The organism is Bradyrhizobium retamae (assembly GCF_001440415.1).
Classification (GTDB): Bacteria; Pseudomonadota; Alphaproteobacteria; order Rhizobiales; family Xanthobacteraceae; genus Bradyrhizobium; species Bradyrhizobium retamae.
The window spans coordinates 55,183-112,853 of the sequence record NZ_LLYA01000146.1 but is presented as its reverse complement, the minus strand read 5'-3'; the positions used below and the strand labels follow the sequence as shown (position 1 = coordinate 112,853).

Annotated in this window: 45 protein-coding genes (2 of these 45 only partly in view); 30 read left to right on the top strand and 15 right to left on the bottom strand. The window is 63.5% G+C overall.

Translation table 11 applies throughout. The annotated features are described in order from the left end of the window. Positions 1–748 carry the 3' portion of a glycosyltransferase family 4 protein gene (locus CQ13_RS17155; protein WP_057844026.1) on the top strand. The gene continues 299 nt to the left of window position 1, outside the view, so only the last 748 of its 1,047 coding nucleotides appear in the window; its start codon lies off the left edge, out of view; it ends in the stop codon at positions 746–748. Here CQ13_RS17155 and waaF read toward each other — a convergent pair. Then, on the bottom strand, positions 730–1,764 hold the full coding sequence (waaF, locus tag CQ13_RS17150) for a lipopolysaccharide heptosyltransferase II (RefSeq protein WP_430649692.1): 1,035 nt from the start codon (positions 1,762–1,764) through the stop codon (positions 730–732). The two genes, CQ13_RS17155 and waaF, sit on opposite strands and share 19 nt — an antisense overlap. A 195-nt stretch (positions 1,765–1,959) precedes the next feature. Between waaF and rfaD the strand changes: the two genes are divergently transcribed. The 5 genes from rfaD to CQ13_RS17125 all read left to right on the top strand — a co-directional run bounded on the left by rfaD (position 1,960) and on the right by CQ13_RS17125 (position 8,967). Then, the gene (rfaD, locus tag CQ13_RS17145; protein WP_057844024.1) at positions 1,960–2,937 is read left to right on the top strand and encodes an ADP-glyceromanno-heptose 6-epimerase; all 978 of its coding nucleotides are present in this window, start codon (positions 1,960–1,962) and stop codon (positions 2,935–2,937) included. 18 nt (positions 2,938–2,955) lie between these two features. After that, on the top strand, positions 2,956–4,428 hold the full coding sequence (gene rfaE1 / locus CQ13_RS17140; protein ID WP_057844023.1) for a D-glycero-beta-D-manno-heptose-7-phosphate kinase: 1,473 nt from the start codon (positions 2,956–2,958) through the stop codon (positions 4,426–4,428). Further along, entirely contained in the window at positions 4,425–5,714 is a 1,290-nt protein-coding gene (locus tag CQ13_RS17135) for an O-antigen ligase family protein (protein WP_057844022.1), read from the top strand. The genes rfaE1 and CQ13_RS17135 overlap by 4 nt, the downstream gene beginning before the upstream one ends. Positions 5,715–5,799: 85 nt before the next feature. Beyond that, positions 5,800–7,716 (top strand): SDR family NAD(P)-dependent oxidoreductase, encoded by a 1,917-nt coding sequence (locus CQ13_RS17130; RefSeq protein WP_057844021.1) that lies wholly within the window; start codon positions 5,800–5,802, stop codon positions 7,714–7,716. Positions 7,717–7,770: 54 nt separating this feature from the next. After that, positions 7,771–8,967 carry a glycosyltransferase family 4 protein gene (locus tag CQ13_RS17125; protein ID WP_057844020.1) on the top strand — a complete coding sequence of 399 codons (1,197 nt, stop codon included), beginning with the start codon at positions 7,771–7,773 and terminating at the stop codon, positions 8,965–8,967. Between the two features lie 5 nt (positions 8,968–8,972). Here CQ13_RS17125 and CQ13_RS17120 read toward each other — a convergent pair whose 3' ends face one another. Together CQ13_RS17120 and CQ13_RS17115 are read right to left on the bottom strand one after the other, a co-directional pair. Further along, positions 8,973–9,995: an MraY family glycosyltransferase gene (locus CQ13_RS17120; RefSeq protein WP_057844019.1), complete on the bottom strand. Its 1,023-nt coding sequence runs from the start codon at positions 9,993–9,995 to the stop codon at positions 8,973–8,975. Positions 9,996–10,023: 28 nt separating this feature from the next. Continuing rightward, positions 10,024–10,983, bottom strand: a complete 960-nt coding sequence (locus tag CQ13_RS17115; RefSeq protein WP_057844018.1) for a lysylphosphatidylglycerol synthase transmembrane domain-containing protein — start codon at positions 10,981–10,983, stop codon at positions 10,024–10,026. Between the two features lie 181 nt (positions 10,984–11,164). Here CQ13_RS17115 and CQ13_RS17110 point away from each other — a divergent pair, with 181 nt between their 5' ends. The 7 genes from CQ13_RS17110 to CQ13_RS17080 all read left to right on the top strand — a co-directional run bounded on the left by CQ13_RS17110 (position 11,165) and on the right by CQ13_RS17080 (position 20,785). Beyond that, entirely contained in the window at positions 11,165–12,154 is a 990-nt protein-coding gene (locus CQ13_RS17110) for an NAD-dependent epimerase (RefSeq protein WP_057844017.1), read from the top strand. A 7-nt stretch (positions 12,155–12,161) separates the two neighbouring features. Next, positions 12,162–13,574 (top strand): mannose-1-phosphate guanylyltransferase/mannose-6-phosphate isomerase, encoded by a 1,413-nt coding sequence (locus CQ13_RS17105; protein WP_057844016.1) that lies wholly within the window; start codon positions 12,162–12,164, stop codon positions 13,572–13,574. Positions 13,575–13,735: 161 nt separating this feature from the next. After that, complete coding sequence (locus tag CQ13_RS17100) at positions 13,736–14,752, top strand: Gfo/Idh/MocA family protein (RefSeq protein WP_057844015.1); 1,017 nt, start codon at positions 13,736–13,738, stop codon at positions 14,750–14,752. Positions 14,753–14,779: 27 nt separating this feature from the next. Then, entirely contained in the window at positions 14,780–15,931 is a 1,152-nt protein-coding gene (locus CQ13_RS17095) for a DegT/DnrJ/EryC1/StrS family aminotransferase (protein ID WP_057844014.1), read from the top strand. 113 nt (positions 15,932–16,044) lie between these two features. Further along, a complete protein-coding gene (gene murJ / locus CQ13_RS17090; protein WP_057844013.1) occupies positions 16,045–17,586 on the top strand; it encodes a murein biosynthesis integral membrane protein MurJ in 1,542 nt (513 codons plus the stop codon). Between the two features lie 334 nt (positions 17,587–17,920). After that, a complete protein-coding gene (locus tag CQ13_RS17085) occupies positions 17,921–20,230 on the top strand; it encodes a xanthine dehydrogenase family protein molybdopterin-binding subunit (RefSeq protein WP_057844012.1) in 2,310 nt (769 codons plus the stop codon). Positions 20,231–20,338: 108 nt separating this feature from the next. Next, positions 20,339–20,785: a c-type cytochrome gene (locus CQ13_RS17080; RefSeq protein ID WP_057844011.1), complete on the top strand. Its 447-nt coding sequence runs from the start codon at positions 20,339–20,341 to the stop codon at positions 20,783–20,785. A 207-nt stretch (positions 20,786–20,992) separates the two neighbouring features. Here the strand turns inward: CQ13_RS17080 and CQ13_RS17075 are convergent, their stop codons facing one another. Next, complete coding sequence (locus tag CQ13_RS17075) at positions 20,993–21,415, bottom strand: CHRD domain-containing protein (protein ID WP_057844010.1); 423 nt, start codon at positions 21,413–21,415, stop codon at positions 20,993–20,995. A 169-nt stretch (positions 21,416–21,584) separates the two neighbouring features. On the opposite strand from CQ13_RS17075, the gene CQ13_RS17070 reads away from it, so the two are divergent. Next, positions 21,585–22,517 carry a c-type cytochrome gene (locus CQ13_RS17070; RefSeq protein WP_057844009.1) on the top strand — a complete coding sequence of 311 codons (933 nt, stop codon included), beginning with the start codon at positions 21,585–21,587 and terminating at the stop codon, positions 22,515–22,517. Positions 22,518–22,532: 15 nt separating this feature from the next. On the opposite strand, the gene CQ13_RS17065 is transcribed toward CQ13_RS17070, so the two are convergent. Together CQ13_RS17065 and CQ13_RS17060 are read right to left on the bottom strand one after the other, a co-directional pair. Beyond that, on the bottom strand, positions 22,533–23,333 hold the full coding sequence (locus CQ13_RS17065; RefSeq protein ID WP_057844008.1) for a J domain-containing protein: 801 nt from the start codon (positions 23,331–23,333) through the stop codon (positions 22,533–22,535). Between the two features lie 251 nt (positions 23,334–23,584). Further along, positions 23,585–23,830 carry an Lrp/AsnC ligand binding domain-containing protein gene (locus tag CQ13_RS17060; RefSeq protein WP_057844007.1) on the bottom strand — a complete coding sequence of 82 codons (246 nt, stop codon included), beginning with the start codon at positions 23,828–23,830 and terminating at the stop codon, positions 23,585–23,587. Between the two features lie 132 nt (positions 23,831–23,962). On the opposite strand from CQ13_RS17060, the gene thiD reads away from it, so the two are divergent. From thiD to CQ13_RS17040, 4 genes are all read left to right on the top strand, one after another. Continuing rightward, complete coding sequence (gene thiD, locus CQ13_RS17055; RefSeq protein ID WP_057844006.1) at positions 23,963–24,763, top strand: bifunctional hydroxymethylpyrimidine kinase/phosphomethylpyrimidine kinase; 801 nt, start codon at positions 23,963–23,965, stop codon at positions 24,761–24,763. Positions 24,764–25,044: 281 nt separating this feature from the next. After that, a complete protein-coding gene (locus tag CQ13_RS17050) occupies positions 25,045–25,857 on the top strand; it encodes a UDP-2,3-diacylglucosamine diphosphatase (protein WP_057844005.1) in 813 nt (270 codons plus the stop codon). Next, complete coding sequence (locus CQ13_RS17045) at positions 25,854–26,912, top strand: glycosyltransferase family 4 protein (RefSeq protein ID WP_057844004.1); 1,059 nt, start codon at positions 25,854–25,856, stop codon at positions 26,910–26,912. Before CQ13_RS17050 ends, CQ13_RS17045 begins: the two co-directional genes overlap by 4 nt. 53 nt (positions 26,913–26,965) lie before the next feature. Next, on the top strand, positions 26,966–27,955 hold the full coding sequence (locus tag CQ13_RS17040; RefSeq protein WP_028348579.1) for a threonine ammonia-lyase: 990 nt from the start codon (positions 26,966–26,968) through the stop codon (positions 27,953–27,955). 71 nt (positions 27,956–28,026) lie between these two features. On the opposite strand, the gene CQ13_RS17035 is transcribed toward CQ13_RS17040, so the two are convergent. Continuing rightward, on the bottom strand, positions 28,027–29,703 hold the full coding sequence (locus CQ13_RS17035; protein ID WP_082637512.1) for a caspase family protein: 1,677 nt from the start codon (positions 29,701–29,703) through the stop codon (positions 28,027–28,029). A 172-nt stretch (positions 29,704–29,875) separates the two neighbouring features. Here CQ13_RS17035 and CQ13_RS17030 point away from each other — a divergent pair, with 172 nt between their 5' ends. Further along, on the top strand, positions 29,876–30,910 hold the full coding sequence (locus CQ13_RS17030) for an AI-2E family transporter (RefSeq protein ID WP_057844003.1): 1,035 nt from the start codon (positions 29,876–29,878) through the stop codon (positions 30,908–30,910). Here CQ13_RS17030 and CQ13_RS17025 read toward each other — a convergent pair. From CQ13_RS17025 to CQ13_RS17015, 3 genes are all read right to left on the bottom strand, one after another. Beyond that, a complete protein-coding gene (locus CQ13_RS17025) occupies positions 30,907–32,685 on the bottom strand; it encodes a metallophosphoesterase family protein (protein WP_057844002.1) in 1,779 nt (592 codons plus the stop codon). The two genes, CQ13_RS17030 and CQ13_RS17025, sit on opposite strands and share 4 nt — an antisense overlap. A 38-nt stretch (positions 32,686–32,723) precedes the next feature. Continuing rightward, positions 32,724–34,286, bottom strand: coding sequence for an AbgT family transporter (locus CQ13_RS17020; RefSeq protein WP_057844001.1), 1,563 nt, complete (start codon positions 34,284–34,286; stop codon positions 32,724–32,726). 92 nt (positions 34,287–34,378) lie between these two features. Then, positions 34,379–34,897, bottom strand: a complete 519-nt coding sequence (locus CQ13_RS17015; protein WP_057844040.1) for a DUF1269 domain-containing protein — start codon at positions 34,895–34,897, stop codon at positions 34,379–34,381. A 496-nt stretch (positions 34,898–35,393) separates the two neighbouring features. On the opposite strand from CQ13_RS17015, the gene glsA reads away from it, so the two are divergent. Then, a complete protein-coding gene (glsA, locus tag CQ13_RS17010; protein ID WP_057844000.1) occupies positions 35,394–36,392 on the top strand; it encodes a glutaminase A in 999 nt (332 codons plus the stop codon). Positions 36,393–36,465: 73 nt separating this feature from the next. Next, complete coding sequence (locus tag CQ13_RS17005; protein ID WP_245309204.1) at positions 36,466–38,115, top strand: MFS transporter; 1,650 nt, start codon at positions 36,466–36,468, stop codon at positions 38,113–38,115. A 192-nt stretch (positions 38,116–38,307) separates the two neighbouring features. On the opposite strand, the gene CQ13_RS17000 is transcribed toward CQ13_RS17005, so the two are convergent. Next, positions 38,308–38,505 carry a hypothetical protein gene (locus CQ13_RS17000; protein WP_057843999.1) on the bottom strand — a complete coding sequence of 66 codons (198 nt, stop codon included), beginning with the start codon at positions 38,503–38,505 and terminating at the stop codon, positions 38,308–38,310. A 42-nt stretch (positions 38,506–38,547) separates the two neighbouring features. Between CQ13_RS17000 and CQ13_RS16995 the strand changes: the two genes are divergently transcribed. After that, positions 38,548–39,111 carry an HdeD family acid-resistance protein gene (locus CQ13_RS16995; protein ID WP_057843998.1) on the top strand — a complete coding sequence of 188 codons (564 nt, stop codon included), beginning with the start codon at positions 38,548–38,550 and terminating at the stop codon, positions 39,109–39,111. Positions 39,112–39,270: 159 nt separating this feature from the next. After that, complete coding sequence (locus CQ13_RS16990) at positions 39,271–40,641, top strand: metal-dependent hydrolase family protein (protein ID WP_082637511.1); 1,371 nt, start codon at positions 39,271–39,273, stop codon at positions 40,639–40,641. 108 nt (positions 40,642–40,749) lie between these two features. Here the strand turns inward: CQ13_RS16990 and CQ13_RS16985 are convergent, their stop codons facing one another. Further along, positions 40,750–41,451, bottom strand: coding sequence for a TetR/AcrR family transcriptional regulator (locus CQ13_RS16985; RefSeq protein ID WP_057843997.1), 702 nt, complete (start codon positions 41,449–41,451; stop codon positions 40,750–40,752). 184 nt (positions 41,452–41,635) lie between these two features. Between CQ13_RS16985 and CQ13_RS16980 the strand changes: the two genes are divergently transcribed. Beyond that, positions 41,636–42,913, top strand: a complete 1,278-nt coding sequence (locus CQ13_RS16980) for an HlyD family secretion protein (RefSeq protein WP_082637509.1) — start codon at positions 41,636–41,638, stop codon at positions 42,911–42,913. A 62-nt stretch (positions 42,914–42,975) separates the two neighbouring features. Then, a complete protein-coding gene (locus CQ13_RS16975; protein WP_057843996.1) occupies positions 42,976–44,511 on the top strand; it encodes a DHA2 family efflux MFS transporter permease subunit in 1,536 nt (511 codons plus the stop codon). Between the two features lie 402 nt (positions 44,512–44,913). On the opposite strand, the gene CQ13_RS16970 is transcribed toward CQ13_RS16975, so the two are convergent. Beyond that, the gene (locus CQ13_RS16970; protein ID WP_057843995.1) at positions 44,914–46,254 is read right to left on the bottom strand and encodes a hypothetical protein; all 1,341 of its coding nucleotides are present in this window, start codon (positions 46,252–46,254) and stop codon (positions 44,914–44,916) included. 75 nt (positions 46,255–46,329) lie between these two features. Between CQ13_RS16970 and CQ13_RS16965 the strand changes: the two genes are divergently transcribed. Further along, a complete protein-coding gene (locus CQ13_RS16965; RefSeq protein ID WP_057843994.1) occupies positions 46,330–47,529 on the top strand; it encodes an MFS transporter in 1,200 nt (399 codons plus the stop codon). Here CQ13_RS16965 and dgcA read toward each other — a convergent pair. Continuing rightward, positions 47,499–48,494 carry an N-acetyl-D-Glu racemase DgcA gene (gene dgcA / locus CQ13_RS16960; protein WP_057843993.1) on the bottom strand — a complete coding sequence of 332 codons (996 nt, stop codon included), beginning with the start codon at positions 48,492–48,494 and terminating at the stop codon, positions 47,499–47,501. The genes CQ13_RS16965 and dgcA overlap by 31 nt on opposite strands. A gap of 139 nt (positions 48,495–48,633) precedes the next feature. Here dgcA and CQ13_RS16955 point away from each other — a divergent pair, with 139 nt between their 5' ends. From CQ13_RS16955 to CQ13_RS16945, 3 genes are all read left to right on the top strand, one after another. After that, positions 48,634–49,767: an MlaE family ABC transporter permease gene (locus CQ13_RS16955; protein ID WP_057844036.1), complete on the top strand. Its 1,134-nt coding sequence runs from the start codon at positions 48,634–48,636 to the stop codon at positions 49,765–49,767. Between the two features lie 2 nt (positions 49,768–49,769). After that, entirely contained in the window at positions 49,770–50,540 is a 771-nt protein-coding gene (locus CQ13_RS16950) for an ABC transporter ATP-binding protein (RefSeq protein ID WP_057843992.1), read from the top strand. Positions 50,541–50,656: 116 nt separating this feature from the next. Continuing rightward, the gene (locus tag CQ13_RS16945; protein ID WP_057843991.1) at positions 50,657–51,553 is read left to right on the top strand and encodes an MlaD family protein; all 897 of its coding nucleotides are present in this window, start codon (positions 50,657–50,659) and stop codon (positions 51,551–51,553) included. A 298-nt stretch (positions 51,554–51,851) separates the two neighbouring features. Here the strand turns inward: CQ13_RS16945 and CQ13_RS16940 are convergent, their stop codons facing one another. Beyond that, positions 51,852–57,251 carry an apolipoprotein A-IV repeat region-like domain-containing protein gene (locus CQ13_RS16940; RefSeq protein WP_057843990.1) on the bottom strand — a complete coding sequence of 1,800 codons (5,400 nt, stop codon included), beginning with the start codon at positions 57,249–57,251 and terminating at the stop codon, positions 51,852–51,854. Between the two features lie 387 nt (positions 57,252–57,638). Between CQ13_RS16940 and CQ13_RS16935 the strand changes: the two genes are divergently transcribed. Next, a protein-coding gene (locus tag CQ13_RS16935; RefSeq protein WP_057843989.1) for an Hpt domain-containing protein crosses the window boundary here: on the top strand, positions 57,639–57,671 show its 5' end (the start). 345 nt of this gene lie beyond the right edge of the window; 33 of the gene's 378 nt are visible here — the first part of the coding sequence; its start codon is at positions 57,639–57,641; the stop codon falls past the right edge of the window.

Sequence of the window (57,671 nt, the reverse complement as noted above, 5' to 3'; positions counted from 1 at the left end):
GGCGGCGCAGCGGCATCACACCTGGCTGACGCGATGGCTGATCCGGCAGATGGATGCCGTGATCGCAACCTCCGAACTGTCGGCGTCGTTTCTCAAACGCGAGGCGACGGTCGTGATGCATGGCGTCGACACCAACGCCTACGCGCCGCCGACCGATCGCGCCGCGGCGTTCGCCGAGGCGAGACTGCCGGGACATTACGCGATCGGCTGCTTTGGCCGCGTGCGCGCGCAAAAGGGTACGGATGTCTTCGTCGAGGCGATGTGCCGGTTGCTGCCGCGCTATCCCGATTTCACCGCTGTCATCGTCGGCGCGGTCGTGCCGGAGCAGCAGGGTTTTGCCGACGGTTTGAAACGGCAGATCGAGGCGGCCGGGCTGCAATCGCGCATCGTCATCACCGGCGAGCTCGAAATCGAGGAAGTGCAGCGCTGGTATCAGCGGCTGACGATCTACGCCTTCACCTCGCGCAACGAAGGCTTTGGCCTGACGCTGATCGAGGCGATGGCGGCAGGTGCAGCGCTGGTGGCGGCGCGGGCAGGCGCAGCGGAGTTCGTGGTCGAGGACGGTGTGACCGGCGTGCTGACGCCGCCGGGCGATACTGAGGCCCTGGTCGCGGCGCTTGAGCCTTTGATGCGCGATCCGGCCTCGGCACATGCGATGGGCGGGCGGGCGCGTGCGCGCGTGCTGGAAAAGTTCAGTCTTGAGGCGGAGGCTAATGCGATCGCCGCAGTCTATCGCACGCTGGATTGAGCCATCACGCGCTGCGCGATGTCGGTCACCTCGGCCGCCGCGATGTCGCGCATGCAGCGGTGATCGTTCATCGTGCAGACCGTGCGCTGGCAGGGCTGGCAGGACAGTTTCGATTTGGTCTGCAGCACCGTGGCGGCAAGGCCGTTTAGCGGCGCCCAGAGATAGGGGCTGGTGGGGCCGAAAATGCCCATGGTCGGCGTGCCGATCGCAGCCGCGATGTGCATCAGGCCGGAGTCGTTCGAGATCGCGACGCTCGCCGCCGCCATCGCCAGGATACCGTTGCGCAAGTCAGTCCCCGTGAGGTCGCGGGCCTTGCCGCCGGTGGCGGAGACGATTTCCTGCGCCAGCGTCTTTTCGCCGGGACCGCCGACCACCCAGACGTCGAAGCCGCGCTCGATCAGGAGCCGCGCGGCTTCCGGATAATAGGTCCATCGTTTTGAGGCGCCGACGGAGCCCGGGCCGAGCGCTACGGCGGGACCGGTGCCGAGCCCGTTGGCCTGCCGCCAGCGGGCGGTTTCCTCCGGCGGAACCGCGAGCTGCGGCACCGGCCATTCCGGAGGCAGCGGCGCGCTGTTGGGCAGCGCCAGCGCGGCATTCTTGTCGATAAAGCGGGGCAGGGCCTTTTCGCCCCAGCGGATCCGGTTGATCAGCCCGAATCGCGCCTCGCCGAAAAAGCCGACACGCTCAGGGATCCCGGCCAGCGCGGGCGCAATCGCCGCCTTCCAAGTGCGGGGCAGGACGAGGGCGGTTCCATAGCCGCGGGCGCGCAGTTCGGCGGCCAGTTCTCTTTGCTTGGCCAAAGCAAGCCGGCTGCGGGGCAGGTCCCAGACAATTCCGGCGCGGACGCCCGGCATATAATCGACCAGCGGCGCGCAGAGGGAGGTGACGAGCAGGTCCACCGGGCGGTTCGGCCAGCGCTGCTTCAATACCCGCACCACGGTATGGCCGCGAACGAAGTCGCCAATCCACATATAGGGAACGATCAGAGTAGGCCTGACGTCGGCGCTATCTTCCATTTCGATCCTATTTGATGAATTGAAGTTCATATCTTGGCTTGTTTCGCCGCTAACCAGTTGCCGGCTCGTCGGTAACCGCTCCAAGGCGACACGTAAAGCCGGTCGATTCGGTGTTCGGTTCGCCGAGAAGCAAAGTTGCCTGCCGCGCGGGAGTGAGGCAAAGCTTTCGCCCGAACGATCATGGCAGGGGATGGCATGTTGCTGGTGACCGGGGGCGCCGGTTTTATCGGGTCGAACGTCGTGGCTGCGTTGAATGACGCCGGCCGGGACGTCGTCGTGTGCGACGTGCTCGGCCATGACGGCAAATGGCGCAATCTGGCCAAACGCCGGCTGGCCGATTTTGTACCGCCTTCGGAACTGATGGACTGGCTGAAGGGCCGCCGGCTGGAAGCCGTCGTCCATCTCGGCGCCATCTCCGAGACCACGGCAACCGACGGCGACCTGGTGATCGAGACCAATTTCCGTCTGTCGATGCGGTTGCTCGACTGGTGCACGGCCAACGCCACGCCGCTGATCTACGCGTCGTCGGCCGCGACCTATGGCGACGGCGAGCAGGGGTTTGGCGACGATCAGTCAATGGACGCGCTGAAGCGGTTGCGGCCGATGAACCTCTATGGCTGGAGCAAGCATTTGTTCGACATGGCGGTCGCCGAACGCTCAGCGCGCGGCGAACGGCTGCCGCCGCAATGGGCGGGATTGAAGTTCTTCAACGTGTTCGGCCCCAACGAATATCACAAGGGCACGATGATGAGCGTGTTGGCGCGGCGCTTCGACGACATCAAGGCCGGCCGTCCGGTGCAATTGTTCAAGTCGCATCGGGAAGGGATCGCCGACGGGGACCAGCGGCGCGACTTCATCTATGTCGACGACGTCGTGCGCGTCACGATGTGGCTGCTCTCGACGCCTGATGTCAGCGGCATCTTCAACGTCGGAACCGGCACGGCGCGCAGCTTTCGCGATCTGATGCTGTCGGCCTATGCCGCGCTCGGCATTACACCGAACATCCAGTATATCGACATGCCCGAGCAGATCCGCGGCAGCTATCAATACTTCACCCAGAGCGAGGTCGATCGGCTGCTGAACGCCGGGTATAATGGCGGCTTCACGGCGCTGGAAGACGCGGTCGAAACCTATGTGAAGATTTTTCTCGATCGTCCCGATCGCTTTCGCTGATGGGCACCAGGTAGACAGATGTTCGATTTTGAAGCCCTGAGCCAGGCGATCCCAAATCAGACCGTGCTCTGCGTCGGCGATCTCATGCTCGACGAGTTCGTCTATGGCGACGTATCCCGTGTTTCGCCGGAAGCGCCGGCGCCCGTTATCGCGGTCCAGCGTAGCGAGACCAATGTTGGCGGTGCCGGCAACGTCGCGCGCAACATCACCTCGCTCGGTGCCCGCTGCATCTTTGCCGGCCTGATCGGCGAAGACGAGGCGGGTGCGAAGCTGAAGGCCGATCTGGCGCGGGAAGGCCTGATCGAGGCCGTGCTGGTATCAGATTCTTCCCGCCCGACCACGCGCAAGGTGCGCTTCGTCTCCGAGCATTTTTCCACCCACATGCTGCGCGCGGATTGGGAGCTGGCCGTGCCGGCCTCGGCCGATGTCGAGCAGCGGCTGATCGATGCAATTCTGCCGCTTGTGCCCCGCGCCGACATCGTGCTGCTGTCCGACTATGCCAAGGGCGTGCTGACGGCGCGCGTCATCCGCAACATCATCGACGCCGCGAAAAAGCTCGGCAAGCGCGTGATCGTCGATCCCAAGAGCGCCAATTTTGCGATCTATCGCGGCGCCACGCTGCTGACTCCCAACCGCAAGGAGTTTGCCGAAGCCACCCGCAGCCGCGCCGACACCGACCAGAACATTGCCGAGGCGGCGCAGGACGCGATGTATCTCGCCGACTGCGAGGCCATGCTGGTGACGCAAAGCGAACACGGTATGACGCTGGTGGTTCGCGGCGGCGAAGCGATCCATGTGCCGGCGATTCCGGTCAAGGTACGCGACGTCTCGGGCGCGGGTGACACGGTCGCCGCAGTGCTGGCGCTGACGCTTGCGGCCCAAGCCGACTGGGAGACGGCGCTCAGGATGGCGAACGCCGCGGCCGCGGTCGCGGTCGGGAAGAAAGGCACCGCTACCGTGACGCCCGCGGAGCTGCGGCGGAAAATCCTGCCGCATGCGTCGCTGGCGGCCGAAGAGAAGATCGTGCCGGCAGGCGGCGATCTCGCCGTGCATCTGGCAGAGTGGCGCCGGCAGGGGCTGCGCATCGGCTTCACCAATGGCTGCTTCGATATTCTGCATCCCGGCCACGTCAAGGTGCTGACGGCGGCGCGCGGCGCCTGCGACCGCCTGATCGTCGGCCTCAACAGCGATGCCTCGGTGAAACGATTGAAGGGCGAGGGACGCCCGGTGCAGGATGAGCGGGCGCGCGCCGAAGTGCTGGCAGCGTTGGAGGCGGTCGATCTCGTTGCGATCTTCGCGGAGGACACGCCGATCGACCTGATCACGCTGGTGAGGCCGAGCGTGCTAGTCAAGGGCGGCGATTATACGCGCGAGCAGGTCGTCGGCCACGAGATCGTCGAGGCTACCGGCGGCGAGGTCGTGCTCGTCGATATCCTGCCGGGCCACAGCACGACGTCGCTGGTCGGCCGCGCCCGAGGAGGCAAGGCGTGAGCGCGAACGCAGCTTCGTCGCCGATCGCCAAGGCGCTGCCGACCTGGCGCGATCCGGCGGCATGGATGAAGGTGAGCGACGTCGTCGCGGTCCTGCTTGCGCTGTCGCTGCCATGGTCGACTTCGCTGGTCGGTATTCTCGGCGCTGTGCTTCTGGTCACGGTTGCGCCGACGGTCGAGTTGAAGGGCTTTCTTGCCTCGCTGAAGCGTCCGATTTCCGCGCTGCCGATCGTCCTGTTCGTTCTGGCGCTTGTCGGAACCCTGTGGTCGGACGCCGCTTGGGGCGCGCGATTCTATGCCGTGGGGCCGGCCGCGAAGCTCCTGGTGCTTCCGGTCCTGCTCTATCATTTCGAGCGCTCGGCGCGCGGGGCGTGGGTGCTGGTGGCGTTCCTCGCTTCGTGCACGCTGTTGATGCTGATGTCCTGGCTGGTGTTTTTGCGTCCCGAACTTTCGTTGCGGACGCCGGAGCTCGCCGCGCGCGGCATCTTTGTCAAGAACTACATCGCCCAGAGCCAGGAATTCACGCTGTGCGCGGTTGCGTTGGCCTATCCGGTCATCATGCTGCTGCGGGCAAAGCGGATTGCGCTGGCCGTGCTGCTCACCGCCATCGCCTTCGGCTTCTTCGTCAACATGGCGTTCCTGGTGGTGTCGCGCACGGCATTGGTCACGGTGCCGATCATGTTCGCGGTGTTTGCGCTGCTGCATCTGAAGTGGCGCAGCATCGTCGTCATCCTGTGCGTAGCGGCCGCGTTCGCCGCCGTTGCCTGGCAGACCTCGCCGGCATTGCGCCGGACCGCGGAGACGTTTGCCCGGGACTACCAGCTCTACAAGGAAAAAAACATTCCGACATCGATTGGGCTGCGGCTCGAGTTCTGGCGGAAGTCTCTCGGCTTCTTTGCCGAGGCACCGCTGATCGGTCATGGCACGGGCGCGACGCGCGGCCTGTTCGAGCGCGTCGCCACGCACGACTCATACCAGGCCAGCAGCGAAGTGATCGGAAACCCCCATAACCAGACGCTCAACGTCGCGGTGCAATGGGGCATTGCCGGTGTCGTCATACTGTACGCGATGTGGCTGTTGCATCTGCTCCTGTTCCGTGGCGATGGGCTTGCGAATTGGATCGGGCTTTTGGTCGTAGTGCAGAACATCTTCACCTCGCTGTTCAACTCCCACATCTTCGACTTCCATGAAGGCTGGATGTATGTGCTGGGCGTCGGAGTTGCCGGAGGCATGGTGCTGCGCGCCAGATCGGAAGGGGCGGAATCTTCCGGAACAGTCCGGCCATGATTGCTGGCATGCACGCCGCAGATAAGATATCAGCGGGCGAGGGACGCCCCGCGAATCCCGATCGTTTCCGCAGCCGGCCAATGGAATGACGCCTCTTTCGCAACTGACCCGTCGCAATTACCTGATCGCAGCGCATGATGCGTTGGTGACCGCGCTTGCGCTGCTCGCAAGCTTCTACCTGCGCTTCGAGGGAGGCGAGGGCTTCTATGCCCGCCTGCCGCTGCTGCTGCGCATTCTGCCCCTCTTCGTCGCCTTCAGCATCGTTATCTGCTACGTCTTCAATCTGACGACGACGAAATGGCGTTTCATTTCGCTTCCCGATGCACTGAATATCCTGCGCGTGGCGACCCTTCTGGCGGTAACGCTCGTCGTGTTGGACTATGCCTTCATTTTCGCCGCATCGAACGGCAAGACGCCGGTGCTGTTCGGCCGTGTCACCATCGTTCTCTACTGGTTTCTGCAGGTGTTCGCGCTGAGCGCGCTCCGCTTCGGCTATCGTTATTTCCGTTACACGCGGGTTCGCCGCCATGCCCGGACCGAAGGCGCATCGGCGACGCTGTTGATCGGCCGCGCCGCCGACGCCGAGGTGCTGTTGCGCGCGATCGAGAGCGGCGCAGTCAAGCAGCTTTGGCCCGTTGGCGTGCTGTCGCCTTCGGCCGCGGACCGCGGGCAGTCGATCCGCAACGTGCCGGTGCTGGGCGGGATCGACGACGTCGAGGACGTGGTCCGCGATTATGCCGGACGGGGAAAGCCGATTTCGCGGGTCGTCATGACGCCGTCGGCGTTCGAACCCGAGGCGCACCCCGAGGCGGTTCTGATGCGGGCCAAGCGGCTCGGGCTGTTCGTCAGCCGCCTGCCGTCGCTCGAAAGCGGCGACGTGCCGAGGCTGACCAATGTCGCCGTCGAAGACCTTTTGCTGCGGCCAAGCGAGAAGATCGACTACGCGCGGCTTGAAGCGCTGGTGAAGGGCAAATCGGTGATCGTCACCGGCGGCGGCGGCTCGATCGGTTCGGAGATATGCGACCGCGTCGCGACCTTTGGCGCCGCGCGGCTATTGGTGATCGAGCACTCGGAACCGGCGCTTTACGCGGTCACGGAAGCGCTGACGGCACGGGCAGCCAATGTCGCCGTCGAGGGCCGGATCGCCGACATCCGCGATCGTGAACGGATCATGGGCCTGATGCGGGAGTTCAAGCCCGATATCGTGTTTCATGCCGCAGCGCTGAAGCACGTGCCGATCCTCGAGCGCGATTGGAGCGAGGGCGTCAAGACCAACATCTTCGGTTCGGTCAATGTCGCCGACGCCGCGCAGGCGGCGGGCGCCGAAGCCATGGTGATGATCTCGACCGACAAGGCGATCGAGCCGGTCTCGATGCTGGGACTGACCAAGCGCTTCGCCGAAATGTATTGCCAGGCGTTCGACCACGACCTGATGACGCAATCGGAGGGCAAGCCGCACATGAGGCTGATCTCAGTGCGGTTCGGCAACGTACTGGCCTCGAACGGATCGGTGGTGCCGAAATTCAAGGCGCAGATCGAGGCCGGCGGTCCTGTTACGGTGACGCATCCGGACATGGTCCGGTACTTCATGACGATCCGCGAAGCCTGCGACCTCGTGCTGACCGCAGCCACGCACGCACTGACGCCGGCGCGGCCCGACGTCTCCGTCTATGTTCTCAACATGGGACAGCCGGTCAAAATCGTGGAGCTTGCAGAGCGGATGATCCGCCTGTCCGGCCTCGAACCGGGCGTCGACATCGAGGTAGTGTTCACCGGCATGCGGCCGGGCGAGCGGCTGAACGAGATACTGTTCGCCACCGAGGAGCCGCCGGTCGAGATCGGGGTCGCCGGCATCATGGCGGCGAAGCCGAATGAGCCGCCGATGCAGACCTTGCGAAAATGGCTTGCTGCGCTGGAGGATGCAATCGCGCGGGATGACCGCTCCACCATCCGCGCGGTGCTCAAGGATGCCGTGCCGGAATTCGGATCGAACGCCGCCTGATTTTGCTGCCTCGCCCGGTTGGTCCCCGCGGCCATTCGTACCCCTTCGGAAGCCATGATTCAGAAGTCCGGAAAAGTCGTCGTCGTCAGCCAGCATTATCCGCCCGATCCGAGCACGACGGCGGCGATCATGGCCGCGGTTTCCGACCGCGCGGCGCCGGAGGCCGAGGTGCTGGTGCTGTCGGGAACGGCGGGCTCCGCGATATCGGCGCAAGCGGGCAAGCCTGAGGTCGTCGAGGTCAAGAACTGGATGCCGGGCAAGGGCGCGCTGGGAAGGCGCGCCGTGGCCGAATTGCTGTTCACGGTCCGGATGTTTTTCGTGCTGCTGGCGAGGTTGCGGCGCGGTGACGTCACGCTGACCGTGCCGGCCCCCTTCATGCTGCCTTACGCGTTTGCCGCCGCGGCCAAATTGAAACGCGCGAGATCGGCGCTGATCATGCACGATCTCTATCCCGACGTCCTCGTCATGGCTGGCCTGTTGAAGCCGCAGTCGATCGTGGCGAAAGCGATGCGCGCCTTGAACGCGCCGATGTTTCGCGCGCTCGACGCCGTCGTCATCATCGGCCGCGACACCGAGAAGCTGCTGCTGCGCTATGGCGGAATGACAAGTGACAAGATCCGCTTCATTCCGAACTGGGCGACACTTGCGCGTGGCGTTCGCGCGATCGACCCAGGCAATCCGTACCGCCAGTCGCTTTCCGCCCGCTTCGTCGTCGGACTGTCAGGCAATCTCGGCTTTACCCACGATCCCGTCATCGTGTTCGAAGCGGCGCGCCTGCTGCGCGACGACAAGGATATACACTTCCTGCTGTCGGGCTGGGGGATCGGGTTCGACCAGTTGAAGGCCATGCAGGCCGAGGCAAAGCTCCCGAACGTTACCCTGGTCGATCGCGTCGAGGAGGAGCAGCTAGAGGCGTTTCTTTCTGCGGCGGACGTCTGGATCATTCCCTACCGCAGGAACGTCGCCGGCGTGTCGGTGCCCAGCCGATTCTACAATCTGCTGGCGATCGGCCGTCCGGTGATCCTGGTTTCCGAAGCGGATGCCGAGGCGGCGCTGACGGTCATCGAGCACAATGTCGGCTGGGTGGTGGAGCCCGGCAACGCCGGCGAACTGGCGAAAACGGTCAGTCGCGCCGCTCAGGCCGACGACCCACAGCGGGCCGAACGCGCGGCTGAAATCTCCAGGCGCTTTGATTTTGAAATCGCCATGGCCAACTATTGCTGCCTCATCCGCGAGCTCGCCCAAAAGTAGCTGGATCAGACGCGAGACGGTCGCCGCCGCGAGAAACGGTGCATCAAGAGCGCCGTCGCGGCGCCTCCAGCACCGAGTAGCAGGCCAGTTATCGTAGACGACGAGGTCATGGCCGAGCCGATTGCCAATGCGGCCAGCACGAGGTTGAGCGCGAACACTTCGCTCACCACGCGCGATACCGAGAAGCCGTTGTCGGTGGCGCGCTGATAGAAGTGGGTGCGATGCGCGGCCCAGAACGGCTCGCGCCGCGCGACGCGCCGCAGCAGCGTGACGGTCGCATCGGCGAGGTAATACAGCGGCAACAGCAGCGCCGCTGCCACTTGCTGGTGCCAGGCGAGCTGCAAGAGACACCAGCCGGCCAACAGGCCGATCGGCAGGCTACCGACGTCCCCGAGAAAGATTTTTGCTACCGGCCGGTTGAAGGGGGCGAAGCCGAGCATCGCGCCGAACAGCGCTGCGGCAGCGACCGTCGTCGATGCCGGAAGTCCGCCGAGCCAACCGAGCAGAACGAGTGCGCCGGTGATGGGCACGATCTCGGCGACCGTCATCAGGTCCAGCCCGTCCATAAAGTTGACGAGGTTCACGAACCACAGGCCTGCGAGGATCAGGAGGCTGCGCTCGAGCCAGAGCGGGCAGGCGGGAACGATCCGCAAGCTGTCGGGGGCGACCAAGATCACCACCGCGACGGCCAGTCCCTGCAGCAATAGCCGCGGCACCACGGGAATCGAGTTGACGTCATCAGCGAAGCCGACGGCTGCGATGAACAGCGTCGCGCCGAACACGGCGACGGGAATTCTCATCTCCACCGCGTCGGCAAGCGCGATGACCGCAGCCGCCGCAATCAGCGTGGCCGCGATCACCGCGACGCCCGCGCCCTGCGGTGTCGGAACCTGATGGGAGGAGCGCGCATTCGGTTTTGCCAGCGCTATCCGCACCATCAGCGGCCGGATCGCCCATGTCAGGACGGCCGACAACAGCACAGCCGGCACTACTGCGGCAAACGACAGCAATAGTTGCGAATTGGCCATTCTACCCGCGCGGCAAGTTGTTCGAAAATTACTTGGGAACTTCGATCGGCGTCACGCCCCGCGCGGCTTTCTCGGCGCTGAAAATCCAGACCAGGCCGCCGATCGCACCGACGATGAAGGATACCGCGCCATAGAGCAGGGAGATGTTGACGCCCTCGTTGGCCATCAGGCCGGCATACCCGAACGCCAGCCCCATGGTGGCTTCGCGAACACCCCAGCCGGCAATCGAGATCGGCAGCATGGTGATCAGCATGACGGGCGGAACGAGCTGGAAGATCTGGCCGAACACAACGGGGGCGGCGATCGATTGCACCACGCACCAGGCGATGACGACGGCAAGTACGTGCACCAATAACGACAGCACCGCGACTTTCGGGCCGTGAGTGCGGCTGAACAGCACGCGATTGGCGATCACCGAGCAGGCGTAGATGTGATGGGTGCCCCACCAGTGCTTCAGCCACGGCCACCGCAGCCTGCCGAGCAGGAGAAATCCGAGGCCACCGGCAAGCGCTGCGAAATCGACGAACAGCAGCGCCGACCTACCGTGGGGATCGGTGATCAGGCGATAGCTCCACGGCAGGCTCGCAACGATGACGACGGCTAGCGCGATCAGGCCGATGGCACGGTCGACGAAGATGGAATAGGTCGCCGCCCGCCAGCCGGCGCCGCTGCGCGCGACGAGCCATAGCCTGACCGCATCGCCGCCGATCGAGGACGGTAGCGTCTGGTTGAAGAACATCCCGATCACGTTGAAGCGCATCGCCTGCCGGGTCGGCAGCGGCGCGCCGCATTCCGCTCCGATCTCGCGCCATCGCAGGACGCCGACGAATATCTGCAGGAACGTCACGGCAATCGCAACACCGATCCAGCCCAGGCTGGAAACGTCGATGCGGGCCGCGAGGTCGGCGAGGTCGACCTTGCGCAACGAGAAATACAAGAGCGCCGCCGAGACCAGTATCTTTAATGTCGAAAGCAGGATTCGGCGCATCTCGCCCGTGCCGGGTTTGAGAAGAGGGTGCAAAAAGCGGTGCAATTCGGCGCCTTGGTATGGTTTTCGGGCCGATCTGGCAATAGCGGGGCTGGTAGGTGTTGCGGTGGCCTCGGCAACGCAGGTAAAGAGGCCTAGCGACAGAGATTTCAGCCATTGAGCGGCGCCTTCCAAGGATACGATGCCGGATCAACCCATATTGGTCACCGGAGCTGCGGGTTTCATCGGCTTCCACGTTGCGCGCCGGCTGCTGGCCGAAGGACGAGGGGTGGTCGGGCTCGACAATCTCAACGATTATTACGATCCGGCGTTGAAGCGGGCGCGGCTGGACGAGCTGCGCCGGGAGCAGGGTTTCACATTCGAGCAGATCGATCTCGCTAGTCGCACGTCAGTGGAACGCCTGTTCGCCAAACACCGCTTTCCAAGCGTGGTGCATCTCGCAGCCCAGCCCGGCGTGCGTTATTCGATCGATCATCCGCACGCCTATGTCGATGCCAATCTCGCAGGCTTCGTCAACGTGCTGGAAGGCTGCCGGCATCATGGCTGCGGCCATCTGGTCTATGCCTCGTCCTCATCGGTCTACGGCGCCAATACGAAACTACCGTTTTCGGTGGAGGACAAAACCGACCATCCGATCAGCCTCTATGCCGCCACCAAGAAGGCCAATGAGCTGATCGCGCATTCCTACAGCCATCTCTATCGTCTTCCAGTAACGGGCCTGCGGTTCTTCACCATTTATGGGCCATGGGGACGGCCCGACATGGCGGTCTACCTGTTTACCAAGGCGATCGTGGAGGGTACCCCGATCAGGCTCTTCAACCATGGCAGGATGCGACGCGACTTTACCTATATCGAGGACGTGACGCGCGCCGTATTGCGACTGGTCGACCAGGCCCCGCGCGACGGGGGGCAGGGCGCCGGGGCGCCGGCAAAAATTTACAATGTCGGCAATAATCATCCGGAAGAGCTGACCCATGTGATAGCAGTTTTGGAGCGGGAATTGGGCCGCGCGGCGGTCAAGGAGATGCTGCCGATGCAGCCCGGAGATGTGACCGAGACTTTTGCTGACGTAACCGAACTGATGCGCGATACCGGCTTCAGGCCGCAGACTTCGATCGAGGAAGGGCTTCGCGACTTCGTTGGCTGGTATCGTGGCTACTACAGGATTTGAGGCGCCGATGAACCGACGAATTATCCCTCTCATCATGTGCGGCGGCGCGGGAACCCGGCTGTGGCCGGCCTCACGCGAGGTTCATCCCAAGCAGTTCCTGTCCCTGTTCGGCGCGCGTTCGACATTCCAGGATACGCTGTTCCGGGTTTCGGATGCTGGGCTGTTCGAACGGCCCGTCATCATCACCAACAACGCCTATCGCTTCATGGTGCTCGAGCAATTGGCGGAGGTCGGACTGGAAGCCGACGTGCTGCTCGAACCGATGCGGCGCGATTCCGGGCCTGCGATCGCGGCCGGCGCTGCCTTTGCGCAAGCGCGCGACAAGGATGCCATCGTGCTGGCGCTCGCCGCCGACCACGTGGTGCGCGACACGCCCGCTTTCCTCGCCGCCTGCCGCGAAGGGCTGGCTGCCGCGGAAGCCGGGCACATCGTGACGTTCGGCGTGCAGCCCGAACGCGCCGCCACCGAATATGGCTACATCAATCCCGGCGAAGTCATTTCCGGCAAGGTTCGCGCAGTCGCGAAGTTCGTCGAGAAGCCCGATCCGGCAACCGCGGCTGAGTACGTCAAGTCGGGCTATCTCTGGAACAGCGGCAACTTCATGTTCCGCGCCGCCGTGCTGTCGGATGAGTACAGCAAGGTTGATGCGGACAGCGTCCAAGCCGTCACTGAAGCAGTGACGAAGGCAGGCACCGACCTTGGCTTCGTCAAGCTCGACGAGGCCGCGTTCGGATCGGCGAAATCGATCTCGATCGACTATGCAGTGATGGAGAAGACCTCGCGTGCCGCGGTCGTGCCGGTCGCGTGCGGCTGGTCCGACGTCGGCTCCTGGCATGCGGTGTGGGAATTGTCCGGCAAGGACGGAGAGGGCAACGCAGCGCGCGGCGCAGCCGTGTTTGAGGATTCTCGCAATTGCAACGTATCGACCGATCGCGCGCTGGTCGCGCTCGAAGGCGTCGACGACCTCGTGGTGGTCGCAACTCAGGACGCCGTGCTGGTTAGCAGGCAGAAGGACGCCAACGGGCTGAAGCGGCTGGTCGCGAAATTGAAGACAGTGGCGCCGCAGGTGACGGAAGACCACATCAGGGTGCATCGGCCCTGGGGATCCTATCAGTCGGTCGACAATGGCAACCGGCATCAGGTCAAGCGCATCATCGTCAAGCCGGGCGGGCGGCTGTCGCTGCAAAAACACCATCATCGATCCGAGCACTGGATCGTGGTGCGCGGAACGGCGCAGGTGACCGTCAACGAACTGGTCAAGACCGTGCACGAGAACGAATCGATCTACATCCCGATCGGCGCGGTGCACCGGCTGGAAAATCCGGGCAAGATCCAGCTCGAACTGATCGAGGTCCAGACCGGGAGTTATCTCGGTGAGGACGACATCATCCGCATCGAGGACGACTACCAGCGCAGTTGAGCCGACCGTAGTTCTACCGGGCCCGCGGTTGTAATTCTTTGAATCAAAACGTGTCTGAAAACCGTCGATCGCGTTCGCCACATCTGTGATGGCGTGCTAGAGAACCGCCGGGGATACTACCGGCGCAATTCTGCCTGGAATCTGCTTGGGGTCGACAAATCATGAGTTCCAAAGGGGCCGCATTCGACGCGAAGGCCGACGCAAAACGCGGCTTGCGCGTCGGCGTGGTCGGCGCGGGCGTGATGGGCAGCAACCATGCCCGCGTGCTGGCCGGTCTGCCCGGCGTGACGCTGGTCGGCATTGTCGATCCGTTGCCCGAACACCGCGCGCGCGCCACCGCGCTCGCCGGCTGCCGTGCGTTCGCCGAACTCGACGAGCTGTTTGACGAGGGCGTCGATGCCATTACGATCGCGGCGCCGACCCATCTTCATCACGAGATTGCGCTCGCCTGCATCACCCGCAACATCCACCTCCTGGTCGAGAAGCCGGTGGCCTCGACCGTCGAGGAAGGGCAGGACATCGTCAATGCGGCGCGTAGTGCCGGCGTGACGCTGATGGTCGGCCATGTCGAGCGCTTCAATCCGGCGGTCGCCGCGATCAAGCAGGCGATCTCGGGTGAGGACATTCTTTCGATCGGCATCACCCGCGTCGGACCGTTTCCGCCGCGCATGTCCAATGTCGGCGTCGTGATTGATCTCGCCGTCCACGATATCGACCTGATCCGCTGGTTCACCGAGTCCGATATCGTCGAGGTGCAGCCGCAGCTTTCCAGCGCGGTTGCCGAGCGCGAGGACATCGCGCTCCTGCAATTCCGCACCGCTTCGGGCGTGCTTGCCCATATCAACACCAACTGGCTGACCCCGTTCAAGGCGCGCAGCGTTACGGTCGCAACCCGCGGCAAATATGTGATGGGCGATCTTTTGACACGGCAGGTGACCGAGTGCTTCGGCTTCAAGCCCGACGGCAGCTACTCGATGCGGCATTTGCCCGTTGGTCATGACGAACCGCTGCGCGCCGAGCTGATCGCATTCCTCGATGCCGTCCGCACCGGCGATGTGCCCGCCGTTTCCGGCGACGAGGGCGTCGCCAGTCTCGAGATCGCGATCCGCTGCCTCGAGCAGCCCGCCAAGCCCGCGGCGTCTGCCGCGCGCAAGGGACCGCGCCGTATCGCCGGCTGAATTTCTTCCAGAACCGAGCAAGGCTCCATGAACCAGCACATGCGTCCAGAACCCGTTCCCTTCGCTGATATCGCCGCGCAGCGCCGCCGGCTCGGCAAATCGATCGATGAGGCCGTTGCCCGCGTGCTCGATCACTGCCAGTTCATCAACGGACCGGAGGTCGCTGAGCTGGAAGCCGCGCTCGCAAAATTTTGCGGCGCCAAGCACGTGGTGAGCTGCGCCAGCGGCACCGACGCGCTGCTGATGGTGTTGATGGCGAAAAATATCGGCCCAGGCGATGCCGTGCTGTGTCCGTCCTTCACTTTTTGCGCGACCGGCGAGGTGGTGGTGCTGACCGGCGCCACGCCCGTCTTCGTCGATGTCGATGAGGTGACCTTCAACATCGACCCCGGCTCGCTCAAGCGCGGAATCGCGACCGCGCGGCAGCGTGGCCTGAATCCGCGCGCCATCATTCCGGTCGACCTGTTCGGACAGCCGGCCGACCAGGACGCGATCGGTTCCATCGCCGAAGCCGAGGGCCTGTTCGTGCTCAACGACGCTGCCCAGAGCTTTGGCGCCAGCTACAAGGGCCGCCGGCTCGGCACCTTCGGTCTGGCGACCACAACCAGCTTCTTTCCCGCAAAGCCGCTCGGCTGCTTCGGCGACGGCGGCGCGATCTTCACCGACGACGATGCGCTCGCCGAAACGCTGCGCAGCATCCGCGTCCACGGCCAGGGCTCGGACAAATACGACAATGTCCGTATCGGGCTCACCGCGCGGCTCGACACCATGCAGGCCGCGATTCTGATCGAGAAGCTGAAAATTTTCGAGGACGAGATCGCCGCGCGCAATGTGGTCGCGGAGCGCTATGCGCGGGGGCTCGGCAATGTCGTGACCGTGCCGCGTCTTGCCAGCGGCTGCAGCTCGATCTGGGCCTGCTATACGATCCGCCTGCCCAAAGGCACGGACCGTGACCGCTTTGCGGCCGACCTCAAGGCGCAGGGGATTCCGACCGCGATCTATTACACGAAATCGATGCATCAGCAGACCGCCTATCGCAATTTCCCAGTCGCGGATGGCGGACTGCCGGTCTGCGAGAGCCTGTCCGCCGACGTCATCAGCCTGCCGATACATGCCTATCTCGACGAGCCGACGCAGGAGCGGGTCATCAAGGCGGTGCGCGGCGCGCTTCAGGCGTGATCCCGACCCGAAGGGCCGCGTCAGCGACGTGGTCGCCGGTTTCGGTCAACATCATGGCTAAGCTGCCCGCCGACTGATTTCCCCGTTCTGCGAATATGCGCTAGAAGCGGCGCATGCTCGGACGCATCTTCACCGTCGGCGGTTATACGCTGCTTTCGCGGCTGACCGGATTCGCGCGCGATATCATGCTCGCCGCGATTCTCGGCGCAGGCCCCGTCGCGGACGCGTTTTTCGTGGCACTGCGGCTGCCCAATCATTTTCGCGCCATCTTCGCCGAAGGTGCCTTCAACGCCGCCTTTGTGCCGGCCTATGCGCATCTGCGCGGCAAGGGTGAAGCCTCGGCGCGGCTATTCGCCGACCGCATCTTCACGCTGCTGTTCGCCGTGCAGGTGATCCTGCTCGTCCTGGCGTGGTGGTTCATGCCCGAGGTGATCGCCATTCTCGCGCCGGGGTTCAAGGACGACCCGGCGCGCGGCGAACTGGCGATATCGCTGACGCGGATCACGTTTCCGTATTTGCTGCTGATCACGCTGGTGACGCTGTACGGCGGCATGCTCAACGTGATGCACCGCTTTGCGAGCGCCGCCGCCGCGCCGATCTTTCTCAACCTGTCGATGATGGCGACACTGGCGCTGGCGGCGTTCTTTCCGGGCGCGGGCTACGCCGCCGCATGGGGCGTTCTGCTCGCCGGCATCCTCGAGTTCCTGCTGCTGGCGGGTGATGCGGCAAAGACCGGCATCCTGCCGAAATTCGCTTTCGTCAAATTCGACGAAGACGTGCGCGCGTTTTTTCGGGCGCTCGGACCTGCGACCATCGGCTCTATGGGAACGCAGGTCGCGTTGTTCGCCGACACCATCATCGCGACCTTTCTGTCGGCGGGAGCGCTTTCGGCGCTGTATTACGCCGACCGTCTCAACCAGTTGCCGATCGGCGTGATCGGGATCGCGATCGGCACCGTGCTGTTGCCGGAAATGTCGCGGCGCCTGACTGCGAACGATGTCGCTGGGGCATCAGCCGCGCAGCGGCGGGCGTTCGAGTTCTCGCTGCTGTTTTCGGTGCCATTCGTCGCCGCCTTCCTGACCGTGCCTGATGTCATCATGCGCGCGATGTTTGCGCGTGGCGCGTTCTCGAAAGCGGATGCGGCAGCCGCGGGCGCCACATTGGCAGCTTACGCGATCGGACTCATTCCGTTCGTGACGATCCGCAGTGCGGTGGCGACCTTCTATGCCCGTCAGGACACCGCGACGCCAGTAAAGGCGGCGCTGACCGGCGTTGCGGTCAACGTGGCGCTGAAGATCGCGTTGATGGGCACACTGGCGCAAATCGGTCTCGCGCTCGCCACTGCCATCGGGGCCTGGGTCAATCTCCTGCTGGTGCTCGCTTTCGCGGTGCGGGCGGGGTACCTCGAACTCGACCGCGCCTGGATGACATCGCTCGCCAAGTTCGCGGCGGCGGGGGTTCTGCTCGCCGCCGCGCTTTGGGCCACCGCGCGATTCGCTAGTTTCTACTTCGCGCAAATGCACATCTTCCGCGACGAGACCTCGCTACTGCTGCTGATCGTGGCTGGTGCATTCGTGTACGGGGTCTTGATCCTGCTGCTGTTTGGCAGGGGATGGCTATTTGTGCTGCTCCGCGACCGCCAATCCCGGGGCTAAGCTTCTGTGAATAAAAGAAATTTTCTAGAAGTCGCGCGGTGGCTGCGTTGGCGCAGGTTCGCGTCTGCCACCGGACAAACGCCGGCATTGTGAGCCGGACGTCATCAAGTTTTCTTGTTGTGCAGGTGCGGAAAATCCGGCCGCTGGAATAGTAGTCGCCGCTGAAAGCGGGTTTGCGCTGGCTCGCGAACCGCTGCAATATAGAACGCTTCCAGGTGCGTGATCCGGAAACGCGGGTACCGGGTTCTCCGAAAGGGTCATGCTCAAAAACAAAAGTGAGTGCGGTGACGTTTCCAGGAAAAGTCATCACGCGCTAACGACAATTGGAGATACGATGGCAGCTCCCATCAAGTTCGGCGTCGGTCAAAGCGTCCTTCGCAAGGAGGACGACGCGCTCATTCGCGGCAAGGGCCGCTATACCGACGACCATTCACCACAGCCGGCGTTGCACGCGCTGATGCTGCGCTCGCCGCATGCGCACGCGAAGTTCACGCTCAACGTCACCAAGGCCCGCGGGATGCCGGGCGTGGCTGCGATCCTGACCGCCGACGATGTCAGGGATCTCGGCGACCTGCCGTGCCTGTTCAACCTGGAAGTCGATCCGTTCACCGGCCCGCCCTATCCGATTCTTCCCAAGGACGAGGTGCGCCATGTCGGCGACGCCGTCGCCTTCTTGGTCGCCGACACCATCGACCAGGCCCGTGACGCGATGGAGGCGATCGACGTCAAATGGATGCCGCTTCCGTCGGTGGTCGGCGTCGTCAACGCCGTGAAGAAAGACGCGCCGCTGGTCTGGCCTGACAAGCCCGGCAATTTGCTGTTCGACGTGTCGATCGGCGACAGGAAGGCGGCTGAGGCCGCCTTTGCCAAAGCGCATGCGATCGCTGAGATATCGATCGTCAACCCGCGCGTCATCACCAACTTCATGGAGACGCGCGCCGCGGTCGCCGAATACGACGCCAAGCGCGATCATCTAACGCTAACCATCGGCAGCCAGGGCAGCCATCGCCTGCGCGAAATCCTGTGCGGCATGGTGCTGAAGATTCCGATGGAAAAGATGCGAGTGATCTGCCCCGACGTCGGCGGCGGCTTCGGCACAAAACTGTTTCCCTACCGCGAGTATGCGCTGATTTCGGTGGCGGCGCGCAAGCTGCGCAAGACCATCAAATGGACCGCGGATCGCTCCGATCACTTCATGGGCGACGCGCAGGGCCGCGACAACGTCACGACCGCCAAGATGGCGTTGGCCGAGGACGGCAAATTCCTCGGCATGGACGTCGATCTGATGGGCGACATGGGCGCCTATCTCTCGACCTTTGGGCCCTACATCCCCCATGGCGGTGCCGGCATGCTGCCCGGGCTCTACGATATCCAGGCCTTCCACTGCCGCGTCCGCACCGTGTTCACCAATACCGTGCCGGTCGATGCCTATCGCGGCGCCGGGCGCCCCGAAGCGGCCTATGTGGTCGAACGTCTGGTCGATGCGGCCGCGCGAAAGCTCGGGATGACGCCGGATGCGATCCGGCGCAAGAACTTCATTCCGCCGAAGGCGATGCCCTACAAGACCGCGACCGGAAAGGTCTACGATTCCGGCGACTTTACCGCGCATATGAAGCGCGCGATGGAAGTCGCCAACTGGAAGGAATTTCCAAAGCGCGCCAAGGCGGCGAAGAAGCAAGGTCTCGTGCGCGGCATCGGCATGTCCTGCTATGTCGAGGTCTGCGGCACGATGGGCGAGGAGACCGCCAACGTCGCGCTTGATCCCAACGGCGACATCAATATCCTGATCGGCACGCAGTCGAGCGGGCAGGGCCATCAGACGGCCTATGCACAGCTCGTTGCCGAGCAGTTCGGCGTGCCGCCGGAGCGTGTCCATGTCTTGCAGGGCGACACCGACAAGATCGCCACCGGGCTCGGCACCGGCGGCTCGGCGTCGATCCCGACCGGCGGCGTCAGCGTCGAGCGCGCCACGCGCGAACTCGGCAACAAGCTGAAGGAGATCGCGGCCGAAGCGCTGGAGACCAGCGCCGGCGACCTCGAGATCAGCAATGGCGTCGTGCGCATCGCGGGCACCGATCGCTCGATCAGCTTCGCCGACCTCGCGAAACGGCCAGGCGTCGATCCGTCGAAACTGAATGCGAGCGCGACCTTCGCCCAGGCCGACGGCACCTATCCGAACGGCACGCATCTCGCCGAAATCGAGATCGATCCCGCCACCGGCATCATCAGAATAATCAACTATGTCATCGTCGACGATTTCGGGGTCACGCTCAATCCGCTGCTGCTCGCCGGCCAGGTGCATGGCGGCGCGATGCAGGGCATCGGTCAGGCCTTGATGGAGCACGCGGTCTACAGCGCAACCGATGGCCAGCTCGTCACCGGCACTTTCATGGATTATGCGGTGCCGCGGGCTTCCGATGGTCCGTCGTTCCATTTCGAAACGCACAATGTGCCGTGCACGACCAATCCGCTCGGCGTCAAGGGTGCAGGCGAGGCAGGCGCGATCGGCTCTTGCCCCGCGGTGGTCAACGCGATCATCGAGGGCCTGTGGCGCGAGTACAAGATCGACCACATCGACATGCCGGCCACCGCCGAGCGGATCTGGATCGCGATCCGCGAGGCACAGAAGCGGCATAACCTCTGATATTTTTGTCGCGTGCGGAATGATGCGGCGCCTGCGGTGTTTTACAAACAGTCGGTCCGCGCCACCTTTGGGGCCGGTACAAACCCGAATTGAAGGGGGATTTAGCCAATGAAACGGATCGTCGTCGTCGTAGCTGCGCTTGCATTCAGTGCCGGTGCGGTCGTTGCACAGCAGGATCAGGTCAAGCGCACCCAGGCCATGATGAAGGACAATGGCAAGAACGCAGCCGCGTTATCGGCGATGGTCAAGGGCGAAAAGCCCTACGATCAGTCGACTGTCAATGCCGCGCTGGACCAGTTCGATGACACCGCCAAGAACCTTCCGACGCTGTTCCCCGAGAGCATGAAAGGTGTCAAGCTGGAAGGTGATTACGATCCCTCGCCGAAAATCTGGACAGACAAGGCCGGCTTCGAGTCCCAAATTAAGAGCTTCGCCAAGGTCGTCGCCGATGCCAAAAGCAAGGTCAAGAATCTCGACACGCTAAAGGCGGAACTGCCTGTCATCGGCAAGCAGTGCGGTGGCTGCCACGAGACATATCGGATCAAGAAGGGCTGATCGCATTCCAACCTTGAGCATGATCTCCGCGCAAACGCGTTCCGCGTTTGTCGCGAGGGAAAACCGCTACACATTTTTCTGGATCATGCTCTGACCTCAAAAGGGGCGGACGCCAGGAAGCGTCCGCCCTTTTTGTGTTAGCCTTTCTTGTTTTTGTTTACTCGTGCTCGAGCTTACTTCGTCACCAAATTTACTTGGTGACTTGATTTATTTGGTCACCTGGCCGCGGATTTCGCCGCCCGGATTGGCTGCGGTGTGAATGTTGATGTAGTACCTGCCGGCCACGAGGTCGGCGGCCTGCGCATCGGTCAACGTTGCGCTGCCCTCGACCGGGCTCGACGTCGCATTGGGGATGGCGACAGCGACACCGGCATTCTTGCCGGCTTCCGCGGGGCCGTGGAAATGTGCCGCGGTGGCAGGTCCGGACAGGCCGGAATAGGAGAGCTTCCAGCTCAGCTTCTTGCTGGCGGGATCGTAGTCGATGTCGGCGGTGCCCTTGGCCGTGCTGGTGTTGGGCGGCACCTGGGACTTGCCGTCGAGCGTCGCCTTCATCTTGTCGGCAGACGCGGGCCCTGCAAAAGCAATCGCTGCCCCCAACGCAAGCGTGACAAGCATGGTCTTGTTCGACATGGTGTTTCTCCCTGTGGACGTCAAAACGGCGATGTCAGCCTCAAAACAACGCCTTTCCGAATTTATTCCCGAGATGCAGACAAAGGCTCGAAGTTTCGCAGAAGCCTATGGCGCAAAGTGCGTCCATACTGGTTGTTGAGTTTAGGACTCCCTGACAACGGATCAGTGAATGCTGCGACGAATTCTCCTTGGCTTGATTTTGGCTGTCGTCGCCGGCGCCGGTGTTTTCTGGTGGCTCACGATCCCGGCGGTGGTTGCGCCAGCCTCGCTTCCTCCCCGCACGCCGAACCTTGCCAACGGCGTTGCAACGTTCAATGCCGGAGGCTGTTCCTCCTGCCATGCCGTTCCCAACCAGCCCGATCGGTTGAACCTGGGCGGCGGGCTCGCAATGCCGTCTCCGTTCGGGACGTTTTACGTTCCCAACATCTCGTCAGATCCCACCTACGGTATTGGCCGGTGGAGCGAGGCGGATTTTGTGACAGCGGTGCTCAAGGGGACGTCGCCGGACGGCGTGCATTATTTTCCGGCCTTTCCATATACGTCCTACCAAAACGCTACCGTCGACGACGTTCGCGATCTTTTCGCCTATCTGAAGACGCTTGCGCCGGTAAGCGGCAAGACGCGCGATCACGACGTGCCGTTTCCATTTAACATCCGTCGCAATATCGGCGTCTGGAAATGGCTATTCATGGATGGCAAGCCCCATAGCCCGGACGCTGCACATTCGGCGTCATGGAATCGCGGCGCCTACCTCGTCAACGGTATGGGCCATTGCGCCGAGTGCCACAGCCCGCGCAACTTCCTCGGCGGTATCGTCGAAGCGCAACGCTTCGCGGGCGGGCCCAATCCGGAAGGAGAGGGCTGGGTACCCAACATCACCCAGAAAAGATTGGAGGAGTGGAGCGCAAAGGATATCGCCTACTTCCTCGAAACCGGGCAAACGCCGGATGGCGACACCGCCGGTGGATCGATGGCGCGGGTGATCAGGAACACGTCGCAGTTGCCGCCGGAGGATCGCGACGCCATCGCGGAGTATGTGAAGTCGCTGCCGCCGGTCGAGGGACCGCCACGCCCGAAGAAGAAGGACGCAGAAAAGTCATGACGGCTTGGCGCGCCGTCAGGGCGTCAGAGCCGCGGGCATCAGCTCGCGCCTTTCCGGCAGGGTGGGCACGATGGTCAATAGCTTGCGCGGCACGGCCGTGGCGTTTTTGGTCCGTTTCAAATCCGTGGGACGTTTGGCCGGCGCAGTGTCGGCGAACGAGCGATCGAAATCGCCCGTCCGGTACAGCACGACGCCGCGGTCCAAATAGGCGGTTGCGAACCGCGGATAGTACTGGACGCCCAAATTGTACGTGACGAAGGCCGGGACAGGCTCGAAGCGGCCGATGGGGGCGGCGCCCGATTCCGTAGCTGCGGGTACTGCGGAGGCGAGCGCGATCGCTCCGCCGGTTGAAACCTCTCCACCGCGCTGGATGCGCGGTTCGTCCTGCGCTGAACCGTCGGGCTGCACGGCCGCAACTTCCTGCGCGCCGCCGGCGGTTCTGCCGGTCAGCATTTCGGCGGCGCCCGGCGGTTTTGAAAACAATCCGAACACGGTGTAGCCGCCGACCAGCACCGCAGAAATGATCGTTGCCGCCATCGTATTGGAGGCGACCTTTCGGACGGTCTCATAGGTGCGGACCGCTGGGGTGGCAGGCGGCTGCAGCGCAATGGCGAGCAACTGATCGTAGGTCGAGCGCTGCTCGGTGTCGGTCAGGATGTCATAGGCGCGCACGAGTTCCCTGAACCTCAGCGCAGCATCGGGATTATCGGGATTGATATCGGGATGGGTCGCCTTCGCGGCCTTGCGGAATGCCTTCCGCAATTCCTCGGCGTCATCACTCGGAAGCGCTCCGAGCAAATCGTACAGCGTCCCCATGGTGGTACTCGCGACTGTTTCCCCCCTCGGAATGTCCCCGCCGCGGAGCTTCCGATTGACGACGCCCTAGTTAATCAAAAATATCAAGGCGGTAGGATGATCCTCATATGGCAAAAGCATGCCATGGTTAACGTCGTTAACCCTCCGTTGCGGTGAGAAGCCCCGCGATCGGGCGTAGGCTGAAGCGGCGGCGCGCCTAAACCTCCAGCCATCCGCCGGGCGAGGATAGAGGCGGGAAGGCGGGCCGATGCCTAACCCGCGCCGAACGCCTTGAAGGTGATGATGGTGTGGGTGTCCTGGATCCCTGGAATCACCTGCACCTTCTCGTTGACGAAATGGCCGATGTCGGTGTCCTTATCGACGTAGAACTTGACCAGCAGATCGTAATCGCCGGCAGTGGAATAGATCTCCGAGGCGATCTCGGCCTCCGCGAGCGCATTGGCGACGGCATAGGATTGGCCGAGTTTGCATTTGAACTGGACGAAGAAGGGAACCATCGCTGTCGTCTCCGAATTGGTTGGTCCCACTAGGCCAAAAACCGCTGATAATGGCAAGCCAGCTTGCTGCCCATGCGACGGCGCGATAGGACATTCCATGGCCTTCAACCGACGACTTGCACGAGGTTTGCGATGACGGCGCCGATCGCGCTGACCATCGCCGGCTCCGATTCCTCTGGCGGCGCCGGTATCCAGGCCGACCTGAAGACGTTTGCCGCGCTCGGCGTCTACGGCGCCTCCGTCATCACGGCGCTGACCGCACAGAATACCGAAGGCGTCAGCGGCATCCATCAGGTGCCGGCGGACTTCGTGACCGCGCAGATCGATGCGGTGTTTTCCGATCTGGACGTCGGAGCGGTCAAGATCGGCATGGTGGCGCAGCCATCGGTTATCGACGCCATCGTCGCCGGTCTCAAGCGCTGGTCGCCGCAGCATGTCGTGCTCGATCCCGTGATGGTCGCAACCTCCGGCGATCGACTGCTGGCTGCAGAAGCGGTCGAGTCGCTCAGGACAAAACTCATTCCGCTTGCTTCGGTCATTACGCCCAATTTGCCTGAGGCCGCCGCGCTGCTCGACGAACCGGTGGCTGCGGGTGAGGCCGCCGTCGAAAGCCAGGGCAGGCGATTGCTGGCCATGGGCTGCAAGGCGGTGCTGATCAAGGGCGGCCACGGGGAGGGCGCCGACTGCGTCGACTATCTGATCGGCACGAGCGGCACCATCGCGCTGGCCGCGCCGCGCATTGCGACGAAAAATACCCATGGCACCGGCTGCTCATTGTCCTCAGCGATTGCAGCGGAGCTCGCGAAGGGCGGGGGCATGGAAACCGCCGTGCGTAACGCCAAGGCGTGGGTCAGCGCTGCGATTGCGGCGGCAGATCGCTTCAGCGTCGGCCGCGGTCACGGCCCGATCCACCATTTTCATAAGTTTTACTAGCTGAACTGTCATCCCTGCGAACGCAAGGACCATACGCCGCGGCTTGTCAATTGAAGCAAGCGGCTCGTTATCTTCTCCAACAGTAAGCATCGGTGGTTATAGGTCCCTGCGTTCGCATGCGTTCGCAGGGACGACGAGAAGATGTTGCGGAGGCCGTGTCGCTTGCCTGTCGCATCGCGCTGCTATCCGCGAGAGCCAAGGGCGGCATTTTGATTCTCGTGGGGCTATAGGTCGCGTGAACAGTCATCGCCCTGTCACAGAAATCTGGTAGGTGCACAGATATGGGCAGTGACTCCCTGAGTGAAGAGAGCCCCGAACGGCGCTTTCGTACCTTGTTCATCTCCGACGTCCATCTCGGAGCCCGCGGCTCGCAAGCCGACCGTTTGCTGGACTTCCTCAAAAGCCACGACGCCGACACCATCTATCTCGTCGGTGATATCGTCGATGGCTGGGCGCTGAAGTCGAGCTGGTACTGGCCGCAATCGCATAACGATTTCGTGCAGAAGATGCTGCGCAAGGCGCGCAAGGGCGCCAAAGTCATCTACGTGCCGGGCAATCACGACGAGTTCCTGCGCAACTACTACGGTACGCATTTCGGCGGCATCGACGTGGTGGAAAACACCATCCACACCGGCGTCGACGGCAAGCGCTATCTCATCATCCACGGCGACATCTTCGATCTCGTGGTGCAGAACGCGCGCTGGCTCGCCCATCTCGGCGACAAGGCCTACGACTTCGCCATTCAGATGAATCGCCTCGTCAACTTCTTCCGCCGCATGTTCGGCGTGCCCTATTGGTCGCTATCGCAATGGGCGAAGCTGAAGGTCAAGAACGCCGTCAACTACATCGGCGCGTTTGAACAGACGCTGGCCGGCGAGGCGCGGCGGCACGGCGCCGACGGCGTGATCTGCGGCCACATCCACTACGCCACCATCCGCGACGAGCACGGCATTCGCTACATGAATTGCGGCGACTGGGTGGAAAGCTGCACCGCGCTCGCCGAGCACGAGGACGGCCGGTTCGAGATCATCACCTGGACCGATCCGCAGCGGAGGGCGGTGCCCGTTCCCCGCGTCGCGGCGCGCGCCGCATGACGCATATCCTCGTCGCGACCGATGCGTGGCAACCCCAGGTCAACGGGGTGGTGCGGACGCTGACCGCGATGGCGGAGGCGGCCACGGGGCTTGGCATCGAGGTGAGTTTTCTCACGCCGCAATCGTTTCGCACCTTTGCGATGCCGAGCTATCCCGACCTGCGGCTGGCTCTGCCGCTTCCCGGCAAGATCGCACAACTGATCGAAGCGGCAAGGCCCGACAGCATACATATCGCGACCGAGGGGCCGATTGGGCTGTTGGTGCGGCGCTATTGCCGCAAGCGCGGCCTGCCGTTCACCACGAGCTTTCACACCCGGTTTCCGGAATATGTCTCGGCGCGCTCGCCGATTCCGGAATCCTGGGTTTGGTGGGCGCTACGTGCCTTCCACCGGCCGAGCCGGGCAGTGATGGCGGCGACGCCGGCGCTGGCGGCTGAGCTGCGCCTGCGTGGCTTTCGCAACGTGGTACTATGGTCGCGCGGCGTCGATACCTCGCTATTCCATCCGCGCAGCGCCGATCTCTGCATGCCGATGCCGGTATATCTCAGCGTCGGCCGTGTCGCGGTAGAGAAGAATCTCGAAGCCTTCCTCGATCTCGATCTGCCCGGCACCAAGCTCGTCGTCGGCGATGGGCCGGCCCGGATGTCGCTGGAGGGCAAATATCCTGACGCCGTGTTCCTCGGCGCGCGGCATGGCGAGGAACTGGCCGAAATCTATGCGGCGGCCGATGTTTTCGTGTTTCCCAGCAAGACCGACACGTTTGGCTTGGTGCTGCTGGAAGCGCTGGCCAGCGGCCTGCCGGTTGCGGCTTTTCCGGTCAACGGTCCCCGCGACGTGATCGGCTCGGCGCCGGTTGGCGTGCTGAACGAGGATTTGCGCGCGGCCTGCCTGGAGGCGCTGCAGATTTCGCGGAAAGAATGCGTGGAATTTGCCGCCGCCCACACCTGGCAGGCCTCGGCGCGGGTTTTTGTCCATCATGCCCTCAATCTTGGTCCTCCGCAGCCGGAAGGCGAGCTGGCCGAATTTGTGGCGGAGGACCCGCATTTCGCCGCCTGATATCACCTGAATCTGTATTGCCCGCCGGTCCGCTTGCGCGATACAAAGTGCGCATGACGGAAAAAGCCTCAACGGCACCGGTCGGTGCTGCAGATATCGATGCGGCGGCGCGCGTAGTTGGCCCGTTCGCGGTGCGGACGCCGCTGTTGTCGTTCCCCGTTCTCAACGAGCGCGTCGGGACCAAGGTCTTTCTGAAGCCCGAAATGCTGCAGCGGACCGGATCGTTCAAGTTCCGCGGCGCCTTCAACAAGCTGGCCTCGATCCCGCAGGACAAGCGCGGCGGCGGGGTGGTCGCCTTCTCTTCCGGAAACCACGCCCAGGGCGTGGCGGCGGCGGCGCAGATCCTCAACATGCAGGCCACCATCGTGATGCCGGCGGACTCGCCTATCACCAAGCGCGAGCGCACCAAGGGCTATGGCGCGGAGGTGGTGCTCTACGACCGCGACAAGGAGGACCGCGAAGCGATCGCCAACGGCATCGCCGGCAAACGCGGTGCGACACTGGTCCGGCCGTATGACGATCCCTTCGTCATTGCAGGGCAGGGCACTGCGGGCCGCGAAATCGCCGAGGACATGACAGCGCTCGGGCTCGTGCCCGATATCGTGGTAGCGCCGGCCTCCGGCGGCGGGCTGATCGCCGGCGTCGCGACGGCCGTGAAGGCAAAATTTCCGCAAGCGCAGGTGATTGTCGCCGAGCCCAAGGACTATGACGATCACGGTCTGTCGCTCCGCGCCGGCCATCGCGAGGCCCATCACGCCGCCGGCCGCACCATCTGCGATGCGCTGATGGCGGCGATGCCGGGCGAACTCACCTTCTCGATCAACAGCAAGCTGCTCGCGAACGGCGTGACCGCATCCGACGAGGAAGTCGGCGCGGCGGTGGCATATGCCTACCGGGAATTGAAGCTGGTGGTCGAGCCCGGCGGGGCTGTCGGCCTCGCCGCACTGTTGGCCGGTCGCATCGATGCCAGGGGAAAGAACGTCGTAATCGTGCTTTCCGGTGGCAATGTCGACGCGGACCTGTTCGCCAAACTGGTCGCCTGATCATCACATCTTAAACGGAAGCGGGCAGAGCATGTGCGCTGCCCGCTTTTTTGTTGCCCGGATATCCTTGTTCAGCGCCTGAAGCCGCCGCCGAATGACCCGCCGAACGAGCTGCGGGACGGGCTTGAGGCGAAGCGCTGGCTGAAACCTCCGCCGCCCATGCCGCCGCTGACCCGACGCGGCGCGGTGGTCATCATGGGCCTAGTCATCATGGGCCTGGTCGTGATGGGTTTGGTGACCCGTATCGGGTTGTTATGAATCCGGGGCGGCAAGGTCGTGACCTTGCCGACCTTGCTGCTGTTGTTGCTGGCATTGACAGGGATCGGGTTGATCTTGCCCGGCAAGGTCGTGGCCTTTCCGCCAATGCCATTACTGTTGCCAGTGAGCTTGCCAGGCAGGGTCGTGACCTTGCCCGTGTTGCCGTTGTTGATGCCATTGATCGGGTTTTTCGTTGCCATGCCCTTGGCAGGTAGCGTGATGATCTTGGAAGGCACTGGCATGTGGGCCTGGGCACCAAGATTGTGCTTGGAGATGCCGAGGATGGGTGAATTGCCGATGTTGCCCGGCTTGAACGTCGGAGACTGCTTCGCCAGGTGCGTGAACTGCATCAAGGGCACGGCCTTCGGTGCGACCTGCAGCTTCAGCGCGGACTTGGCGTAGGGGCTGTTGGAATAATTGTCATGGAACGTTTTGTAGGCGAACGGCGAGTTGGCGACCACCGCTTTGTGCCACGCCGTCGCCATCCGCAGATTGCCGAGCAGCAGACGGATGTGGTCGCACAGCGGATCGTGCGGGTAAAGGCGGATGAACTCCTCATAGTACTCGGGCGAGCCTTCCGAGAGCACGTAGTCGTAAGCCTGGCGCACCGAACGCGACGGCAGATTCGACGCTGCCTCGATGATCGGGCGGCGATCCGGCGCGCGGCTCGCGGCGACCGCGGTATCGCCGAAGAAATAGAAGTCGGAGGTTAGCGACGAACTTTCCCACGGTGTCTGCTTTCCGGAGGTGGTGTTGTTCACTTCGAGCCGGACGCGCTTGAACAATTGCTCGATCGGCAGGTTCGGCTCGCGTGCGACATTCAGGAAAGCCGATGTATACGGGCTGTGGTTGCCGTCGCCGTCCTGCGCTTCCATGCCCGGCGCGGTCGAGTAGCCGACGATCGAGCCTCGGGGCGCATCGACGATTGCCAAGCCCCGTCCGGCGTCGTTGATCTCGGGGAACGGATTGTTGCGGCAGGCATCGAGCACCACGATGCGCATCCGGCTCGGGATCGATTCCAGCGTGCCCATTACATCGACCAGCCGGACCGAATTGCTGTCAAGATCGGACGGCGAAGCGATCTTCGCATCGACCGGAAGCAGATAGTTCTCGCCTGCCACCTGCACGCCGTGACCAGCATAATAGATCATGGCGACGGTGCCGGGGCCGCGCTCGGCGACCCTGGCGGAGAAGTCTTGCACGACCTTGACCATGTCGCTGCGCGTCAGGTCGGTGGCCTGGGTGACCTCGAAGCCGGCGGAGTTCAAAAGCTGCGCCATCGACTGCGCGTCGTTGCCAGGATTGGCGAGCTTTGGCGCGATCTGGTAATTCGAATTGCCGATCACCAGCGCGACGCGCTGGTCGGCGGGCGGGCTTTGCATGCCGTTGCGGATGTCGACGTTCGGGGCTTCGGCCAACGCCGCACCAGAGAAGCCGAACAGGCCTGCCAGCAGGCCGGCACCCAATAGCAATGACTTAAAGCGGGACATGGCTGCCTCCTCAGGCGAGACCTCGTTGCGAGATTTGCTGCTGGGACGCTAAGCCGGGTGCGGGCTGTCGTACGTGACCGCGGTCACGGTTGCAGCGCGCGGCACTTCCATGCTTGCCGCCGCACGATGCCGCTGACAATCTCGGGTTGCTCCACGGTCGGAGGAACCCGAAATGGGCTTCGGACTAAAGACCACCACAGGAATTATCGCGGCCGTGTTGGTCACGGCGGCGCTGGCTCAGGCGAGCAGTGTGTTCGCGCCGCTTGCGGCGGCATTGTTTATCATTGCGATTGTGTGGCCGATCCAGAAACAGTTGCAGTCCTGGATGCCAAAACTTGCCGCGCTCGCGATCACCATTGTCGCCACCGTGGCAGTCTGCCTCGGCTTCGCCTCGCTCGCAGCCTGGGGATTTGGTCGGGTTGGGCAATCACTGCTCGCCGACCTGGCGCGGTACCAGGCCCTTTATGCGGCGACGGTAGATTGGCTGGACGGCCACGGCGTGTCCGTTGCGGGCCTTTGGGCCGAACATTTCAACGTAGGCTGGCTGCTGCGCGCCACGCAATATGTCACCGGACGGGTGAACACGACACTCAGCTTCTGGGTGATTGCGCTGGTTTACGTCATGCTGGGGCTTCTCGAAGTCGAGAGTATCAGGCGAAACATCGAACGGCTGGATAACCGTACTGCAGCACGCGTGCTGCTCGACGGCAGCGAAGCGACCGCGGCGAAATTCCGAAAGTACCTTTTGGTGCGGACGCAGATGAGCGCGGTCACCGGCCTGCTGGTTGGCAGCTTCGCCTGGATTACCGGGCTGCCATTCGCGCTCGAATGGGGCGTGATCGCGTTCGTGCTGAACTATATCCCGTTCATCGGCCCGTTCGTTGCGACGCTGTTTCCAACCCTGTTGGCGATGACGCAGTTCGAGACCTGGCCGGCGGTGCTCGGCGTATTCGTGTGCCTGAACATCATTCAATTCGCGGTCGGCAGCTACATCGAGCCGCGGGTGGCCGGCAGCCTGTTGTCGATCTCGCCGGTGGTGGTCCTATTTGCGATCTTCTTCTGGACGTTCCTGTGGGGCCTGTTCGGGACCTTCATCGGCGTGCCCATCGCGCTCGCCACACTCACCTTCTGTGCCCAGCATCCGTCGAGTCGCTGGATTGCTGATCTGCTCGGCGGACCGGAGCCGGAGAAACCCGGCAAGCTCTAGTCGGCTGTCTCGCCTTCGATCTCTACCCGCTCGGGCGGCAACAGGCCCAGCCGGCCATCATGGCCGGCCGTCAGCGAATGAATATAGAAGTACGTCGCCGCAGCGTCGGTCGCACCCATCACAGGCGACGGAGCGGAGATGATTTTTAGCCCGCCGCATGCGCCGATCCAGTCGATATGACGGTGGCCATGCATCACGACGGCGCGATCTCCCAGCGCTTCCAATCTGCGGACGAACCAACTGCCGTTGATCAGCGCTGTCCCGATGCGCTCGGAAAATGCTTTCACCGGCATGGGATATTCCGCCAGGTGGTGGTGCAATGCGACGATCCAGCGCGCCCGCGGAAAATATCCGATAGCTGCCTCGAGGCGATGCGCCTGTTCGACGGATACCAGTCCGAGCGCGTTGGTGAAGGAAAAGTGGGTCTTTGCATTCGAGTTCAGGATAGCTATTCCGAGGCCATCTGCCGGCTCCGGCGGCAGGATCATCGGAAACTGGTCGTCGAAGAGGCTGCGCAGCGCGGCGACACGGCGCAAACCTCCAGACTCCGCAACGGCCACGATCGCGTCGCGGTGCAGTGCCAGCGCCTGTTGCAACGTAGCGGCCGGTCTTCCCTTGGCATCGACGACGTGCACCCGTTCGCCCTGCACGGCCGCCATCGCCGACAGCGTCCGGATCTGCCGCAGCCGCTTGCCGATGCTGGACGGCAGGTCGAGCCTAGCCGGATTGGCGCGGTCGACGATGTTGACGTCGTGATTGCCCGGCAACAGGATCGTGCGCGCGGCAAGCTCCGGGTGGCGCGCCAGTGCTTCGAGGACTAATGCCCATTCGCTGGCGCGACCGGCGTCGGTCATGTCGCCCGTGATCAGAACGTGATCGAGCGGATTGCTGGCGTGGATGGCGGCCAGCCGCGCGAGAATTCGATTGAGCCGGCCATTGCCGCGCGGACCAGCCCGCCCGCTTTCGATGCGAAAGCCATATTGCTCGCCGATCACGTGAATATCCGACAGGTGCGCAACGCGCCAAGTCCGGCCCTCGGCCGAGGCGGTATCGAACATGGCAAGATCTAGCGGTTGAGGCATGCTGGCATCGGCAAAACCCCAAACCAGCGATGCGACCGCCAGATAGCCTGCCATCAGTACAACTGCATTCGCAAGCGTGGGCACGGCGAGCCGATGCAGCAAGAGCAGATCGCTCCAGTTACCAGCCCAACGCGAGGCAGGCCAGGCGAGTATCGCGATCACTGCCGCGCATGCCGACAGCATGATGCCGGCGCCAACCGAATTGGCGCTGCGCAAGCGCGCCCGGCCGGCAGGGGTGAAGTTTTTTCCTACGATCAGTTCCGTCAGATGACGCAAGGCTTCGCGCGCAAACGCATAGCCCGGCTGCACCGCGAGTGCATTGAGCGACCAGAAATTGATTTCGGCGATCCCAAGCAGCGGGCGCCATCCGAGCCATCCCACCGCGACGATCGCGGCCAGTAACAGCGCGGTGCCGATTTCGGTCAGCGCTGCAAGCTGTTCCGACAAGGTGGAAAACCAGGCCGAAGCCAGCAACGGCGCCAGACCGAGCAACACCGACGGCAACAACAGCAAGACCGTCCAGGCGAACAAGAGCTTCGGCAAACTGATTTCGACCAGCAGGCTTCCGGCGATTGCCAGCAGCGACCGCTGTCCCGGACTGGCGGCATCGTCCTCGATATCGCCGTTGCGCGGATCGACCAGCGTATTCTTTGCGGCTTTGATGGCGTGTCGTTCGGAGATCGGCTTCGTCATTGCTCAATACCGCATCCTGCCGCTCGCGCCGTCTCCGGCTAAACGCCCCAGGGGAGGCCCAACAGGTACCACGCGACAAAAAGAAGTGTCCAAAGTGCGGACATGCAGAGCACATAGGGCAGCATCAGCGCGATGACGGTGCCGACGCCTGCCTTGCGGTCGTACTTCTGGGCAAAGCCGACAACGAGCGCGAAGTAAGGATTGAGCGGAGTGATCGAGTTCATCGGGCCGTCTCCGACCCGGTATGCCGCCAGAACCGCCGCCGGATCGACGGCCAACTGCACGAACAGCGGGACGAACACTGGCGCAAAGATCGCCCATGTGGCGATAGCCGGCGTGAAGACCAGATCGAGTATGGCAACCACCGCAATAAGACCAAGCAACAGCCATAGCGGGCCGATGCTCGCGTCCTTCAGGGTATCCGCCATCTTGACCGCAAGCAGCGTCGGAATGTTGCTGTAGGTGAAGTAATCGACGAACTGGCTGATGACCAGGAACAGCAGGATCGTGCCGCCCATGCCCGAGACGGCCTTGGTCATAGCATCGATGACGTCGGTAGTGTGCGTGATTGTTCCTGCGCCGATGCCATAGGCGATGCCGGTCACCAGGAACAAGATCATGACGAGGCCGATCAGCCCGTTCATGAAGGGTGAATTGCCGACCAGCGCTCCGGTCGCCGGATCGCGGAGAGGGGCCCATGGCGGCAGCGTCAGCAGGCAGAAGACCAGCGTGACAGCCAGCAGTCCTGCGACGGCATACCTCAAGCCGCGCGTCTCTCGTGCGGAGAGTTGTCCGCCCTCGTGCGGGGGCAGCGTTGCGCTGGCCTGATCCTCGCGATACGCGCCAAGGCGCGGTTCCATGATCCGCTCCGTGATCAAGGCAATCACGATCGTCAATACGACGACAGACACAATCGAGAACCATAAATTGGCTGTCACTTCGATCGAGAGTGATGGGTTGACGATGTGAATGGCATCGTTGGTCAGTTCGGTGAGGACGGCATCGAGCGGCTTGATCAGCATGTTTACGCTGAAGGCACTGGCCACGCCCGCGAAGCCTAGCGCCAGCCCCGCCAGCGGATGCCGGCCGACGCTCATCAGCGCCGTGCCGGCGAGCGGGATCAGCACGAGGTAACCCGCATCGGAGGCTACACTCGAGAGGATCCCGACAAGGGCAAGAATGTAGGAAAGCGTCCAGCGCGGTGAGGCGGCGACGAGCTTGCGGATGCAGGCGTTGACCAGGCCCGATTCCTCGGCGACACCGACGCCGATCATGGCGACAATCAGCAGTCCGACCGCGCTGAAGCCCATGAAGTTAGGCACCAGCCGCGTATAGATGTGCCTGATACCTTCCGTCGTCAGCAGGCTGTTGGCGCGGGCTGTCACGGTCTCCGTGCCGTGGGTCGCCGGATTGATGATTTGATAGGAAATCGACGCGTCGAGCAAATAGAGCAGGTGCGAAGCGATGACGGCAATGGCGATCAGAATCAGGAAGATCAGAACCGGGTGGGGAACGCTGTTGCCGATCCGCTCGATCGCGTCGAGCATGGCCGGCGTGCTTGCCCTGGCCGTCTCAGTGCCTGCTTCGCTTGCGCGGCGCATGAAAGCCATCCTTGCTGAGCGCATCCTTCGAGGAGGCCGGCCGCGCTATCGTTACCGCCGCCGGCAGGTCCTACGGATCTCGTCCGCCAGAGCTAGGCGGCGTCCGTCTGTGGCGGCTGCTCGGCACTCGCCCTTGCGAGCGCTTCGCGAAGCTTCTGCTCCTTGCTATCATCCAGCGAGGTCTTGAGCACGGTACCGCCAGCGTCCTGGATCTCGCGCAGCACCTTGTCAGCGGTCATGTTCTTGACGAGAACAAACAGCGCAGCGTTCCCGGGTTGCAGGCTTGTCGAAAGATCCTTCATGAAGGCGTCATCGATGCCGTAGTCGGACAGCGCGCCGCCGAGCGCACCGGACGCCGCACCGAGGATGACGCCGAGTATGGGATTGAGAAAGAGCACGCCGATCAGCAGTCCCCAGAAGCTGCCCGATACGGCTCCGACCGCTGTCGTATTGACGAACTGATTGAGCTTGACGGGGCCGGTTTCCGTCTTCACTGCAATCACGGCATCGCTGATCGTGATCAGGTATTCCTTCTGCAATTTGAACAGGCGCTGCCGTACTTCTTCTGCCTTTGCTTCCGATGGATAGATGATTGCGATCAGATCTGACATCTTCGTATCCTCCAACTCGATGTGATGGGCGGTCCGAGTCATACGCGGCGCGCGAGGGGTCGACGCCTTTCTGCGACAGTGAAGCAAATAACGCAGCTCGTCGGAAAATCGGCCGATCAGGACGATCCCGCAGAGCCGCGGTTTGCCAACGGCAGGCAGCTTCGCCTTGGCGGCGCACGGCATAGTTTTGACCGTATCACAACCTCCGAGCGAGCGCATCATGGTTCGCTGATCGCTCCCACCAAACCGTGACAGCGCGCTCGGTCAAATTGGTTTCTAATTCGCCGAGGTTTGTCGATAGATGATCAGCATCATGCGACTCATCACAAAACTTTGTAGCGGGCGCTAAACTACTTTAAGGTTGTACGATTGACTCGATGCACTTTCGAGCGTTTGCTCAGTTGCAATGATAGGCGGTCAACGCAGACCGCCTATCGGCGTGTAATTTGCGTTGCCGACCGCTCGACCCTTGCGAGCAGCCGGGTGGAGGAGTCCCATGGACTCACGCTTGATCTCGGAACGATCAGAACGGCCGTACATCTCGACGGGACATCTGCCTGAGCCAGATATGGTGCAGAGGTTCGTGTCCGACGCCCATCGGCGCTTCAAGTCGAATGGCGAGGGACAAAATTCACAGGTCTATCCGGCCCTTGCCAGGGTTCCCCGCGAACTGTTCGGGATTTGCGTCGCCGGCACCAGCGGGCGCGTCTACGAGGCCGGCGACACCGAATATGAATTCTCGATCATGAGCGTGTCGAAGCCGTTCGTGTTCGCGCTGGTCTGCGAGACGATCGGCCCGGAAGAGGCGCGCAGAAGACTTGGGGCGAACGCCACCGGATTGCCTTTCAACTCCCTCGCGGCCATCGAGCAGGGCGGTGGCCGCACCAACCCGATGGTCAACGCGGGCGCGATCGCGACCACCAGCCTCGTGCCGGGCCTGACGGCCGAAGGCCAATGGCAATTCATTCATGACGGGTTGTCGCGGTTTGCGGGGCGCAAGCTTGCGCTCAATGAAGAGGTGTACGCCTCGGCGTCGCAAACCAACTATCGCAACCGCAGTATCGCCCGGCTGCTGCAGAGCTACGACCGCATCTATTGCGACGCCAAGCAGGCGACCGATCTCTATACCAAGCAATGCTCGCTGAATGTGAGTGCGCGGGATCTCGCGGTCATGGGCGCGACGCTGGCGGACGGCGGCGTCAATCCGGTTACCCGGCAGCGCGTGGTAGATGCTGCAGTCTGTCACTATGCGCTGACCGTGATGATTACTGCCGGCCTATACGAGACGTCGGGCGACTGGCTCTACGACATCGGCCTGCCCGGGAAGAGCGGAATCGGCGGCGGCATCGTCGCGGTCTCGCCGGGGAAGGGCGGCTTCGGCACCTTCGCGCCGCCGCTCGACGCGGCCGGCAACAGCGTGAAAGGGCAGCTCGCGGCAAAATTCCTGTCGCAGCGGCTGGGAATGGATCTGTTCGTATCGCAACCGGAAAACTGAAGCAGATGCAAAGAGTGGATTGATCGAGTGGATAGCTCGATCGATCCCGAACCGAGCCGCTCGGGAGGACACCATGGCGACGCACTCGATGTCGATCGGAGCAATCCGGGAAGGTGCGCGGGAGTCATGGGTACCGATGATCGCCATCGCGCTCGGCCAGATGATCATGTCCTACAACGTCGCCTCGCTACCAGTGGCGCTCGGCGGGATGGTGAAGAGTTTTGGCGTCCCGCCGACGACGGTTGCGACGGGTATCGTGGCCTATTCCATGCTGGTGGCTGGCTTCGTGATGCTCGGCGCAAAACTCGCGCAACGATTCGGCGCGTTGCAGGTGTTCCGATTCGCCGTCATCCTGTTCTGCGCGTCGCAGATATTGATGACATTCAGTCCCACGGCGACGTTGATGATCACAGCGCAAGCGCTTTGCGGCGCGGCCGGCGCCGTGATCGTGCCGTCGCTGGTTGCGCTGATCGCCGAGAATTACACGGGACGGCAGCAGGCGACGGCAGTGGGTGCGCTCGGCTCCGCGCGCGCGGCGGCCGGCGTGCTGGCGTTCATCATCGGCGGCGTGCTCGGCACTTATATCGGTTGGCGGCCCGCATTCGGCATCCTGATCGCGGTTTCCGCGATTGTGTTCCTGTTGAGTTTCCGGCTCAAGCGCGACTATGGCCGCCCGGATGTGCAGATTGATATCTTCGGTGTGGTTTTGGCGGCATCGGCGATCGTCCTCATCAGTTTCGGCTTCAACAACCTGAACGGATGGGGGCTAGCGCTGGCCACCGCCAATGCGCCGTTCGACCTGCTCGGCCTTTCGCCGGCGCCGATCATGATCGTTCTCGGCGTCGTGCTCGGGCAGGCATTCCTGATGTGGACGCACCGGCGTCAGGCCGTCGGGAAGACTCCGCTATTGGCGCTCGAGGTGATCGACTCGCCGGAGGAGCGCTGCGCGGTCTATGCGCTGTTTGCCGTGGTCGCGCTGGAGGCGGCGCTTAATTTCTCAGTGCCGTTGTACATTCAGATCGTGCAGGGCCGCTCGCCGCTTGCGACCGCGATTGCGATGATGCCGTTCAATCTGACGGTGTTCTTCACGGCGATGCTGATCGTCAATGTCTACGACCGGCTGACGCCGCGGCAGATCGGCCGCTACGGCTTCCTGCTGTGTACGGTCGGCCTGGTGTGGTTAGCCGTTGTCGTGCGCAACGACTGGAGCGAGATTCCTGTGCTGATCGGCCTGGTTCTGTTCGGGATCGGGCAGGGCTCGCTGGTAACGCTGTTGTTCAACGTGCTGGTCACCGCCTCGCCCAAGGAACTTGCAGGCGATGTCGGGTCGCTGCGCGGCACCACGCAAAATCTGGCCGCTGCGGTTGGAACGGCGGTGGCGGGTGCACTCCTGGTCGGTCTGTTGAGTGCGATCGCGCTCGGCAGTATCGCGGCCAACCCCGTGCTGCCGAAGGAAATCCAGAGCCAGGTCGATCTCGACAACATCACCTTCGTCAGCAATGACCGGCTGCGCAGTGTGATGGAAGGAACGACCGCGACACCGCAGCAGGTCGAGGAAGCGGTGCGCGTGAATACCGAGGCGCGGCTGCGTGCGCTGAAGATCGGACTGCTGATCATGGCCGGTCTTGCGCTGCTGGCGATCATTCCGGCGGGCCGGCTTCCAAACTACCTGCCGGGCGAGATACCGAGCGATGCGCCCGGCAACCGATTGAGGTCCGGCTGATCAGCACGAGCATGCGAGGAAGGGGCGTCCCAAGAAGGAGAACAACAATGGATGCAATCGACCGTCGCACTGCGCTGCGGACCCTGGTGTGCGGTGCCGTGACCATCGGCCTGGCCACAAGCCTGCCACCAGGCATGGCCGAGGCGGCGCCGCTCGCGGTGCAGAAGGATCCTGGAAAGAGCGCCGGAGATTTCAAGCTCGAGGCTCAAGGCCCTGGCACGCGGCCGCCTGGATCACCGGCTGGACGGCCACCGCGACGACCGCCTGGACGGCCGCCCACGCGGCCGTCGCGTCCCCCTCATCACTGGCATCGTCGTCGGCGTCGCCGCTGGGTCTGTTGGTGGCACCGCGGCCGTCGCGTCTGCGGCTGGCGATGGCGGTGATGGCCACGCTGCTCGAGGCTGCGATGAGACGTGAAATGAGGAGACTGCCATGACCACAATTGACAACAGCTCGCCGATGGGCGTCACCAACCTGCCTGCGCCGCCGTTCTGGATCTGTGTTCTGCTTGGACTCGCCTTGATCCTGGCCGGCTTCCTGGTTCTTGGCGACGTCATGCTCGTCACCGTGATCAGCACCATCTTCATCGGCTGGGTTTCGATCGTCGCCGGCGCCTTCGAGATCGTCCATGCGTTCTGGACCAAGGGATGGGGAGGTTTCGTATGGCAGGTGCTTCTCGGCATCCTGTACATCGCCTTTGGCGTCGTGCTGGTCGGCCAGCCGGTCGCCAGCGCCTTGATTCTCACCTACGTCCTCGGCCTGGTGTTGGTGATTTCCGGTTTCGTCCGCATCCTGATCAGCATCAGCCATTGGCGAGAGGCGGGCTGGATCATGCTGCTATCCGGCGCGTTCGGCATAGTGGCTGGCCTCATCATTCTGACTGGATTTCCGATGACCGGCTTGTGGGTCCTCGGATTGCTGCTCGGCGTTGATATGATTTCCCATGGCATCGGGTGGTTGGCTTACGCGTGGCAGCCTACCACCCGAAGCGCGTAGCTCCTCCCTGCCTACTAGAGCGAGATGGCTTTTCTTCGAATCGTCATCTCGCTCTCTTTTTCTGTTTGAGCATGATCTCCGGGCAAACACCTCCAAGTCGCTCGTCACGGTCGCGATATGGTTCTTGCCGAGGCCTGCGTTATTCAGCCGAGGTCTTCCATGTCTTGGCATCTAGTCGTCAAAATCCTTGCAGTCGCTGCCTCGACGGCATTGAGCCTCGCGGCGGGTTTACCCCCTGTACAAGCTCAGCAAGGCGCGGCAGTGCTGTTTCAGAACGTTCGTATCTTCGATGGAAGGAGCGACAAGCTTTCAGCATCGTCCAATGTGCTGATCAGGGACAAAAACATCGAGAAAATCTCGCCCGCAGCAATCACGGCGGACGCCACGCAAACGGCCGTCATCGACGGAGGAGGACGCGTGCTGATGCCGGGACTGATCGACATGCATTGGCATGCGATGTTAGTCCGCCCAACGCCGGCGGGCGCCATAGCGGGCGATGTCGGCTACAACAATCTTCTTGCGGCTGCGGAAGCGACGGACCCGCTCATGCGGGGCTTCACCACTGTTCGCGACGTGGGCGGGCCGAGCTTTGGGCTGAAGCAAGCCATTGATGAGGGCTTCGTCACCGGCCCTCGCATCTACCCGTCCGGTGCCATGATCACGGTCACCAGCGGCCATGGCGACTTCCGGCAGCGTTCCGACCTACCAAGAACGATCGGCGGCATGCTCACCCGCATGGAGCAGATCGGCGGCAGTATGGTCGCCGATAGTCCCGACGAGGTGCGCGTGCGCGTGCGCGAGCAGCTCATGCAGGGCGCGTCCCAGATCAAGTTGACGGCGGGCGGCGGGGTGTCATCGCCCTTCAGTCCGATCGACGCCGTCACCTTCACCGAGCCCGAATTGCGAGCCGCGGTCGAAGCGGCCGAGAATTGGGGCACATACGTCGTCGCGCATGCCTTTACGCCGGCTGCGATCCAACGCGCTATTGCCGCTGGCGTAAAGTGCATCGAGCACGGGTTCCTGATGGACGATGCAACCGCCAAGCTGATCGCCGAGAAGGGCGTTTGGCTGAGCTTGCAGCCGCTCCCCGACGAGTTGAGGCAAGGTTTTCCCGAGGGTTCAGTCGAGCGAGCCAAGGCGGATGAGGTCTGGCCGGGCATAGGCGGAGCATACGAGTTTGCGAAGAAGTACAAGCTCAAGACGGCGTGGGGCACCGATGTTCTGTTCTCCCGCGCGCTGGCCCAGCGCCAGGGGGCAATTCTGGCCTCGCTTGTCCGTTGGTATACCCCCGCCGAAGCACTCGCCATGGCGACCGGGATGAACGGCGAATTGCTGGCGCTATCCGGCAAGCGCAATCCGTACCCGGGCAAACTCGGCGTGGTGGAGGAAGGGGCGCTGGCTGACCTGCTGCTGGTTGACGGCAATCCAATAGACAACATCAATCTGATAGAGGATCCGGCCAAGAATTTCCTGGTCATCATGAAAGACGGAAAGATTCACAAGAATCTCATTGCCGGCAAGCCAAACTAGGACCTGGGCTCATCAACCGGGATTCGTAAGCGCGGCTTAGTCGAGGTCCGCTATCCGGCGCTTTTTTGGACTCAAGCAGACGTCGCCTCAGTGGTGCCGCTGCAAGGCTCAGCTCACGCCGCCGCGCCGGCAAGCGGCTAGAAAGAACGGAACGCTGCGCGCCACGTGCGCGTCGATCTCTGCGTCCAGCGTCTTGAGGTCCGCCTCGAACAGTGCCCGAAACAGCATCGGCACGGCGATGAGATCGAGGAAGAAACGTGCAGTCGTTGTCAGTTGCTTTGGGGCAAAAGCCGGCAGCGACCGAAGCTCGTCGGATTGCGTCAACTCGCCCAGCAACCGGACCCCGAGTTCAGTGCTGAGATCACGCGCCGTCCGGCCGACCGTGCTCGCCAGATCAGGAAAGCGGCGTGCTTCCGCGATTGCCAGCCGCATCAGCGCGATCCTCTCGCCGTCCAAACCCCAATGCAGCAGCGTGCTCGCGGCACTTATGAGCCGCGCCTCGATTGTTGCGCCGGTTGGCACCTCGACCTTAAACTCTGCGATACGAGATAGGATGTCCCGCGTTACCACCGCAGTGAACAGCGCCCGCTTGTCGCGGAAGCGGGCATAGATCGTCGGCTTACCCGAACGTGCGACTTCGGCGATCTCGTCGATGCTCGCGCCTTCCAATCCGCGCTCAAGAAACACCTTTCGCGCCGCATTGAGAATGCGGGCGTCAACCTCGCCGGCAAGCTCCTTGGGTGGACGGCCAAAGCGCACTTTGACGCGCTTCAGCGCCGGCTTCTTCCTCAACGCGCTGCTGGTTTTCATCGCGACTGGACCGTGCTTCGAGCTCCGCTGAGCATCAAATAAGCACGCAACTGTGATGCTGAAAGAGAACGAAACAGTTTCGTTCCTATTGATGGACCGGTTTGCCTGATTACCTGAGAATCGAAACGGAGCAGTTTCTTTTCTCGATGTCGCTGAGGCGTCGCCTGACAGCAGGAGCGGCCGCATGTCCGAATACAACGTATTGGAACGGGACGGACGGGGGCTCCAGGGGATCGAAAGCCCGCGATCCGTCCCGGACCCGCGCGAGCCCGGCGTCGGATTCGACCAGCAGGAAATCATCGCGCGGGCTCGGTTTCTGCACGAAGAGCCGGTTGCCAGGGCGCCTGCCTCAGCCGATCCGCCGGAAGCAGTTCGGCCGCAGAGCAAAGACCGCAGGGCCGGCTTCCTGCGTCGCCGCCCCGTTGTCTCCGCGATCGGGGCTGCGCTCCTCGCCTCCGCGATCGCCGGCGGCTACCTCTACATGGACTACGCGAGACATTTCGAGTCTACCGATGATGCCTTCGTCGCGGCGCGGCAGTTTTCGATCGCGCCGAAAGTCTCAGGCTACATCACCGCCGTCCCCGTCAGCGACAACCAGCACGTCAAAGCCGGCGACGTGATCGCCCGCATCGATGACCGCGACTTTCGCACGGCGCTCGAGCAGGCGCAGGCGCAGGTCGCGGCGGCGCTGGCCAGCATCGAGAATATCGACGCACAGCTCGATGTGCAGCAGGCACAGATCGGCGCCAACCAGGCGCAGGTGGATCAGGCGCAGGCGGCACTGGTATTCGCGCAGCAACAGGCGGCGCGCTTCCAGCACCTGGAGCAAACAGGCTACGGCACCGTTCAGAACGCCCAGCAGTTCACCTCGCAACTGCATCAGCAGCAGGCTGCGCTACTGAGCGCGCAGGCAACCCTCAAGCTGGCGAATCGGCAAGTCGAGGCGCTGCAGGCGCAGCGCAAGAGCGCTGTTGCGAGCCTCGCCCAGGCGCAGGCCCAGCGCGACCAGGCGCAACTCAATCTGTCCTACACGACGGTGACGGCGGCCCAGCCGGGGCGTGTCGTCAACCTGAGCGCCGCGGCCGGTCAATTCGCCCAGCCTGGCAATAGCCTGGCGATGTTTGTACCCGATCAGCTCTGGGTGACGGCAAACTTCAAGGAGAGTCAACTCGACCGCATGCGGCCGGGCGATCCGGTAACGCTCGCGATCGACGCCTATCCGGAACGCAAGGTCCACGGCCATGTCGCGAGCGTCCAGCCCGGCTCCGGTACCGCGTTCTCGCTGCTGCCGGCCCAGAATGCCACCGGCAACTATGTCAAGATTGTCCAGCGCGTGCCCGTCAAGATCGACATGGACAATCCGCCAACCGACGTCGCGCTCGGCCCGGGCATGTCGGTAGTCCCCACCGCGCGGATTGATCCGAGGCCCTCCCTCTATGAGCGACTGAGGAGCGAGCTGTGAGCTCCGCGGTCATCCGGGCCGAGCCTTCCGCATCCGCGAGCGGCGGCGTGGCTAATCCGTGGATGATCGCTATGCTGGTCGCGCTCGCAAGCTTCATGGAGGTGCTTGACACCACCATCGCTAACGTCGCGCTGCCCTATATTGCAGGCGGCATGGGGGTGAGCCAGGACGAGGCGTCCTGGGTGGTCACCACCTATCTCGTCTCCAATGCCATCATCCTGACGGCCTCCAGTTTCCTGGCCCGGACGCTGGGCCGCAAAACATTCTTCCTGATCTGTCTCGGAGCATTCACGGTCAGCTCGCTGCTGTGCGGCTTTGCTCCGAATCTGACGACGCTGCTGTTGTGCCGCATCCTGCAGGGCTTCGGCGGTGGGGGCATGGTGCCGGTCGCGCAGTCAATCCTGGCAGACTCGTTTTCACCGGCGAAGCGCGGCCAAGCCTTTGCCGTGTTCGGCGTCGCAGTCGTGGTGGCCCCGGTGATCGGGCCGACGCTCGGCGGCTGGCTGTCCGACAATATCTCCTGGCACTGGTGCTTCTTGATCAACGTGCCGGTCGGCGTGATCGCGATGGCGTTGATCGCTGTGCTGCTGCGGGAGTCCCCGACCGCGCGCGTGCAAGCACGGCAGCAGCAAGGAGATGGATTCGATGTGGTTGGTTTCGTGCTGGTCGCGACCTTCCTGGGTGCCCTGGAGGTCGTGCTGGACCGTGGCCTGGAGGACGACTGGTTCGGCTCGCCCTTCATCGTGACGTTCACAATCATCTGCATCCTGGCGTTCGTCCTGATGATTCCGTGGGAGTTGAGCCGCCGACAGCCGATCATCGATCTGCACATGGTAGCGACGCGCCAGTTCGGCGCCTGCTTCCTGGTAATGCTGTCGACCGGGGCGATCCTGCTCGCGACCACGCAATTCCTGCCGCAACTGGTACAGCAGGATTTCGGCTACACCGCCACTTGGGCGGGCCTCGTGCTCTCGCCGGGCGGAGTGGTCACCATGATGATGATGTTCGTGGTCGGTCGTCTGGCCGCCAAGGTTCAGCCCAAATATTTGATCGCCGCGGGCGCTGTGGTGTGCGCTCTTTCCATGTACGCCATGACCAACGTTTACGCCGATATCGGCTTCTGGTTCTTGGCGCGCTCGCGCATGCTGCTCGGCGTCGGACTGCCGCTGATCTTCGTGCCGATCATGGCCGCATCCTATAACGGCATTCAACCATCCAAGACCGACCAGGCTTCCGCCCTGATCAACGCAGCCCGTAACACCGGGGGCTCGATCGGCGTCTCGATCGTCTCCAATGTGTTGACGCACCGCGAACAGTTCCACCAGAGCCGGCTGATCGAGCAGGTGTTCCCGTCCAATCCGCAATATCAGGATACGCTGCAGCAGGTCACGAGTTTCTTCGCCGGCCACGGAAGTTCACTGGCCCAAGCGCATGATCAGGCGATCCAGTGGATCGGACAACAGGTGCAGACACAGGCATCGTATCTCGCCTACATGGATGCCTTTTGGGTCTTGATGCTGATCTCGCTTGCCGCCGTGCCACTCGCCATGATGCTGCGGACGATCAAGCTTGGTGGAGCTGTTCACGTGGGGCATTGAGGATCGTCCCATCGGGCATGGACGCTAATAAGCCGCCCGAGTCGGCGTCGTGTTAGCGTAATGAAACCCGATGCGACCGGGAGTGGCACCCTAGGACCGATTGAGCGCCGCCACCTTCAGGTGGAACGGCAGCATCGTCACCGACATCGGCAATTTTCCGATGCTTTCGCCGTCGACGTCGGCGCCGTCCATACGGTCGCTGTCGATGGTGATCCGCAGTTACCCTTGCCGGCCATCGGATTGACAAGGATCCTGGTTTTCACGGCTGTCTCCGCTGGGAAGACAAACCGTGCGAGCTTTATCTCGGCGGTGAGGCGAATCAACCGGAAAGCGAACTATTCGCAGGTACAACAAATGCTGCGGGCGCGTCGTCTAAGCCGGTGAGCTTCAGGCGGCAGCGCTTTACGAGAAGAACGCGATCTTCTCGGCTTGGCTCATGCGCCGGATCGGCGCCAGCGGGTCGTTGGCCGGCGTGACGGGCTTTCGCAGTATGCCGCTCGCGATGAGGGTCGAGCCGAGCGACACTTCTACTGCCGCGACGGGTGCCGGTGCGGCAGCGGGCGGCGCAGGCGGCTGAACCGTCTGTTGGACCGGCGGCGGCGACGGTGTGGCGACCGGTTCGGGCGCTTCGGCGACGATCTTGGGAGCAATCGGCGCAGGCTCCGCCAGACGGACCTGCTCGGCTATCGCTTCGGCGATCTCCTCGTCGCTGATCGGATCCGGTGCGCCCATCTCCATCGCGATCATGTCGAGGACCGCCTCGTCTTGCGCATCAGCGTCCCGCGCATCAGCGTCTTGGACATTAGCGTCTTGGGCGTCGGCGTTCTGGACGGAATTGTCTTGGGCAGCAGCGTCCTGGGCAGCAGCGTCTTGGGCAGCAGCGTCTTTGACGGCCGCTTCCTGCACAGCGGTACCTTGGACCGAGGCCTCTTGAGCCGTGGCGATTTCGGCAGCCAGCGGCGTTTCCGCATCCGTCAGCGCGGCTTCCGCCGCAGCAAGCGCGGCCTCCGCGGATGCGGCCATCGAAGCGAATGGCGTCTCGGCAGCTTCCGGTGCCTGCGCGAAGGCTTTCTCCGCTGCCCGGGAAGGCGCCGCCTCGGCCTCGGCAGCCGGCGCTGGCGACTGGTCGTCCCCGAATTCCACTAGCCGGCCCTGGAGGGCGGCGAAGGCCGCACGCAGCGCTGCTCGCGCCTCCTCGGAGGAGAACTGTTCGGTGCCCTTTTCGATGACGGTGACCTGCGAATCGATCAGGTCGCAAATTCGCCCATCATTGCCGATTTCCCGCAACCGCCAGGCGATTTCGCGCAGCACCCGCGCGCCCTTGCGGACCGGCGCCAGCCGCTGCTCCAGCGCGAGGCTGTCGAGCGCCTCGACCGCCGATTCCTCGGCCGCCTCGACGGCGCCGCGGATGGCGGCAAGCGCCTCGGTCAGGCGCTCTTGCGCCGCGGCTGCCGCTGCGACGGCCTCGGCCGCCTGCTGCGCCGAAAGGCCTTCCTCCCGCTGCAGGTTTGCTTCTCGCTGAAGGGTCTCTTCCCGTTGCGCGGTGAGGCTCTGCTCGATCCGCGCCACCGCGTCCAGCACCATGCGGGTGTCGGCGTTGCGGTTGCGCTTGGCGTATTCGGTCAGGAACCAGCGGCCCCGCGAAGTCTCCATGAAGGCTTCGGCAATCGCAGCATAATCCTCCTCGCTCGGCAGCGCGGCGCGTGCTGAGATCGGCGAAAGGGCGAATGCTTCGTCGGCCATGTCAAACTCTCGCGCAAATCGGCGCGCATTGCGATAACGAAACAACACGATATTGACCGAATCGCAATTGAATTGATGCCAAGCGAATCACAAATCCCCATCGCTTCTCAAGGTGCATCGAAGCGATTCGCCACCCGGATGGCGCTGTTTTACGGCACGCTGTTCGGCATGACCGGCACCCATCTGCCGTTTTTCACGGTATGGTTGAAGGCAGTCGGGATCGATGCGTTTTGGATAGGGCTGATCACGGCCGTGCCGCCGGTGAGCCGATTCACCGCCCTTCCGGTGGTGACAAGCCTTGCGGAACGTCGGCAGGCCTTGCGCGGCGGCATCATCTTGACCGCCTTCGCCACCGCTTTGGGCTTTTTCGTGCTGGGCACCCAGCATTTGCCGGTACTGGTGTTCCTGATCTACGCGCTGACCTGCTGCCTGTGGACGCCTCTGGTGCCGCTCACGGATGCCTATGCGTTACGGGGGGTGAAGCGCTACGGCCTCAACTACGGACCGCTGCGACTGTGGGGCTCGGCGGCCTTTGTCCTCGGTGCGCTGGTCTGCGGAATGTTGTTCGACCTCATCGCCGCCCGAAACCTGATCTGGATCATCGCCGGCTCGGCGGCGCTCGGGGCGCTGGCCAGCCTTGCGCTGGAGCCATTGAATGACGTCAAGACCGTCCGCCCGGCCGCCGGCGACGCGAGCACGCTGCTACGCGACGGCGGCTTCATAGCGATCATCGTGGCGTCGGCGCTGATCCAGGGAAGCCATGCCGCCTATTACATTTTCGCGTCGATTGCCTGGCAACAAGCGGGGTTCGACGGACTGACGATTGCAGTTCTGTGGGTGCTCGGCGTGATCGCCGAGATCGTGCTGTTCGCCCTGTCGCCGCGGTTCACCCTGCAGCCGTCGATGCTGGTGGTGATCGCGGCGCTGAGCGCGGCCGCGCGCTGGGTGCTAACGGCGCAGGACCTGCCGCTCGCTATCCTTGCGATCGTCCAGCTCGCGCATGCGCTGAGTTTCGGATTGACGCAGGTCGGCATCATGGGATTGATGCTGCATCACGTGCCCGGCCACGTGATGGCGCGGGCACAGGGCTATCTGACCGCCTGCGGCGGCATCGTCGCCGGCCTCGCCTCTATCGGGTCAGGCACGATCTACGAGACCTGGGGACAAGGCATCTACTACGTGATGGCGGCGATGGCCGCTGTCGGCGGGCTGGTGGTCTGGCTGGCGCGGGACCGGCTCGCGCATCAGCCCCACAAGGCGGCTTCCGGCGGATAGACTAGGCTGCCGTCGTAGCGCAGGCCGCCGTCGCGGTCGCGCGCCAGCAACAGGGGGCCATCGAGATCGACGAATCTCGCCTGCTGCGCGAGCAGCATGGCCGGCGCCATCGCCAGCGAGGTCGCGACCATGCAGCCGATCATGATCTCGAAGCCGAGCGTCTGGGCGGCATCTGCCATTGCGAGCGCCTCCGTCAGCCCGCCGGTCTTGTCGAGCTTGATGTTGACGGCATCGTAGCGCGTGCGCAGGCCTTCCAGCGAGGCGCGGTCGTGCACGCTTTCGTCGGCGCAGACCGCGACCGGGCGCTTGATGCGGGCCAGCGCCTCGTCGCGCCCGGCCGGCAGCGGCTGCTCGACCAGCGTGACCCCGGCGTTGGCGCAGGCGGCGAGGAGGTATTCGAGATTGTCCGCCGTCCAGGCTTCGTTGGCATCGACGATCAATTCGGATTCGGGAGCCGCCTTGCGTACCGCCGCAATCCGCGCGTCATCGCCATCGCCGCCGAGCTTGATCTTTAAGAGCGGCCGATGCGCGGCCTTGGCCGTTGCCGACGCCATCGCCTCCGGCGTGCCGAGCGAAATCGTGAAGGCGGTGGTGCAGGGGCGCGGCGCCGGCCGTCCGAGCAGAGTCCATATCCGTTGGCCGGAGCTCTTGGCTTCGAAGTCCAATAGCGCGCAATCCAGCGCGTTACGGGCGGCGCCGGCCGGCATCGCCGCTTGCAGCGCCGCTCGGTCCAGTCCCTCGGCAAGAGGTTCCTGCATCGCATTAAGGGCTTCAAGCGTCGCTTCCGCCGTCTCGCCGTAACGCGGGTAGGGCACGCACTCGCCGCGCCCAGTACAGTCCCCCTGGCTCACGGCGGCGACGACGGTGACCGCTTCGGTCTTGGCGCCGCGGCTGATGGTGAACGCGCCTGCGATGGGCCAGCGTTCGATGCTGACGGCAAACTTTCGAGATAGGCCGGAAGTCATTTTAAAATCTGGCAATTTTGTGAACCGCAAGCTTGCCCGCCGCTACCAACTATGGCTGGTTAGGGACAGATTCGACAAGGCAATACGGCGTGCGGAACCCAAGGGATTCGCATCGGTATCCGCCGAGGGGTGGGCATTGGTGAGCGGCGACCCGACATTGGAGCGGATAGCCAGAGGCGACGGGCTGGCGCTGTGTGCTGCCGGCTCCTGGACGGCGCGCTTTGCGCCGGTGCTGGAACGCATGGTCGCCGACGCCGAGAAGCTCGGCGGCACCCGGCCCAGCATCTCCATCGACGTCTCGCAGGTGTCGAAGCTCGACACGTTCGGCGCCTGGCTGATCGAGCGGCTGCGCCGCAGCCTGACCCATGGCGGCGTCGAGGCCCAGATCGCCGGGCTCTCGGCCAATTATTCGAGCCTGGTCGACGAGGTGCGGCGGGTGAAGGCCGAGCCAATCGTCGAAACCGACCGACTGACGATCACCGGCATGCTGGAGCAGATCGGCCGCGCCGTGGCCGGCATCGGCGGCACCTTGATTGGGCTGATCGATATGCTGGGCGCGGTGCTCACCGCGGCAGCCCATGTCCTGATTCGTCCCCGCCACTTCCGCCTGACCTCGACCATCCATCACCTCGAGCAGGTGTGCTGGCGCGCGGTGCCGATCGTGGTGCTGATCACGTTCCTGATCGGCTGTATCATTTCGCAACAGGGTATTTTCCATTTCCGCAAATTCGGCGCCGACATCTTCGTGGTGGACATGCTGGGCGTGCTGGTGCTGCGCGAGATTGGCGTGCTCCTGGTGGCGATCATGGTAGCGGGACGCTCGGGTTCGGCCTACACCGCCGAGCTCGGCTCGATGAAGATGCGGGAAGAGATCGACGCGCTGCGCACCATGGGCTTCGATCCGATTGAGGTTTTGATCCTGCCGCGGATGCTGGCGTTGGTGCTGGCATTGCCGATATTGGCGTTCCTCGGCGCGATGGCGGCGCTTTACGGCGGCGGGCTGGTGGCGTGGCTCTATGGCGGGGTCGAACCCGAGGCTTTCCTGCTGCGGCTGCGCGACGCCATCTCGATCGACCATTTCATCGTCGGCCTTATCAAGGCGCCGGTGATGGCGGCTGTCATCGGCATCGTCGCCTGCGTCGAGGGACTGGCCGTGCAGGGCAGCGCTGAATCGCTCGGGCAGCACACGACGTCCTCGGTGGTGAAGGGAATCTTCTTCGTGATCGTGATGGATGGCGTGTTCGCCATCTTCTTCGCGTCGATCGGAATGTGACCATGCTGGGTGAGATTTCCGACGCGATCATCCGGGTCCGCGACATCACCGTGCAGTTCGGCAAGACGCGGGTGCTCGACGGACTCAACCTCGACGTCAAGCGCGGCGAGATCTTGGGATTTGTCGGCCCGTCGGGCGCCGGAAAATCGGTGCTGACGCGCACCATCATCGGTCTGGTGCCCAAGCTCAGTGGACGCATCGAGGTGTTCGGCGTCGATCTCGATGCGGCGAGCGCCTCCGAACGCCGCGGCGTCGAGCGCCGCTGGGGCATCCTGTTTCAGCAAGGCGCGCTGTTTTCTTCTCTTACCGTGCGGCAGAACATCCAGTTTCCGGTGCGCGAATATCTCAACGTCTCGCAGCGGCTGCTCGACGAGATCATGGTGGCCAAGCTCGGCATGGTGGGCCTGCGGCCCGAAGTCGCCGACCGCTATCCGTCCGAACTGTCGGGCGGCATGATCAAGCGCGTGGCGCTGGCGCGCGCGCTGGCACTCGACCCCGAGCTGGTGTTCCTGGACGAGCCGACCTCAGGGCTCGATCCGATCGGCGCCGGGGACTTCGACGAGCTGGTACGCACCCTGCAGCGTACTTTGGGCCTGACGGTTTTCATGGTAACTCATGATCTCGACAGCCTTTATACGGCCTGCGACCGCATCGCGGTTTTAGGGAACGGTAAGATCATTGCGGCAGGATCGATTGCCGATATGCAGGCCTCGCAGCATCCCTGGCTGAGGCAATATTTTCACGGCAAGCGCGCCCGCGCGGTCATGGGCTAACGAGCATGATCACGAAGTGCGCACCGGTTTTTGATGAAATCATGTTCAAACCAGCGATAAACGACGGGTCCGATCGGCGAAGCTGAACAGACCTTGATTCCGGAGTACCTTGATTTATGGAAACGCGGGCGAATTACGTCCTGATCGGGGCCTTCACGCTGGCGGTGATCGCCGCCGCATTCGGCTTCGTGCTGTGGTTTCAGAGCCTGCACACCGCCAAGCAGCGCAGCCCGATCCGCATTGTATTCGAGGGCCCGGCATCCGGGTTGCGCAACGGCGGCAGCGTCAACTTTAACGGTATTAGGATAGGGGAGGTTGTCTCGGTCAAACTCGACAATCCGCGGCGCGTGGTCGCACTGGCCATGGTCGAGAACAATGCCCCGATCCGGAAAGATACTCTCGTCGGTCTCGAATTCCAGGGGCTGACCGGCGTAGCGGCGATCTCGCTGAAGGGCGGCGAGGAGACCGCTCCTGCCGTGCCGCTCGATGAGGATGGCGTGCCGATGCTGACCGCCGATCCGGGCGCGCTGCAGGATGTCACGGAGTCCATCCGCGCCACGCTGCAGAACGTCAACCGGCTTGTCGCCGACAATCAGGAATCGGTGAAGAACTCGCTGCGAAACCTCGAGACCTTCACGGCTGCGCTCGCGCGCAACTCCGAGAAGATCGACAACGTCATGCTCAGGGTCGATGGCGTCATGGGCAAAGCCGACAGTCTCATGCTTGGCCTCAACACCATCGCAGGCGGCGCTGCCGGCGGCGAACTGAATCTCATGGTGAAATCGATCCGCGAACTGGCCGAGGATTTCGACAAGCGCTCGGGCGCGCTGATGGCCGATGGCCGCCGCACCCTTTCCGACATCAGCCGCGCCGTGAACAATTTCGACCGCAATCCGACCCGGGTGATCTTCGGCGGCGGCAGCAGCAGCAACAGCCAGGCGGCAGCACCGCCGCCACCGCCGCCAGCGGCCGCGGCGGCCCCAAGGGCGCCGAGCGGGCAGAAGCGGCAGTAGCAGGAGGCGAATGGTTCGCTTTACCCTGTCATGCCCGCGAAACCGCGCTTTCGCCGCGTTATTGCGAGCCAACGGGTCGCGCGAATGCGCGCCCCGCGACGAGCGCAATAGCGCTCGCGTAGTGATGACAGGCTCCGCGAAGCAATCCATGCCTCCTGTAGGAAAGAATGGATTGCTTCGTCGCTTTGCGCCTCGCAATGACGGCGAGCGCCGCATCTTCGAATGTGGTTGAAAAACTAAACGGAGGCCGCGAGGCCTCCGTTTTCATTCGCTATTTGCCACGCGCTATTCGCAGCCCTTACCCCAGCCGTCCCGCTGCGTGCGCGAGCAGGGTGTAGACCAGCCCGGTCTCCGAGGTGAGGTGGCCGCGCAGCGCCTGCGGCCCGCGATCCTCGCGTGCAACTTCGTCCAACAGCCGTTCGAACTCGGCGATATAGCGATCGACCGTCTGCTTGAAGCTGCGGTCGGCGCGATATTTGCGGGCGACCTCATCGAACGCCTTCTGGCCGGCCGGCGTGTAGAGGCGTTTGCTGAACGCCTTGCTCTCGCCGCGCTGGTAGCGATCCCACATTTCGGCGGCGAGATTGCGATCCATCAGCCGGCCGATGTCGAGCGACAGCGACTCCAGCGGATTGACCGGGGTCTGCGGCGAGCGGCCACGGGGAGCCTCACGTCCTGTACCTGCGTCGGTGCGGTGGAGCAGGTCGGACAGCCATCCGTCGCCGCGTCCGGCATCCTGGCTCACCGGACTGACCGGCGGGGCTTCGGCACGGCGCGGGGCGGGCATGCCGAGATCCGGCGGCGGCAGCGTCGATGCGCTGCCGGCGTCGCGCATTCGCACTTCGTTGCGGCCGCCGGCGGCCGCTGCCATCACGGGCTCTTCCTGGCGTTGCGCGCTGGCGCGGCCGGAAGTCACGACGTCGAGACCGCGGCCATGATGTGCGACGATCCGGTTGAGTTCGGCAAGCGCCTCGATCTGGTCGACGATCACCTTGCGCATCTGCGCGGTGTTGTCGGCCGCCTCCTGCGGCATCTCGAGCACGCCGCGGCGCAGCTCGTTGCGCGTCGCCTCGAGTTCCTGATGCATTTCGGCGGCCATCTGCTTCATGGACTGCACCATCGCAGCGAACTTCTCGGTCGACTGCTTGAACATCGCATCGGTTTCATGCGTGCTCTGTTGGTAAAGATCGTTCATGGCGTCGAGGGTCTGCTGCCGCTCGTTTTCGGCCGCAGCGCGCACAGCTTCGAATTGGCGGCTAATCGCGGCCGATCCTGCGCCGGCGGTTTCCGCCACGACGCGCGCGATATCGCGGGCGCGTTCTTCCGCCGCGGCAAGCGATTCGTCGAGCAGGCCGGTGAAGCGCGACAGCCGCTGGTCGAGATCGGTTGTGCGCAGGTCGATGGTGGTCACCAGCGATTCAAGCTGCGACTTGCGGTCGGCGACCGACATCGAGGTGGAGCGGTTGGCCTGTTCGACCACGCCGGCTGCTTCGACCAGCTCCTTGCCGTGTTTCTCGAACTCGCTCGACAGCGTGCCGAGATCCTCCAGCGCCTTCGTCGTCTTGGAGTTGAACACGGTCAACTGGTCTTCCAGCGTCTGGGTCGCGACGCCGTTGCGCGCGGTGACATCGTTCATCGCGGATACGAAGTCGGCCACGCGGGTCACCAGCGCGCGTTCCAGCGAGTTGAGATTGTCGTGGGCGCCGGTCAGCACTTCCTGCAGCAGGATGTTGCCTTCTCGCAGCCGCTCGAACAGCGCCACCGTGTCGGTGCGCAGGATCTTGCTGGTCTCCTGCATTTCGGTGACGGCGGCGATCGATACCTGGCGCGATTGGTCGATGGCCGAGCGTGACGCCTGTTCGAGGTCCTTCAGCGACTTGGCCACCGCGCCGGTGGCGAGGTCGCCTGCGGTGGTAATCGTGCGCGCGACTTCCGAACCGTGGGTCGACATCGATTGCGAGAACGCCTGGCCGCGTGTTTCGATCGATTTCAGGGCGTCGCCGGTGACACGGTCGATGTCTGTCGTCAGTTGCGTGGTCCTGGCGCTCAGCGCCTCGACCAACGAACCGCGGCGGCTGTCGACGATCTGCGCCAGACGGTCGGTCTGCTGCTGGACGTAGGTGACGATTTCGTCGGTCTTGCCGGTCATCGTCGAGCCGAAATTGCTGCTCGCGGCGAGTACCGAACGTTCGATATCGGCCGAGGTCGATTTGACCTTGGAACTGACCTCGTTCGTTGCGGCGACCAGCACGCTCTGCGCGTTCTGGGCGGTGGTCTGGATGGTATCGGTCGTGCTGGCGGTGACGGCGCCGAGCGAACGCTCCATGTCGGCGGCGATCGCCTTGATCTGGTTAGCTGCCTCGGCGGAGGTCGCAGAGAACGAGTTCTGGGCCTCGCGCGCGGTGCCGAGGATGGAGGCCGCAGTCTCGGTGCCGACGGAAGTCAGCGTGCGCTCGACGTCGATCGCCAGCGACTTGACGTGGTTGGCGGCTTCCGTCGACGCCGTGATCAACGCGTTCTGGGCTTCGCGTGCGCCCGACGTGATCGATTCGGCGGTGGCATTGCCGGCCATCGAGAGCGAACGCTCCATGTCGGCGGCGAGCGCCTTGACCTGAATCGATGCGTCGGCGGACGCGTTGATCAGAGTAGTCTGGGCCTCACGGGCGCCTGCCGTGATCGCTTCGGCGGTCGCCGTTCCGGCGATCGACAGCGAACGCTGTACGTCGGCCGCAAGCGACTTGACCTGATTGGCGGCCTCGGTGGAGGCGGCAACCAGCGTGCTCTGCGCCTCGCGGGCTCCTGCGGTGACTGCCTCGGCGGTTGCCGTCCCGGCGAGCGAGAGCGAACGCTCGACATCGGCTGCAAGCGACTTGACCTGATTGGCGGCCTCGGTAGAGGCGGCGACCAACGTGCTCTGTGCTTCACGGGCACCTGCGGTAACGGCTTCGGCGGTTGCCGTCCCGGCGACCGACAGCGAGCGCTCGACATCGATGGCGAGCGACTTGACATGGCTTGCGGCGTCGGCGGACGCGGTCACCAGCGTGGTCTGCGCCTCGCGCGCGCCGGCGAGAACCGATGCGGCCGTGGCCTCGCCTGCGGCCGAGAGGGTGCGCTCGACGTCGGCGGCGAGAGATTTGATTTGGGCGGCAGCCTCGGAGGACGCGGACACCAGCGTGGTCTGGGCATCTTTGGCGCTGGTCAGGATCGAATTGGCCGCGCCGGTGCCCACCGCGGTGAGGGCGGCCTCGACCTCGGTCGAGGTCAGCTTGAGTTGCGCGCCGACATCGGAGGAAACCGTCAGCAGCGCCTGCTGCGCGCTGCGTGCACCGGTCTGGATGGTCTCGGAGGTATTGACCACGAGGTTGGTCAGAGAACGTTCGGCGTCCTCGACATGCGACTTGATGCCGGAGGACAGCATTTCGGCGCGTGACATCAGATCTTCGCTGGCCTGGCGGCCGCTGCTTTCGATCCGGCCGGCCACAGCCTCGATGCGCGAACCGAGCAGATCCTCAAACTGCGCCACGCGGGTGTCGATGTCGCTGGCGATGGCGCCGACCCGAGTCTCGACGCCGTTGGCAATGTCGCCGACGCGGGTTTCGATGCCCTGATGAATTTCCTGGAACCGCGCCTGGATGATGTCGGTCAAATGGGCGCTGCGACCGTCGATGGTCTCGGTGACGTTGGCAATGCGATGGTCGACCGCGGCAATCGCCTGTGCGGTGCCCTCGGTCAGGGAGGAGGTGAGCAGGGTGAGTCGCTGGTCGATCGACTGGATCGCCTGAGCCGCGCCATCGGTCAACGAGGTTGCCAGCGTGCCGAGGCGGCCGTCGATGGTTTCGGTGACGGATTTGGCGCGGGTGTCGAAGGTGGTTTCCAGCGATTTCAGGCGGCCGTCGATGGTCTCGTCGAACGACTTGATCTTGTTGTCGAGCGAAGCGTCGAGACTGTTGACCCGGGTGCCGAGCTGGGTTTCGAACTGCAGCAGCCGCTGATCAAGGGAAGCGGTGATCTCGCCGCTGTTCGAGACCAGGCGGGTGTCGAAGGTGTCGACGTAGTTCTTCAGGTTGTCCGATATCTCCTGGGTCCGCTGGCCCATGCGCTCAACGATCTCGCCGCCAAAGGTTTTGACGGTGCGGTCGAATTCGGAGATGTGCCGCGTGATCAGCGCGCCCAGGGTGCCGCTGTCGCGGGCGAACTTTTCCGAAAGCTCCGAGCCCTGGTTCTTCACCAGCTCGTCGAAAGCGTTCATCTGCAGGGCGAGGCTGTCGTGCGCGTTCTCGGTCTGGCTGATCACCTTGGCGACCAGCGTGTTCACGGTCACGTCCAGCGCGTCACTGGCCTTGTCGCCGGAGGTGAGAATGCGGCTCGCGAGGCGGTTGCCGGCATCGTCGATCTTGCTGACGAGATCACCTGAGCGCAACTCGAGTTCGAGCAAGAGCGAGTCGGACGAATTCTTCAGGGAGTCGTGGACCTGCTCGGTGCGGTCCGAGATGCCGTCGACGATGGTCGAGGAGCGCTGCTCGAATTCGCTGGTGATGCGATCTAGGCGCTCGTTCAGCATCTCGTGGACGCGATCAGCCAGATCGACGAACTCGTCATGGACGTGCCCGGTCTTGAAGTTGAGGCTGGTGGTCAGCCGCTCGGAAGCGTCGAGCACGGCACGCGTGGTCTCGGCGCTGGCTTCTTCCAGACGATCGAGCAGGTCGCCGCCGCGCTCGCCGAGCGCGAGGATCATGTTGTCGCCGGCATGGCTCAAGGCGCTCGTGATGTGTTGGCCGCGCTCTTCCAGTGCGCCGGTGATGCTTTTTGCGACCTCGTCGACGCGCGAGGCGATCGCGTCCGAGATCAGCGCGATGTCGTGACGCAAGTCGATCTGGACGCCGGAGATGGCGCTGCGAACCTGCTCGGCCTGGCCGACCAGATTGTCGCGCTGATGGGCGATGTCCTGCAGCAGCGCGCGAATGCGAACTTCGTTGTCGCTATAGGCGCGCTCCAGCGCTGCGACTTCATTGGCGACCAGCGTTTCCAGTTCGCCGGCGCGGGCGATCGCGCGCTCGACACCGTCGCCCATCGCGGCGACTTCGCGACGGATTGCCTGACCGACCGTTACCATCGAATCGGCGGCGGCCCCCTCGGGCTCGGAGAAGCGGATCGCGACCTGCGCCATCGACTGCGCGATCATCCGCATTTCCTGGCCGCGCCAGGCAAGGCTGGCGAGGAAGTAGAACAAGAGCACCGGCGCAAAGAACAACGCCGCAAGCCCGGCGAGCACCAGCACGCCGCCGCTCTGTCCAATCGCCGCCTGCAGCGAGGGCAGGAAGCTGACGGTCAGAAGGGCGCAACCGAGCACCCAGACGCCGCCAAACACAGTGGCAAGCGTGTAGACGCTGCGGGCAGGATGGTTCTTCTGGATCGCCTGCAGAATCTGTCCGATGGTTTCGCGATCGTCGTTGGCGGCGCGGCGGGGGCCGCGAGGTTCGTCGATCGGATCAAACGGCGGTCGCTCGGCGCCTGCGCGCGTGTCGAACTGCGTTTCTGAATAGGGCGGCGCGGCGGAGGGCATGATCGGCTGCGAGAGTTCGCCGCCGACCGAATTTCGGCTGGCGTCGACGGTCTTATCGCTGATGTTGAGCGCTTCCTGAATGGCGGAGAGCGCGACTTCAGTGGGATCTTTGACCTTCTTGGGATTGTTCGCCATGTTCAGTTCGAGCCCTCTTAAACTTACGCATCCGGCCGCTCTGGCAAAAATGCCCCCGCAAGCTCGAAGCCGGATTCATAATCCCCCGCGGACCGCAAGCGTGCCCGCCGGCAGCTTGTCCGCCACATCCGCGAACATCCTATTGGTTGAGCGATACGAATGAAATGGCCGTGATTAAGACATTCTTAATCATCGTTAACAGCTTTGTTCCTTAAGGCCCTAATGATACACATTTTTTTGGAACCGAATCTAGGATCAGGGCGGATTGCCGGCGAAAACAAGGTGAAATTGCGGCGCATTCCGAGAACGTTCCGTTAACTGCTGTCGTGATTGGCTGACCAAAATGCCCCGCCGAGAATCGACGCGGCGGGGCGATCCGGACCTGCCATGCCGCTTCATCTCGAACGGATAGAATGGATG

What these genes read in the sequence shown, in the direction of transcription:
- waaF (WP_430649692.1), bottom strand. Translation starts at nt 1,764, where the DNA reads ATGGAAGATAGCGCCGACGTCAGGCCTACTCTGATCGTTCCCTATATG.
- rfaD (WP_057844024.1), top strand. Translation starts at nt 1,960, where the DNA reads ATGTTGCTGGTGACCGGGGGCGCCGGTTTTATCGGGTCGAACGTCGTG.
- rfaE1 (WP_057844023.1), top strand. Translation starts at nt 2,956, where the DNA reads ATGTTCGATTTTGAAGCCCTGAGCCAGGCGATCCCAAATCAGACCGTG.
- CQ13_RS17130 (WP_057844021.1), top strand. Translation starts at nt 5,800, where the DNA reads ATGACGCCTCTTTCGCAACTGACCCGTCGCAATTACCTGATCGCAGCG.
- CQ13_RS17125 (WP_057844020.1), top strand. Translation starts at nt 7,771, where the DNA reads ATGATTCAGAAGTCCGGAAAAGTCGTCGTCGTCAGCCAGCATTATCCG.
- CQ13_RS17120 (WP_057844019.1), bottom strand. Translation starts at nt 9,995, where the DNA reads ATGGCCAATTCGCAACTATTGCTGTCGTTTGCCGCAGTAGTGCCGGCT.
- CQ13_RS17115 (WP_057844018.1), bottom strand. Translation starts at nt 10,983, where the DNA reads ATGCGCCGAATCCTGCTTTCGACATTAAAGATACTGGTCTCGGCGGCG.
- CQ13_RS17110 (WP_057844017.1), top strand. Translation starts at nt 11,165, where the DNA reads ATGCCGGATCAACCCATATTGGTCACCGGAGCTGCGGGTTTCATCGGC.
- CQ13_RS17105 (WP_057844016.1), top strand. Translation starts at nt 12,162, where the DNA reads ATGAACCGACGAATTATCCCTCTCATCATGTGCGGCGGCGCGGGAACC.
- CQ13_RS17100 (WP_057844015.1), top strand. Translation starts at nt 13,736, where the DNA reads ATGAGTTCCAAAGGGGCCGCATTCGACGCGAAGGCCGACGCAAAACGC.
- CQ13_RS17095 (WP_057844014.1), top strand. Translation starts at nt 14,780, where the DNA reads ATGAACCAGCACATGCGTCCAGAACCCGTTCCCTTCGCTGATATCGCC.
- murJ (WP_057844013.1), top strand. Translation starts at nt 16,045, where the DNA reads ATGCTCGGACGCATCTTCACCGTCGGCGGTTATACGCTGCTTTCGCGG.
- CQ13_RS17085 (WP_057844012.1), top strand. Translation starts at nt 17,921, where the DNA reads ATGGCAGCTCCCATCAAGTTCGGCGTCGGTCAAAGCGTCCTTCGCAAG.
- CQ13_RS17080 (WP_057844011.1), top strand. Translation starts at nt 20,339, where the DNA reads ATGAAACGGATCGTCGTCGTCGTAGCTGCGCTTGCATTCAGTGCCGGT.
- CQ13_RS17075 (WP_057844010.1), bottom strand. Translation starts at nt 21,415, where the DNA reads ATGTCGAACAAGACCATGCTTGTCACGCTTGCGTTGGGGGCAGCGATT.
- CQ13_RS17070 (WP_057844009.1), top strand. Translation starts at nt 21,585, where the DNA reads ATGCTGCGACGAATTCTCCTTGGCTTGATTTTGGCTGTCGTCGCCGGC.
- CQ13_RS17065 (WP_057844008.1), bottom strand. Translation starts at nt 23,333, where the DNA reads ATGGGGACGCTGTACGATTTGCTCGGAGCGCTTCCGAGTGATGACGCC.
- CQ13_RS17060 (WP_057844007.1), bottom strand. Translation starts at nt 23,830, where the DNA reads ATGGTTCCCTTCTTCGTCCAGTTCAAATGCAAACTCGGCCAATCCTAT.
- thiD (WP_057844006.1), top strand. Translation starts at nt 23,963, where the DNA reads ATGACGGCGCCGATCGCGCTGACCATCGCCGGCTCCGATTCCTCTGGC.
- CQ13_RS17050 (WP_057844005.1), top strand. Translation starts at nt 25,045, where the DNA reads ATGGGCAGTGACTCCCTGAGTGAAGAGAGCCCCGAACGGCGCTTTCGT.
- CQ13_RS17045 (WP_057844004.1), top strand. Translation starts at nt 25,854, where the DNA reads ATGACGCATATCCTCGTCGCGACCGATGCGTGGCAACCCCAGGTCAAC.
- CQ13_RS17040 (WP_028348579.1), top strand. Translation starts at nt 26,966, where the DNA reads ATGACGGAAAAAGCCTCAACGGCACCGGTCGGTGCTGCAGATATCGAT.
- CQ13_RS17035 (WP_082637512.1), bottom strand. Translation starts at nt 29,703, where the DNA reads ATGTCCCGCTTTAAGTCATTGCTATTGGGTGCCGGCCTGCTGGCAGGC.
- CQ13_RS17030 (WP_057844003.1), top strand. Translation starts at nt 29,876, where the DNA reads ATGGGCTTCGGACTAAAGACCACCACAGGAATTATCGCGGCCGTGTTG.
- CQ13_RS17025 (WP_057844002.1), bottom strand. Translation starts at nt 32,685, where the DNA reads ATGACGAAGCCGATCTCCGAACGACACGCCATCAAAGCCGCAAAGAAT.
- CQ13_RS17020 (WP_057844001.1), bottom strand. Translation starts at nt 34,286, where the DNA reads ATGCGCCGCGCAAGCGAAGCAGGCACTGAGACGGCCAGGGCAAGCACG.
- CQ13_RS17015 (WP_057844040.1), bottom strand. Translation starts at nt 34,897, where the DNA reads ATGTCAGATCTGATCGCAATCATCTATCCATCGGAAGCAAAGGCAGAA.
- glsA (WP_057844000.1), top strand. Translation starts at nt 35,394, where the DNA reads ATGGACTCACGCTTGATCTCGGAACGATCAGAACGGCCGTACATCTCG.
- CQ13_RS17005 (WP_245309204.1), top strand. Translation starts at nt 36,466, where the DNA reads ATGGCGACGCACTCGATGTCGATCGGAGCAATCCGGGAAGGTGCGCGG.
- CQ13_RS16995 (WP_057843998.1), top strand. Translation starts at nt 38,548, where the DNA reads ATGACCACAATTGACAACAGCTCGCCGATGGGCGTCACCAACCTGCCT.
- CQ13_RS16990 (WP_082637511.1), top strand. Translation starts at nt 39,271, where the DNA reads ATGTCTTGGCATCTAGTCGTCAAAATCCTTGCAGTCGCTGCCTCGACG.
- CQ13_RS16985 (WP_057843997.1), bottom strand. Translation starts at nt 41,451, where the DNA reads ATGAAAACCAGCAGCGCGTTGAGGAAGAAGCCGGCGCTGAAGCGCGTC.
- CQ13_RS16980 (WP_082637509.1), top strand. Translation starts at nt 41,636, where the DNA reads ATGTCCGAATACAACGTATTGGAACGGGACGGACGGGGGCTCCAGGGG.
- CQ13_RS16975 (WP_057843996.1), top strand. Translation starts at nt 42,976, where the DNA reads ATGATCGCTATGCTGGTCGCGCTCGCAAGCTTCATGGAGGTGCTTGAC.
- CQ13_RS16970 (WP_057843995.1), bottom strand. Translation starts at nt 46,254, where the DNA reads ATGGCCGACGAAGCATTCGCCCTTTCGCCGATCTCAGCACGCGCCGCG.
- CQ13_RS16965 (WP_057843994.1), top strand. Translation starts at nt 46,330, where the DNA reads ATGCCAAGCGAATCACAAATCCCCATCGCTTCTCAAGGTGCATCGAAG.
- dgcA (WP_057843993.1), bottom strand. Translation starts at nt 48,494, where the DNA reads ATGACTTCCGGCCTATCTCGAAAGTTTGCCGTCAGCATCGAACGCTGG.
- CQ13_RS16950 (WP_057843992.1), top strand. Translation starts at nt 49,770, where the DNA reads ATGCTGGGTGAGATTTCCGACGCGATCATCCGGGTCCGCGACATCACC.
- CQ13_RS16945 (WP_057843991.1), top strand. Translation starts at nt 50,657, where the DNA reads ATGGAAACGCGGGCGAATTACGTCCTGATCGGGGCCTTCACGCTGGCG.
- CQ13_RS16940 (WP_057843990.1), bottom strand. Translation starts at nt 57,251, where the DNA reads ATGGCGAACAATCCCAAGAAGGTCAAAGATCCCACTGAAGTCGCGCTC.